This window comes from Luteimonas campi, from assembly GCF_051162505.1.
GTDB lineage: Bacteria > Pseudomonadota > Gammaproteobacteria > Xanthomonadales > Xanthomonadaceae > Luteimonas.
Map to the genome: position 1 here is coordinate 1 of NZ_JBNWEM010000006.1, position 57,671 is coordinate 57,671.

The window sequence follows — 57,671 nt, forward strand, 5'->3', positions numbered from 1 at the left end:
GGCCAGCACCTGGCCGGCCGCGTCGAAGGCGGTGAAGCGCATGCCGTTGGTGTGGTGCGGCAGTTTCTGGCGCTTGTTCATCACCAGGTCGCGCTTCTCGTCGAAGGCGACCGGATGCGTGCCGCCGAGCGCGATCCGCCTGTCGCCGCGGATCCGCGCCAGCGCGGCGGGAATGATGTCCGGGTCGATGAGGTGGGGCAGCTGCCCTTCCAGACCCATCAGCAGCGCCTTGTCGGTGCCGTGGCCGCGGCCGGTGAGCGCCAGCGAGCCGAACACCTCCGCGCGCACCTGCGCCACCTCGTGCAGGCGGCCCGGTTCCACCAGCCAGCGCTCGACGAAGCGCGCCGCCGCGCGCATCGGCCCCACCGTATGCGAGGAGCTCGGCCCGATGCCGATCTTGTAGAGGTCGAAGGTGCTGACGGACATGGCTACCGCGCCGACCGGCCGCTCCCCGGCAGCATCCGCCATGCGGTACCGTCGCGCAGCACCCACTGGTGCAGCGCCGCCGCCAGCACGTGCAGCGCCACCAGCGCGGCCAGCAGCCAGAACAACCACAGGTGCAGCGCGTCGACGACGCGGCGCCAGTCCGGATTGCGTTCGGCCAGCGCGGGCACGTCGAACAGGCCGAACCACACCAGCGGCTGGCCAGCCACCGAGTTGAGCATCCAGCCCGAGAGCGGGACCGCGAGCATCAGCAGGTACAACAGCAGGTGCGTCGCCTGCGCGAGGCGTTGGCTCCACCTCGCACCTGCGGGCGCCGGCGACCGGGTGGCGGCGCGCATGACCAGGCGCAACAGGGCCAGGACCAGTACCGCCAGTCCCAGCGACTTGTGGCTGATATAGGCGAGGCGACGCAGTTCCGAGCCGCGCTCGAGCCCGCCCATCGACAGGCCGATCACGGCCACCGCCAGGATCATCGCAACGCCCAGCCAGTGCAGCCAGCGCACGCCCGCCGACCAGTGCGTCGGCGACCCGGGCGCGGAGGCCGATACCGCCGCCTCGCTCCACGCGCCGCTGTTCAATGGAAGAACTCCGCCACCGTCGCCGAGCCGAGGAAGGCGCCCGTGGCCGCGGTCAGCGATACAAGCACGATCCGCCAGCCCAGCCGCCTGAACATCGGCAGCTTGCGCGCCACCGAGAAGCCGGCCAGCGCCAGCACCGTGGTGGTGATGCTCATGAACTGCACGCGATTGATGATGCCGGTCACCTCGGCGGCCAGCGGCCAGACGCCCTCGAGCGTGACCAGCGTGGCGAAGACGGCCAGGAACAGCATGAGCGGCAACCTCGACCAGACGCGGTTGAGCAGCAGCCCCGCCAGCACGATCGACACCATGATCGCCACGCCCGGCAGGGTCTGCAGCGGCGCCACGCCGTGTCCGATCCAGTTGCTGAGCACGATGCCCGCCACCATCAGCAGCATCGCGAACACGCTGTCCGCGAGCGTCGCCCTGCCATCACCCTCGCCTTCCGCCGCGGCGCCCGCATCGAGATCGCGGGTCGATGGCGCGCGCCGCGCCAGCGCCGTGCGTCCCAGCATCGGCTCGAGCCGGTCGTACAGCCAGTTGCACAGCGGCAGGGTGATGAACATGGCGAAATAGAAGCCCACCACGCCCGCGATCAGGTTGGCCGCGCCCGCGATGGCGGTGAGTTCGCGCGCGAACTCAGGCGACTGCCCGACGGTCAGCGGCCCGAGCGCCGCGGCCATCATGCTGCCCGATCCGATGCCGGCGCCCATCGCCAGCGAACGCAGGTCGAAGATGCCCAGCGAGGCGACCACGCTGGATAGCAGCGAGATGAACACCGCACCGAGCACGGTGCCGGTGATGTATTCGGCCAGTACCCCGCGTCCTTCCGGGGATTGCATGCCGTAGCGCTGGCCGATGATGACCATGCCGGTCTCGCGGCCGATCGAGAAGGTGGCGCCCACGGCCTCGCGCTTGATGCCGAGCAGCAGCGCCAGCGGCAGCGCCAGCACCATCGTGCCGAAGGCGTGGCCGAGCTCCTGGAACGCCAGCGCCCAGCCGACCTGGCGCAGGGCCTGCATGTTCGCGCCGGCCATCAGGCCCAGCTTGACGATGAACAGCAGCAGCGCGATGCCGAGCAGCTTGTCCGCATAGGCCTGGACGGACAGGCCGAGGCGCAGTGGCTGCGGCATGCGCCGATACGAGACCGCCAGCAGGGTGGTGAGCAGCAGCGCCACGAGCATCGGCAGGATCACGATGCTGGCCGACAGCACCGGAATGGTGGCCGGCCCGATCCACTCGGTCAGCGCGGTGACGACCAGCACGGTCGCCGCCAGCCACCACAGGCCCGCGGGCCGGGTCTGCGGCGGAACAATCGGGGACGGCGGCGGGGCGTCGGGCATGTTCGTCTCGTTCGTGGTGTTCATGCGTGCGGTACGGGCCGGCGCCTGCTTCAGCACGCGGCTGGTGGGGCCTTGGCCTCGCCGGCGGTGAACCAGTCGCTTGGCGCCACCTCATGGAACACCACGCGCACCGCCGAAGCCGGCACGTTGAGATGTTCGACCGCGGCGGCGGTCACCGCGCGCGCGAACGCGGCCTTCTGTTCATGGCTGCGCCCGGCCAGCACGTTGGCGTGGATGATCGGCATGGTTCAGTCCTCGACGTGGAAGCCGCAGCGCCCGAGCGATTCCATCTCGAGCGACACCCAGGTGCCGGGAACCAGCGCGCTGGCGGCGGTCGCGCCGCCGGCCAGCACCAGGTCGCCGGGCGACAGCGTTTCGCCGGCTTCGGCCACCATGCGCGCAGCCGCGACCAGGGACCGCAGCGGATGACCCAGGATGGCCGCGGTCGAGCCGAACGCCTGGGGACGGCCATTGAAGGACATCACCAGGCCCAGGTTCTCCAGCGCGGTATCCGGGCGGCACCACGGCCCGACCACGAAGCCCGACGAGGAACTGTTGTCGGCCACCACATCGGTCAGCGAGAAGCGGAAGTTCTCGTAGCGCGAATCGATGATCTCGAGCGCCGGCGCCACGGCTTCGACGGCGGCCAGGGCCTGCATCGCGGTCACGCGCCCGGACAGCGGACGCCCGATCAGGAACGCCACCTCCGGCTCGACCCGCGGATGCACGTAGTGGCCGAGCGCGACGCTGCCGCCATCCTCGACCTGCATGGCCGATGTCAGGCGGCCCCAGATCATGTCGGACACGCCCATCTGCACCATCTTCGCGCGGCTGGTGAACCCCATCTTGATGCCGAGCCGCTGCTCGCCGCGCGCGAGCCTGCGGTCGATGCTGGCGCGCTGCACGGCATAGGCCTGGTCGAGCGTGATCGGCTGTTCGAGCTGCGGCGTGGCCACCGCGTTGAACGCGGCAGCGTCGAGACGGACCGCGAGGGCGTCGATATCGGGAGCGGTACTCATGCGGCATCCACCTTGTTGTTGCGTTGCTGGACCAGGTCGAGCGCGACATCGACGATCATGTCCTCCTGTCCGCCGACCATGCGCCGCTCGCCCAGTTCGACCAGGATCGAGCGTACGTCGAGCCCGTAATCGGCGGCGGCCTTTTCCGCGTGCCGCAGGAAGCTCGAGTACACGCCCGCGTAACCCAAGCTCAGGGTCTCGCGGTCGACCCGCACCGGCCGGTCCTGCAGCGGACGCACCAGGTCGTCGGCCGCGTCCATCAGCCGGTAGAGATCGCAGCCATGGTCCCAGCCCATCCGGTCCGCGGCCGCGATGAACACCTCCAGCGGCGCATTGCCGGCGCCCGCGCCCATGCCGGCCAGCGAGGCGTCGACCCGGGTCACGCCATGCTCGACCGCCACGATGCTGTTAGCCACGCCCAGCGACAGGTTGTGGTGGGCGTGGATGCCGATCTGCGTCTCCGGACGCAGCGCCTCGCGCAGCGCGCGCACGCGCTCGCGGGCGCCGTCCATGGTCAGCGCGCCGCCCGAGTCGGTCACGTAGACGCAGCAGGCGCCGTAGCTTTCCATCTTCTTGGCCTGTTCGGCGAGCGCGACCGCATCGATCATGTGGCTCATCATCAGGAAGCCGGCGACGTCGATGTCGAGCCGTCGCGCTTCCTCGATGTGCTGGCGCGCCACGTCGGCCTCGGTGCAGTGCGTGGCCACGCGCACCGAACGCACGCCCGCCGACACCGCCTGGCGCAGGTCGTGCACCGTGCCGATGCCCGGCAGCAGCAGCGTGGTCAGCCGCGCCTGGCTCACGCTCTCGCGCACCGCCTCGATCCATTCCAGATCGTCGTGGCGGCCGAAGCCGTAGTTGAAGCTGGAGCCGGCCAGGCCGTCGCCATGCGCGACCTCGATCGCGGCCACGCCGGCCGCGTCGAGCGCGCGGGCGATCGCGCGCACGTGATCGAGACCGTACTGGTGGCGGATGGCGTGCATGCCATCGCGCAGGGTGACGTCCTGGATGTAGAGCCTGTCGGTCGCGGCGGTGTTCATCACGCCACCTCCTTCTGAGCGGCCCGTTCGGCCATGCGTTCGGCTGCGGCCAGTGCGGCCGAGGTCATGATGTCGAGGTTGCCGGCGTAGGCCGGCAGGTAGTGGCCGGCGCCCTCGACTTCGAGGAATACGCTGACTTTCAGCCCGGGCGCGGCGTCCGGCTGGCGCAGGATGGCGGCACAGGCCGCGCCATCGAGGCGCTCGAACTGCACCGCCTGCTTGAGCCGGTAGCCCGGCACGTATCGGTTCACGCGCCCGACCATGGCCTCGACCGAGGCGCGGATCGCGCCCTCGTCGCCGCCTTCGGTCAGGCAATAGACGGTGTCGCGCATGATCAGCGGCGGCTCCGCCGGGTTGAGCACGATGATCGCCTTGCCGCGGGCCGCGCGGCCCACCGTCTCGATCGCGCGCGAAGTGGTTTCGGTGAATTCGTCGATGTTGGCGCGCGTGCCGGGGCCGGCCGACTTCGAGGCGATCGACGCGACGATCTCGGCATAGCGCACCGGCGCCACGCCCGCCACGGCGGCCACGACCGGGATCGTGGCCTGGCCCCCGCAGGTGACCATGTTGAGGTTGGGCGCGTCGATGTGCTCGTCGAGGTTGACCGCGGGCACGGCGTAGGGGCCGACGGCGGCCGGCGTCAGGTCGATGACGCGCTTGCCGTCGGCCCGCAGCACTTCGGCGTGGCGCAGGTGCGCGCCGGCCGACGTGGCGTCGAAGACGATGCCGATGTCGGCGTACCCCGGCATCGCGCGCAGCCCGTCGAGGCCTTCGTGCGTGGTGGCCACGCCCATGCGACGGGCGCGCGCCAGCCCGTCGGAGTCCGGATCCACGCCGACCATCGCCGCCATCTCCAGGCGGCCGTCTCGGCGCAGCAGCTTGATCATCAGGTCGGTGCCGATGTTGCCCGAGCCGATGATCGCGACTTTAAGCCTCTCCATCCCCCCTACTCCTTCGCGCCTGCGTCTTGCGAGAACACGGCCGACACCCGGCCGAGGCCGGAGATGCGGGCTTCGAACACCTCGCCGGCCTGCACCGGCACCATCGGCCCGAGCGCGCCGGACAGCACCACGTCGCCGGCGCGCAACGGCCGACCCATGCGCGCCACCGTGCGCGCCAGCCACGTCACCGCGTTGAGCGGATTGCCCAGGCAGGCCGCGCCGCAACCGACCGAGACCGGCTCGCCGCGCAGCTCCAGCGACATGCCGCACAGGGCCAGGTCGAAGGCGTCGATCTTCCTCGGCGAACCGCCGAGCACGTAGACCCCTGACGAGGCGTTGTCGGCGATGGTGTCGAGGATGCTGATCTTCCAATCGCGCACGCGGCTGTCGACGACCTCGATCGCCGGCAGCGCATAGCCGATCGCGCCCAGCACCTGGCCCAGCGTGGGACGCTCGGATGCGAGGTCGCGATCGAACACGAAGGCGATCTCGGCCTCGACCTTGGGCTGGATCAGCCGCGACAGCGGTACTTCCTGGCCATCGCCGAACTCCATGTCGTCGAACAGCACGCCGAAGTCGGGCTGGTCGACGCCCAGTTGCTTCTGCACGGCCGCGGAGGTCAGGCCGATCTTGCGGCCGACGATGCGGCGGCCCGCGGACAGTGCCTGTTCGGTGAGCAGATGCTGCACGGCGTAGGCCGCCCCGATGCCCGCGCCCTCCAGCAGCGGCTTGACCGGATCGCAGGACACGCCGCTGTACGCGGCCTCGCCGAGCAGGCGCGCCGACTGGCGCACCCCGTCCGACGCCAGCAGCGCCTCAAAGCTTGATGCAGACATTTCGCAGCTCCGTGTAGAACTCCAGACCATGCACGCCGCCCTCGCGGCCGATACCCGACTGCTTGGCGCCGCCGAAGGCGGTCCGCAGGTCGCGCAGGAACCAGCAGTTCACCCAGGCGATGCCGACCTCGATCGCCGCGGCCACGCGATGGGCGCGGGTGACGTTGCCGGTCCAGATCGTGGTGGCCAGGCCATAGGGACTGGCGTTGGCGCGCTCGATCGCCTCGTCCTCGTGGTCGAACGGGGCGATGTGGCAGCAGGGCCCGAAGATCTCTTCGCCGATCACCGGCGAGTCTTCCGATAGCCCGGTCCAGATCGTGGGCTGCACCCAGTAGCCGCCGGACAGCGGCGCCGGCAGCTCGGGCACGCCGCCTCCGGTGACGACGGTGGCGCCCTCTTCGCGCGCGCGCTGGTAGTAGGACAGCACCTTGGCACGATGCCTGGCGCTGATCAGCGGACCGAAGCTGGTGGCGTGGTCGTCCGGATCGCCGGGACGCAGCGCCTCGGCCGCGACCTTCAGCCGCGCCACGAACTCGTCGAAGATCGGCCGCTCCACGTAGACGCGCTCGGTGCCGAGGCAGACCTGGCCGCTGTTGAGGAAGGCCGAGCGGGTGATGCCGGCAACGGCGGCATCCAGGTCGCAGTCGGCGAACACGATCCCGGCGTTCTTGCCGCCGAGTTCGAACGAGACCGGGCGCACGCCCTTGGCGGCCGCCTTCATGATCGCCTCGCCGGTGCGGGTCTCGCCGGTGAAGGTGATCGCATCGACCTGCGGATGCTCGGTAAGGTACTGGCCGGCGCTGTCCGGCCCGAAGCCGTGGACCACGTTGAACACGCCATCGGGCACACCCGCGTCGCGCATCACCTCGCCCAGCAGGGCGGTGGTGGAAGGTGTGTCCTCGGATGGCTTCACCACCACGGTATTGCCGAAGGCCAGCGCCGGCGCGACCTTCCAGGTCATCAGCAGCAGCGGCAGGTTCCAGGGGCAGATCACCGCGATCACCCCGCGCGGCGTGCGCAGGCCGTAGTTGAGCGCACCGCGGCCGTCCGGCGTGGGGCTGCGGAACGCCTCGGTGGCGCCGGCCGCGATCTGGTCGGCGAAGACCTCGAAGTTGGCGCCGCCGCGGGGAATGTCGAGATGGCTGGCCAGTTCGTAGGGCTTGCCGGTGTCGCGCATCTCGGCGGCGAGGAATTCGTCGAAACGGTCGCGCACGCCCTGGGCGACACGGCGCAGCGCTGCCGCGCGCTCGGCATCGGTGAACCGCGACCAGGGTCCCTTCAGGGCCCTGCGCGCCGCCTGCACGGCCAGATCGACGGTCTCGACGTCGGCTTCGTGCACCAGGGCCGCCACCGCCCCCGTGGCCGGGTTGTGGCAGGGGAAGGGCTGTCGGGTCGACTCGACGTACTGGCCATCGATGAAATGTCGGATCACGGCGGGCGCGGCGGGCGAATGGGTCTGGGTCATGGAGGGCTGTCTGGCAGGGTGGCGTCCGTGCAGGCCGGCGGCCGGGAGGGCCGCGCGGGTTGCGCACCGGCAGGGGATAGTCGGCCAATTGGAAAGAAAAATTCGAAATTAGTCAAACATCCAGCCGGATAGCCTCGGGAATCGCGAATCGTTCGCGTCCTAATATCGAAATTATGTTGACATTTGCATAGGCCGCTGCTTCCATCCCACCCTCTTCCGACCCGTTGCGAGCCACGCGCCATGCCCCAGATCCCCGCCCCGGTCCTCGAGCTCTCACAGGAAATGGCCGGATGGCGCCACCGCATCCACGCCTGGCCTGAACTCGGCTTCGAGGAGGAGCGCACCTCGGCCCTGGTCGCCGAGGTGCTGTCGGGGCTGGGGCTGGAGGTGCATCGGGGCCTGGGCGGCACCGGCCTGGTGGCGGTGATCGACAGCGGCAAGCCTGGCCCGTCGATCGGCCTGCGCGCGGACATGGACGCGCTGCCGATGGACGAGCAGAACGAGCTCGAATACCGATCGCAGCGTCCCGGCGTGGCCCATACCTGCGGCCACGACGGCCATACCTCGGCCCTGCTCGGCACCGCCAAGCATCTGGCGGCGCACCCGCCGGCGAGCGGTCGCGTCGTGCTGATCTTCCAGCCGGCCGAGGAAGGCGGGCGCGGTGCGATCCGGATGATCGAGGACGGACTGCTCGAGCGCTTCCCCTGCGACGAGGTCTACGCTTTCCACAACATGCCAATGCTCAGGACCGGCGAGGCCAGCGTACGCACCGGCGCCACGCTGCAGTCGCTGGCGGTGTTCGAGATCGCCATCGAGGGCGTCGGCGGCCACGCTGCGGCGCCGCACAAGGCCACCGATCCGCTGCAGGTCGCCGCGCGGCTGGCAGTGGACATCGGCGCCATCGTCGGCCGCCACATCGACCCGATGGAGGCCGCGCTGATCAACGTCGGCAGCCTGCAGGCCGGCACCACCCACAACATCATCCCCTCGAGCGCGGCGCTCAGCGGCACCATCCGCGCGCTGTCGGCCGAGGTGCACGACGAGCTGCTGCGCCGCCTGCGCGCCCTCTGCGAAGGCCATGCGCAGATCTCCGGCTGCAGCATCCGGCTCGAGATCCCGCACTCGTGCCCGCCCTGCGTCAATGCGCCGGAGCAGGCCGCGCTCGCGGCCGAAGCGCTGGCCGAGGTGCTGGGGCAGGACAAGGTGCGCACCGACATGCGCGCCTACCCGTTCTCCGACGACTTCTCCTACATGCTCGAGCGCTGGCCCGGCGCCTATCTCTTCCTGGGCATGGACAGCGCCATGTGCCACCACCCCACCTTCCGTTTCGACGACCAGCTGCTGCCGATCGCGGCCGCGGTGTTCTCCAACATCGTCCGCCGACGCCTGGGCTGAGTTCCGCCACCCACGCCTGCCGCATTCCCGCGCACGGACGCGCCCCATCACCCAGGGCCGAACCGCATGAGCCTCGCCACCGATCGTTGCCTCGTCCAGCAGCTGCGCTACGTCCACCTCGGCAGTCGCGACCCGGAAGCGGCCGCAGGTTTCGCCGAGGAACGCCTGGGCATGCGCCTGGCCGGCACGGAAAGCGGGCAGTGGCTGCTGCGCAGCGACCATCGGGCGTTCACCCTGGCCTTCTCCGCCGAGCGCCGCCAGGCGGTCGGGCTGCAGGTCGCCGACATCGACGCGCTCGAACTCGCCGCCGAGCGCCTGGCCGGGCTGGGCATCGTGGCGCGGCGCGACGACGCCCTGGCCGCGCGGCGGCTCGCCAGGGCGCTGCTGGCCTTCACCCTGCCGGGGGGCGTCGACATCGAACTGGTGGTGCGTCCGCTGGACAAGGGCTGGCGCTTCTTCCCCAGCCGCGAGATCGGGCTGGCCGGACTGGCCGCTGTCGCCCTGCGCTCCACCCGCATCGCGGAGGACGAGGCGGTGCTGGGCGGCGCACTGGGCATGCGCGTGGCCGACTGGGTCGGCGACGCGTCCTACCTCGGCTTCGACGCGGCCCACCACCGCCTGGCCCTGCATCCATCGAGCGCCACCGGCGTGCTGTCGGTGGAGTTCGCGCTGGACGACCTCGACGAGCTGATGCAGGCCTGGTACCGGCTGCGCGACGCCGGCGAAGTGCCGGCGCACGGCCCCGGGCGTCGCCCCGCATCGGAACAGGCGTTCCTGACCTTCGACGGGCCGGACGAGGTCTACTTCGGCCTCGTCGCCGAAGGACGCACGCCTGCGGAGGGCGAGCGTCCGCGCCAGTTCGCCGCCGAGCAGGCCTCGCACTGCGCCTGGGGCAGCGCGTGCACGATCGCCGAGTACGGTGCCGCGACCCAGGTGCGCGGCCGCCCGCACCTGCGCGAGGTCGGGCCGTGATCGAACTGCGCGACATCAGCTACGTGCGCCTGGGCACGCGCGACCTCGAGGGCGCGACGCGCTACGCCACCGACATCCTCGGGCTGGAGATCGCCGAGCGCAGCGCCGGCGCGGTGTACTTCCGCTCCGATGCGCGTGCGCACACGCTCTGCTACTTCGAGGGCGACCCGACCGAGCAGGCCGTGGCCTTCGAGGTCGGCAGCCGCGACGAACTCGATGCCGCGGGCGCCGAGCTCGAGCGACTGGGGCATCCGGTGCACGCCGGCACGCGCGCGCAGAGCGACCAGCGCAAGGTGCGCGATTTCATCGCCTTCCACGACCCGACCGGCAACCGCATCGAGCTGGCGTGGCGGCCGGAGATGAGCGGCCGCCGCTTCCACGGCACGCGCGACGCCGGCATCACCGGCTTCAGCCACATCGGCCTGTGCACCACCGACGCCGCCCGCGACGAGGCGTTCTGGACGCGCGTGTGCAACGCGAAGGCCAGCGACCACATCGGCGACGCGCCGCTGCTGCGGATCGGCAGGATCCACCACACGCTGGCGCTGTTCCCGACCGACCGCAAGGGCATCCAGCACATCAACCACCAGATGGCCAGCACCGACGACATCCAGCGCGCCTACCACCACATCCTGGCGCACAAGGTGCCGGTGGTGTTCGGGCCCGGCAAGCACCCGACCTCGTCGGCAAGGTTCCTCTATTTCGAAGGGCCCGACGGCATGGTGTACGAGTATTCGTCGGGGGTGTGCGAGATCGACGACGAGGCCGCCTGGCGCAGCCGCCAGTTCGAAGCCGCGCCGCGGGGCTTCTGCAAATGGGGCGCCAGACCCGACATCCGCGAGTTCAAGGCATGAGCCCCACGCAGGAGCAGCAGCGCCTGCTGCGCGTCGCGGCGCGGGCGCTCGGAAGGCACGGCCTGGCTCACGCCTATGGTCACGTCAGCCTGCGCCTGGACGCACACCGCTTCCTGGTGGGGACAGCGAAGCCGCTGGGGCTGGTCTTGCCCGAGGACAGCGGCACCGTGGTGCCCCTCGACGGGCCCCTGCCCGAAGGCGTGCTGCCGGAAGTGCGCATCCATCGCGAGATCTATCGCGCGCGCGCCGACGTGGGCGGCATCGTCCGGGTGCAACCGCCCAGGACCATGAGCCTGAGCGCGCTCGGCCGCACGCCGGAGGCCTGCCATGGCTTCGGCAGCTACTTCCATCCCGCGCCGCCGCTGTGGGAAGACCCGATGCTGGTGCGCGACGATGCGCGCGCGGTCGAGCTGGCCGCAGCGCTGGGCGATGCGCGCGCGATCGTGATGCGCGGCAACGGCGCGGTCCTGGCCGGCGATTGCCCGCAGATGGCAACGGTACTGGCCTGGTACCTCGAGGACGCGGCGCGGGTCGAACTCGACTGCCTGGCGACCGGACTCGCGCCCGTGCGTTTCACCGCGGCGCAGTCCGCCGCGCGCGCCACCTGGAACGGACGGCTGCTCGAGCGCATGTGGGATTTCCTCGTGCACGGCGATCCCGAAGCCTGATCCGGCCACCACGCGGCAAGCCCGTCGCGCACGTCCCGCGTCGGCCCGGCCGCATGCGGCGGCGACGTTTTCCTCCTTCTCCAACGCAAGCGCAAGACATGAAGACAACCACCCTTTCCCTGTGCCTGCCACTCCTGTTCGCAGCCGGTGCCGTCGCCAACGCCCGTGCCGCCGACACCTGCGCCAGCGCCGACGACGCGCGCGTGGTCCAGGACTATTACGCCAACGTCCGCCCCGGCGCGCCGCCGCCGCCGGTCAGCCGCCTGTTCCGCGTGCAGGAATCGCGCGTGGTCAGCGGGCTGAAGGCCGAGGAGGCGTATGGCGTCCGGTCGGACCGCGTGTTCTTCGACCAAGTCTGGAAATCCGTGGACAGCTGGGGCAAGGACACGCGGATCGGCCTGGTGTTCACCTCCGGCGGCATGCACGCCTGGAACTTCCCGAGCACGGTGCCGCAGACCCAGGCCAGCACGTCGCCGATCTGGTACGACATGTACGCCGACGACGGCGCCGGCGTGCACGGCCACATCACCCCGCAGGAAGTCGACCAGATCTGGGCGCTGCAGCTGCCCACGAAGCAAGCCGGCAAGTTCACCCGCATCCTCGGCTTCTACGGCAAGGACGGCCACCTGATCGTGGGCCTCTATGTCTCCGAAGGCGTAAAGGATTTCGATCCCAGGGCCGTGGCCGGCTTCGAGCGCACGCGCGAGCTGCTGAAGACGCGTCCGCGCATCTGCCAGCGCGGCTGAGGAATCGGGCGCTGGCCTGCCGCCTGCGCGACGGCTACGGCGTCCGTCGTGCCGGCGCCTGCGGTATCGGCGTCAGGCCGCCGCCGACTCCGCCTGCATCCGCGCCAGCGCCCCGCGCACCGCGTCGTAGGTGCGCATCAGATGATCCTCGGTGAGACGGCAGGCGCGCAGCGCGTTGCGCGCCACCGCGGCCTCGAAGATGGCCACATGCTCATCGTGCACGAACCTGCGGCCCTGCGAATAGTTGAGCGACACGCGGCGATAGCGCTCGGACTGCTGGTAGAGCAGTTCCTGCAACCGCACCAACCAGGGCGAACGGCAGGCCGCCACCAGGGCGGTATGGAAGGCCTGGTTGCGCTCCTCCCACAGATCCATGGTGTCCTGCGGCACCGGCTGCGGCAGGGCCGACAGCTCGGCCTCGACCCGGGTCAGCGCGTCGAAGGCGTCGCGGACCTCGCGCTCCCAGGCGTCGTCGCCGTGTTCGATCGACAGGCGCAGCGCCTCGGTCTCGATCAGCGTCCGTACGCGCGAGATGTCGTCGAGCTCCTCGAGCGACAGCGGCGCCACCCAGAAGCCGCGCTGGTCCTCGGTCTTGACCAGCTGGTCGCCGGCCAGCCGGGCGAGCGCCTCGCGCAGCGGCGACATCCCGATGCCATAGCGCTGGACCAGGGTCTCGAGCTTGAGCTTGCTGCCGGGCTGGAGCTGCCCCGCCACGATGTCCCGGCGGAGGCGGTGGTAGGCCCTGCGCGCGAGGGTACGCGCGGAGGGCGCGGGGGTCTTGTCGGTCATGGCGGCAGCATGGCCGCCACAATTTCGGAAATCAACGGCCGCTCGTCTGCGGCCGCGGCCGGACATGCGCGCTAATATCGAATATGACCAGCATAACTTGTTGATTTCCTCTTCCAGTTGCTGAATTTCACCTAGAAATATCGTAATTCGTTGACAGCAGACCGCGAGGGGTGTTGTGATCGCGACGTGAGGACAGTCCGGCCAGGCATGGCGGGAGCGCGCTCCAGGCGCGGGTGAAAGGAAGCGGGCCGGACGCCAGTCATCGATCAACTAGAGTCGGGGGAGGACCCGCTGATGAAACTGAACAAGACAGGCCGCGTGGGCTGCACCGTCAGCCTGCTGGCACTGGGGATCTCGGGCGCACTGCATGCACAGGCACCCGCTGGCCAGGACGAAGTCCAGTCGCTGGACAAGATCATCGTCACCGGAACCAACATCCGCGGCGCCACCCCGGCGGGCAACGCGGTGGCGGTGATCAGCCGCGAGCAGCTCGAGCAGAGCGGCAAGGCCACCATCGGCGACTTCCTGCGCGAGCTGCCCGCCAACTTCGCCGGCGGCGTGGGCATGAGCGACAACGTCCAGGGCGGCCAGGACTCCAGCGTCGCCGGTTCCAACATGACCGGCGGCCAGGGCGTGAACCTGCGCGGTCTCGGCGCGCTGTCCACCCTGGTGCTGGTCAACGGTCGGCGCGCGGCCGCGTCGGGCCAATACGGCGACTTCGTCGACATCTCGTCGATCCCGACCAACGCCGTGTCGCACATGGAAATCCTGCTCGACGGCGCATCGGCCGTGTACGGTTCCGACGCGGTCGGTGGCGTGGTCAACATCATCCTCAAGCGCAGCGACGATGGCGCGCACACCAGCCTGCGCCTGGGCAGCACCAGCCAGGGCGGCGGCGAGCAGGTCCAGATCGGCCAGACCTGGGGCACGCAGTGGGATGCGGGCGGCCTGATCGTGGGCTACGAGTACAACCGCCAGGAAAACGTCCTGGCCAACGATCGCGACATCTACAACGGCGGCGACTTCAGCGACCGCGGCGGGATCAACTGGCAGCGCAGGACCGCGCGCGCAGGCGCGGCGGCCAACCTGTTCGCGGGCACCGCGTCGGGCAACGGCGTGGTCAGCGGCCGCGTGCCCGGCGGTGCCGGCGCCGGCCTGGGCGCTGGCGACGTGATCCGGGTGACCGACGGGGTCGGCAATACCTACGACCCGTGGGACATGGTCGACATCCTGCCGGAGATGGAGCGCCACAGCGCCTTCTTCGGCTTCGAGCACGGCCTCGACAACGGCACCGAACTGTACGGCGACCTGCGCTATTCGCAGCGCCGCGGCCGCTACAACCAGGGCTACCAGGCGCTGTACGGCACGCTGGGGCCGGGCAATCCGTATTTCATCCCGGGCGTGGCCAACAACTACGGCGTGCTGATCGACGACCGTCCGCTGGGTCGCGATGTCGAGGCCGACAGCCTGTTCGCCAACCTTGGCGCGGTCTTCGAACTCGGCGGCAACTGGCGCGGCGAGGCCAACCTGTCCTACAGCCGCGAGGAGCAGCGCCGCAACTCCGACGTGCAGCGCAACGCCAACATCTACGACTACCTGCCCACCCCCGCCGGTGGCCAGGCCCAGGCGCCGACTTCGATCCAGTGCAGCCAGGGGCTCACCCCCAACTTCTCCGCCGCCGCGCAGGCGTACTGCGCCGGGCTGGGCTACGCGGCGTTCAACCCGTGGACCACCGACCCCCTGTCGGACCAGGTGCTGTCGCAGCTGATCGGCTACGAGGACCTGCGCTTTAATTCCTGGCTGGCACAGGCCAGCTTCAAGGTCGACGGCGACCTGTTCGCGATGGGCGGGGGCATGGCCAAGCTCGCGGCCGGCATCGACTACCGCCGCGAGAACATCGGCGGCGCGCTCGACTTCAACTGGCGCGGCACCTCCGATCGGCACGAGGCGTTCGGCACGACCGAACGCGATGTCGGCGCGCTGTTCGCCGAACTCGCCTTCCCCCTGATCGGCAGGGACAACGCGTCGCGCTTCGCCAGGAAGCTCGACATCTCGCTGGCGGGCCGCTACGAGCGGGGTCGTGGCCTGGGCGACTTCTCGACCTTCAATCCCAAGGTCGGCATCGACTTCAAGCCCACCGACGACCTGACCCTGCGCGGTAGCTGGGGCACCTCGTTCCACGCGCCGCCGATGCGCTACGCCTACAACGGCGTGCAGCCGATCACCGGCGGAAACGGCGCGTTCCTGCGTGCCGACCTGTACACCGCGCCCTGCTCCACCACCCTGGTGCCGCTCAACGGCGTGACCGGCACGCCGGGCGGCCCTGGCAACTGCACCTTCAGCGCGATCGTGGTGTCCGGCGGCGCAGGCCCCACGCTGCGTCCGGAAGAAGCGACCACCTGGACCCTGGGCTTCGACTGGAAGCCGGAATGGGCGCCGGGCCTGCACCTGGGCGCCAGCTACTTCAACCTCGGGATCGACGACCGCATCGTGCGCATCCAGGCCGGCCAGCTCGGCGGCATCCTGGCCGAACTGTTCGCCACCGGCAGCACGCCGTACATCGACAGCCTGGAGATCAACCCCGGCGCGGCGCGCGTGCAGGACATCATGAGCAACGACCCGCGCTACCTCGGCCAGCTCGGCGCCGGCCCGGTACAGAGCGCGGCCGACGTGGCGATGATCGTCAACGCCACCCAGCTCAACCTGGCCTCGCTGAAGATGGACGGCGTGGACTTCAACCTCAGCTACGGCTTCGACACCAGCTACGGCGGCTCGGTCGAACTGTTCACCCGCGGCACCTGGCTGCGCTCGTACGAGGTCGAGGCCACGCCGGGCTCGGGCTATGTCGACCAGCTGGGCAAGTACAGCGCAGTCGGCAACCCGGTGCCGCTGCGGTCCATGCAGGGCCTGCGCTGGCGCTATGGCGATCTGGACGCCGCGCTGACGATGAACTACGTCGACGAGTACGAGTGCGCCTCCGGCTGCCTGCGGCCGAACGCGGCCGGCGCACCGGTGGCGATCACCAGCCCGGTCAGGATCAAGGCCTGGAAGACGTTCGACTTCCAGCTCGGTTACGACCTGTCCGCCCGCGGCGGCCTGTTCGACGGGGCGCGGGTGAACTTCACCGCGCTCAATTTCACCGACGGCGATCCGCCCTTCATCGACGGCGGCACCGCGGCCAACGATGTCCTGGCCGATCCCTACGACCCGGCGAACGCGACCGTGCTCGGCCGCACGCTGGTACTGTCCTTCGACAAACGCTGGTAAGCAACGCGCAGGCGGGGCGCCACGGCGCCCCGCCGCGAGAGGTCCGCATGATCCGATCCTGGCATTCCCTCGCCGCCGCCGTATTGCTCGGCGGCGCGCTCGTTTCCACCGTGTCCACACCGGTCCGGGCCGCGCCCGCGGGCGCCGCCAGCGCCGAAGTCCGGCTGCCGCAGTCGCGGCAGTGGACCATGCGCGCGGCGAACGGGCGCGACTACGAGATCTTCGTCGCCGTGCCCGAAGGGGCGCCACCGGCGGGCGGTTTCGCCACGCTGTACGTGCTCGACGGCAACGCGATGTTCCTCACCACCGCCGAGGCTGTGCGCGCCTACGCGCGACGACGCGAGTCCGAGCGCGACCTGCGCGCCCTCGTGGTCGGCATCGGCTATCCGGAGGGTGTCGACATCCCTGCCGCACGCACGCTCGACCTGACCCCCGCCGTGCCCGAACCGCGCGCGCGGCATGCCACCGGCGGCGCCGATGCCTTCCTCGATTTCATCCTCGACGAGCTGCGCCCGCGCATCGCCCGCGAGTTTTCCATCGACCCGGGCCGCCAGGGCCTGATGGGGCATTCCTATGGCGGACTGTTCACGATCGGTGCGCTGACCCGCCGCCCCGAGGCCTTCCAGACCTGGATCGGCATGAGCAGTTCGTTCTGGTTCGGCCAGCACGACCTCAGCGCGCGGATCGATCGGTTCGCGCAGGCGCGCACTGCCGACGCCGCCCCGGTGCGCGTGCAGCTCACCGCCGGCGAGTTCGAACAGCAGCCGCGTCCGGGCGAATGGGCGCTGGATCCCGAGCGCGCGGCCAGCGCCGCGCGCGACCTGGAGTGGCGCGGGCAGTCGACGCGCGCGGCCGCCGCGGCCCGCGCACTCGCGCAGGCGCCCGGCATCGTCGTGGACTTCAGGCAGATCGCGGGGGAGGACCACGGCAGCGTGATCCCCGCCGCCATCGCCCGCGGCGTCGACTTTTTCTTCAATGCGGCCACCGAGGTGCCTCCGGTGCCGACAGCCGATGCCTACCTCGCGCTCGGGGCCGACGGCCGCTACCGGCTGCGCATGCAGGTGCGCGCACTCCCCGATCTGCACCGCATCCCGTGGCTGAACGGGCTCAAGGCCTCGCTGAAGGCGGGACTGGATCGCGAGGCGCATGCCGCCCTGCACGCCGAGCGGATGGAGATGGACGCGCGCTACGGCAGCCGCCCGCACGAGAACAACGCCGACTGAGCATCCGCTCCCGGCGACAAGCCGTCATGCGCGGAGCAGGCATGGCGCGCCGTCCCGGGTGCATGCCGTGGCGGGACGGACGGGACGAGGCCAACGCAGGACCCGCGCAGCGCGCGGCTCCTCGCCCGATCTGAAGCCTGCACAGGCGCCGCGGAGCCAGCCGCCCTCCCGAGGCCGCCGCGCAGCGGATTCAGGTCCGCTGGCTGCCCGACATCGCGTCCTGGATCAGGGCCACGATCTGCTCGACCGTGGGATCCTTGGGCAGGGACATGCTCTTGAATGTGAAGTCCAGCTCACTTTCGAGATCCAGCATGATGTCCACCTGGATGATGGAATCGATGCCCAGCTCCCTGAGCCGCGTCTGTGCCGTAATCGGGACGGCCGTCTCACCGACCCGTTCTTGAAGCATTTCGGTCAAACGACGCAGAATGGCGGAGTTTTCCATGCGGGGACACCTGTCATGTCCTCGCTGGCCCGGTTCCTGCGTGCCGGAAGCCATGGACCCCGTCGGCGGAACGAACGACAGCAATCGGACGTTGAGGGCATTGTAATGGACGCGGCCGGCAGTCACGAGGCGAACAGGAACGTCATCGCACAGGCGAACTTCCGGCTGAGGTTCGGCGTGCTGGTGGCCGTCACGATCGCGTGCGTGCACTGGTTCGGTTCGCCCGGCACCGGCACCGCCGATCTCGTGCTGGCCTGCATGCTTTGCGGCTACGTCGGCTATGCGGCGCTGGCGCGCTGGCTGTCGGCGCGTCCGCAGTGGCTGGGCAACCGCGACTTGGTGGTGATCACGGCGGTGATCGATCCGCTGATCCTCTCGGCGTGGATGTACTTCGCCGGCGGCTCGTCGATGGTGTTCGTGGCCTTCTACCTGTTCACCACGCTCGGCTTCGGGTTCCGCGTGGGCACCATGGCGATGCACATCTGCCAGGCGTTCGCGCTGGTGGGCTTCGGCATCGTGGTGTTGTTTTCGCCGTTGTGGCAGGAGCACCTGCTGTTCGCCACCTCGCACGCGCTGCTGCTGGTGGTGGTTCCGCTGTACGCGGCCAGCCTCGTCCGGCGCATCAATGCGGCGCGCGAAGCGGCCGAGTTCGACAGCCGCGCCAAGTCGCAGCTGCTGGCCAAGGTCAGCCACGAGCTGCGCACGCCGCTCACCGGCATCGTCGCCGACGCGCAGCTGCTGGAGGTGGAGGCCGTCGATGCCGGCACGGTCAACCGCGCCCGGTCGATCCAGCGCCTGGCCACCACCCTGGACTCGGAGATCAAGCAGCTCCTGGACCTGTCCAAGATCGCGGTGCACGGCGGCGACAGCAGCCTCGCTCCGGAGACTTTCAGCCTGGCCTTCACCGCCACCCAGGTGATCGGCTCGGTCCGGTCGATCGTCGGCGCCAAGCCGCTCGCGGTGGAGCTGGATTTCGACGAGCGGATCAAGCTGCCGGTGGTCGGGCGCCACCAGGAGCTGGTGTCGATCCTGACCAACCTGGCCGGCAATGCGGTCAAGTTCACCGAGCAGGGATCGGTCAAGGTCGAAATCAGCCTGCTCGAGACCACGGACGCCGGCTATCGCATCCGCTTTGCCGTCAGCGACACCGGCATCGGCATCGACCCGGCCTACCACGAGAAGATCTTCCAGCCGTTCTTCCAGGTCGAAAGCGGCCCAGCGCGCCGCTACGGCGGCACCGGCCTCGGCATCTCGATCGCCAGCGAGCTGGTGCGGCGCATGGGCGGCCGCCTGCAGGTCGACAGTGCGCCGGGACGCGGCAGCACCTTCTTCTTCGAGCTGCTGCTGCCGGTCGACGCCAGCCCGGCCGCGGAGACGGCCCTGGCAGAGTCGGTGCCCTCGGCCGTCGCGGGCAAGCGCGTGCTGGTGGCCGACGACAACGCCACCAACCTGTCGCTGCTGCGCGAGATGCTGCTCAAGGACGGGCACCAGGTGACGGCGGTGGAGAGCGGGCACGAAGCCATCCTCATGCTCAGCGCCAATACCTACGACGTCATCTTCCTGGACTACAACATGGACGACGTCAACGGCGCAGTCGTCTACCAGACCTACGCCTACAGCCGGGTGCAGCTGGCGCCGACCTTCTTCATCACCGCCGACACCACGGCGATGACCACGCGCCTGCTCGAGGACCTCGGCGCCAACGGTGTGATCTACAAGCCGCTCACCTTCGAGAAGATCCGCGCCGCCATCGCCAGCGTGTTTCCGGACGAGGCGCGGCCGGTGCCCGAGCCGGTCCGGCCGCGGCAGGCCGGGCCGATCCCGCTCAGCGGCGTGCCGGTCGAGTACCTCGACCCCACCGCGATCGAGGAACTGCGCGAGATCAAGGACAACCCCGAGTTCCTGCACGCGGTGGTGGCCGACGGCATCGCCGACATCCACGGCCTGCACCAGGCCATGGCCGAGGCCATCGACGGCAGCGACCTGCCCGGCCTGCACAAGCAGGCGCATGCGATGAAGGGCGTGGCGTTGAGCCTGGGTGCGGTGCGCCTGGCGCATCTGGCCGACCGCATGATGACCATGACCCACGACACGCTGACCGGCAGCGCCGCGCGCTGGCACGAGGACCTGGATGTGTGCGTGGCCAAGAGCTGCCAGTCGCTGGACGACCTGCGCCTGGCGCTCGCCACGGAGTCCGCGGTCAATCACTGACCGGCGCCACGGCGCGATCGCCGTGGCCCGGGGGGGAGGAACGTGGAAGGAACAGGCGCCGGGGGGCGCCGGGACTCAGGCGACGCGCGCCGCCGGTACCGGAGCGGCCATCGGCGCCGCGCCGGCCTGCTGCTCGCCGACCTGCATCAGGATCAGCATCTCCATCGCGCGCACTTCCTCGGCCGACAGCTGCATCGCCGCCTCGACCCAGTCGTCGACCACGCGGGTGCCTTCGGCGTAATCGATGCCGGCGCTGCGACGCGCGGCCTGGCGGACCATCATCCGCGCCTTGCGACGCGAAGCGTGTTCGCGGATGTAGCGCTCCACGGCCAGCTCGCCTGCGCCCTGCGGCACCACCTCGTCGACCAGGCCCATGTCCAGCAGCTGCGCGGCGCTGTAGACCTTCTTGTTGGTCATCAGCTTCTCGGCGACCTTGGGGGCGACGCGCTCGCACAGCAGGCCCATCGCGCCGCTGCAGGGGAACAGGCCGAACATGATCTCGGGGAAGCCGAAGCTGCTCTGTTCCTCGGCGATGATGTGGTCGGCGGCCAGCGCCAGCTCGAAGCCGCCGCCCAGGGCGCGGCCCTGTACCAGCGAGATCGTGGACATGTTGCCCTTGAACTCGGTCGACCAGGCGACGATCGCGTCCAGGCAACGCATCGAATACGCGCGCAGCCGCTGCACATCGCGGCGCTTGATGCAGTCCAGGAAGAAGCGCAGGTCGCCGCCCTGGCTGAAGTAGGTCGGATGGGCGGACTGGATCACCGCGTACGGCGGCGGGTGGCCGATCGCGCCGGCGACCGCGGCCGGGATCCGCATCTCGTCGATCAGCTCGTGGAACTCCTCCACCAGCGCCGGGGTGAAGTTGTGGACGCCGTTGGCATCGGGCGCGACGTTGATCCACAGCGTGCGCTCGGCAAGCTGCCGGATCTGGGTGCTGACGCGGGCGTGGTTGCGGTTGACGGTATTCAGGACGTGCTGCATGGAACTTCTCCTTGTGGGCGGGATGGCGATTGCCTGGGACAACTGGAAATCACGAGCGCGGCATTGGTGCCGCCGAAACCGCAGGAGAAGGACAGTGCGTGCGGGATCGGCATCGCACGCGGAACCGGACCGACATGGTTGACCGCGCAGGCCGGATCCGGCTCGCCGATATGGGCGCTGGCCGGGGCGATGCCGATGCGCATCGCCAGCAGGGTGAGCACGAACTCCAGCGCACTGGCGGCGCCGAGGAGGTGGCCGTGCACCGATTTGGTCGAGGAAACGAAGGCCGCCTCGGGGCCCGCGCCGAACACCTCGCGGATGGACGCGGCCTCGATCTCGTCGCCGCCGCGGGTGGCGGTGGCGTGGGCGTTCACGTAGGCGATGTCGGCCGGCTGCAGCCCGGCCTCGGCGATCGCCCGGCGCAGCGCCGCGACCTGCCCGCGGGAGTCGGGCATGCCGATGTGGTGGGCGTCGTTGGTGCAGGCATAGCCGCCGAGGTAGCCCAGCACCTGCGCCCCGCGTTCGCGCGCGAGCCTGGCGTTCTCCAGGATCACGAAAGCCGCTCCTTCACCGAGCACCAGGCCGGTGCGCTGCCTGGAGAATGGACGGCAGGTGGTCGAGGGATCGTCAGGATCGGGTTCGGACATCGCCCGGGTGCCGTCGAAGGTGCCCAGCACCGGCGAGGTCAGCGCGGCTTCCGAGCCGCCGGCAACGGCGATGTCGAGGTCGCCGTACGCGATCGCCCGGGCGGCCTCGCCGATCGACACGCCGGAGGAGGCGCAGGCGCTGGCGCTGGTGATCACCGGGCCACTGATGCGGTGGCGGATCGCGACCTGCGCGCCGCCGCCATTGCCCATGATCGCCATCGACGTCCACGGGCGCGAGCGCTGCTGGCCCTCGAGCAGCAGCCGCTGGAACCAGTCCAGGATGCTGGCGGTGCCGCCATTGACGTTGCCGTAGTACAGGCCTGCGCGCTCGCCGTAGGCGGAAAACTCCTCCAGCCCCGCCTGGGAGATCGCCTGGCGCGCGGCCAGGATGGCCATCTGCTGGACGCGATCCAAGAACGGCCGCTCCAGCTTCGGGAACTCCTCTTCGAACTGCACGGGGATCGCACCCGCAGCGAACAGCTTGCGGATCGGCGGCGCCTCATGGAGGCGGATACCCGACGCGCCCGACCGCAGTGCGGCCTCGGCGTCGGCCACGCCGATGCCGATGGGCGAAACGAGGCCCATGCCGGTAATCGCGACATCCTGCAATGTCATGCCCTATTCATCCCGATCATCGATCGGGACGCCCCTGGTTTTCGTCCCTGTTCCTGGCGCGCCCGGATCACAAACTGACAATGCGCGTCAGGACGGTACCATCGAAGGGCAACTGCGAGTAGGGGAAGCGCCGCCTGCCCCGCGTGTAGGCAAGCGCGCGGACAGTGAGCGACCCGTTTTCGCGAACTTCATCACAGATTGTACCCTTGCCGGCCCCCGCGCGGCAGGTCGGGCGGTTGATCCAGGTCATGGGGCCCGGGGGTGGCGCGCCGCTAGGCTGGCCCCATGCCGCACGCCGCCTCCTTCCCGATCCCGCCCGCCCTCCATCCTGCCGACGGCCAGCGCACGCTCGATGCCTGCTTCCTCGGCCCCTACGGAGAAAACGACACGCTGCTGGAGCGGCTGGTGGTCGAGTTCCTGCGCGACCACGTGCACTGGCGGCGCAATTTCCATCCCGAGGATCCGCCCGCCATTCCCACGCGCGCCGCGCAGCATCCGGACCACCAGGCTTTCGAGGCGCGGATGCGGCGCGAGCTGCACCAGCTCTCGGCGGCGCTCAAGCGTTCGGTGCCGTTCCACAGCCCGCGCTACATCGGCCACATGGTGTCCGACCTGCTGCTGCCGGGGCTGGCGGCGCAGATCCTGACCCTGCCCTACAACCCCAACAACGTCAGCGGAGACGCCGCGCCGGTGACCCTGCAGCTGGAAATGCAGGTCGGCCTGCAACTGGCGCGCATGTTCGGCTGGCCGCACGATCCGGCACGCCCGGACTGCGCGTTCGGCCACCTCACCTCAGGCGGCACCCTGGCCAACTACCAGGCGCTGCGGCTGGCGATGGCGGTGAAGGCCTTCCCGGTCGCCCTGCGCGCCGCCAGCGTGCCGGGGCTGTCGCTGCCCGACGACGCGTGGCAGGCGTTCAACCTCGGTCCCGATGCGGCCACCGCACTGTTCGTCCAGTGGCAGCAATGGCTCGCCTCCCTGCCGGCCGCCGAGCGTGCGCACTGGAGCGCCCGGGTACAGGCCGAGCGCATCGAACAGCTGGGTCTGGTGGCGTTCTTCGCGCGCCATCACACGCTGCGCGTGCCCCTGGTGCTGGCGCCGATCACCGCGCACTACTCCTGGAGCAAGGGCCTGAAGCTGCTCGGGCTGGGCCGCGAGCAGCTGCGCCTGCTGCCCACCCGCGGCATGCGCCTGGATGCCGATGCGCTGGAGGCGACGCTGGACGATTGCCTGCGCGGGCAGCAGCCGGTGCTGGCGGCCGTCGCCGTGCTCGGCAGCACCGAGTACGGCACGATCGATCCGGTCGATGCGGTGGTGGACGCCCGGCAGCGTTCGCAGGCCCGCGGGCTTGGCTTCAGCGTGCATGTCGACGCGGCCTGGGGCGGCTACCTCACCACGCTGTTCCGCAATCCCGATGGCAGCCTGCGGACGCTGGACGAAGTGCGGCAAGGCTTCGCCGCCTTCCCGCAACCGGCAGTGCACGCCGCGTTCGCAGCGCTGTCCGCTGTCGATTCGGTCACGGTCGATCCGCACAAGCTCGGCTATCTGCCCTACGGCGCGGGCGCCTTCGTCTGCCGCGACCAGCGTGCGCTGCCGCTGCTCGCCGAGACGGCTGACTACGTGTTCGACGACAGCGGCGGCAACGACTACGCCAGCCGCTACCGGCAGCTCGGGCAGCTCATCCCCGAAGGCTCCAAGTCCGGGGCGATGGCGGCGGCGGTGTACGTCAGCCATGGCGTGCTGCCGCTGGACCACGCGCATTTCGGCCTGCTGCCGCGGCAGACGGTGCTGGCCGCGGAGGCCTTCCGCGAGCGCGCCGCACGCTTCGCCGCCGAGATGGCCGGCACCGTGGCGGCCTGCGTCCCGTTTCCACCGGACAGCAACCTCGTCTGCCTGGCGCTCAACCCCGGCGGCAACCGCAGCCTGACCGGTGCCAATGCCTTCGTCCGCCGGCTGCACGATGGGCTGCGCGTCGATCCCGGACAGCCGCTGCAGTCCAGGCAGTTCTTCGCCTCGATCACCACGCTGCGGCGCGACGTGGTCGGCGCGCAGGACATGCTGCGGATCCTCGATGCGCTCGGCCTCGATGCGGACGGCGACGACGGCGGCCAGGACGCCGACCGCCTGGTGATCCTGCGCCACACGCTGATGAATCCCTACCTGGTCGACCACGAGAACGGCATCAGCTACATCGACCGCTACTTCGAACACCTGCAGGCGCGGCTGCGCGCGCTGCTGGCGGAACCGACGCAGTGGCGGCCGCACCGCTCCTGAGCGCTGGCGGACGACAACGATGACCGGCAGGACGAAGCCACCGCTGGTGTATTCGTGCTCGGGCTGTTCCAGCGCCGCGCAGATGGCCAACCAGCTGGCGCTGTGGCTCGACCGGGCGGGCGAGGCGGAGATGTCCTGCATCGCCGGCGTCGGCGGCGGCGTGGCCGGCCTGGTGCGCACCGCCCGGGCCGGACGCCCGATCCTCGCGCTGGACGGCTGCGTGCTGCACTGCGTGTCCGCCTGCCTGGCGCGGGCGGGCGTGCGGGCCGATGCGCACCTGACGCTGTCCGACTATGGCGTGGCCAAGCGCAGGCACGCCGACTTCGACCAGGCGCAGGCGCGCGTGGTGTTCGAGGCGCAGGTGCTGCCGGCAGCGCGCGGGCTGCGCCCTGCCACGGGCGGCGACGCGACGGCTGCAGCGGACGCTTGACCTGGGTCAGCGCGGGGCGGCCGGCGAGGCCGATAGGCTGCGCATCACCGGGCCACGCGGACCGCTTCGCACGACGAGGGCGCTCCAGGCGACGGCCACGGGAACACGATTCCGTGCAGGAGCAACCACCATCCGACCCCGACCCGCCTCTCCGCAGGTCCCGCCACCGCCGCTCGCGTCGCGCGTGCTGCTCGCTTGCGCACGCCACGGCATCGACCGCGTCGACGACGGCATGCTGGGGTTGCTGGCGCTGCGTCGGCTGATGTCGGCGGCGGCCGGGCGCCAGAAGCGCGCGCTGGGCCGGCCTCTGCGCGACGAGGCACGCGAATCGCAGGTGCGCCGGCGCGCGCGCCTCCTCGCGCAACGCCTGCGCGTCTCCACCGAAACCGCCGACGCCCTGGCCTCCCTGCTGTTCGCCGATGCCCTGCGCCAGCAGACGCTGCAGGGCGCGCGCGCGGCGACTCAGGCCGCCTGTTCCGACTTCCGCCACACGAGCAACACCGATATGGACCGAGCCCACGCCCTGCTGCGCCTGATCCCGCCCCCTGCCCGCTGGCGGCCCCTGCTGCGGCTTGCCCCGCCACCGCTGCGCGACCGGCTCGTGGCCCGCGCGCTGTCGCAGGCGCTCTCGCCCGCGCACATCGGCAGTGCGCTCGACGACATCGCAGGACGCCGCCTCGGCCTGGAGATCAGCGACCTGGGCCAGCGTTGCGTGCTGGAGTGGCGCAACGGCCGGCTGCATGCCGGGCACGCACCGGCCGAAGCGACGGTGCGCGGCACGGCGACCGACCTGCTGCTGCTCGCCGCCCGGCTGGAGGATGCCGACACCCTGTTCTTCCAGCGGCGCTTGGTACTCACCGGCGATACCGAGCTGGGCTTGACCGTGCGTAACCTGCTCGACCGCATGCCCTGGGAGGCGGTGCCCCTGGCGCTGCGCATCGTCCTGCATCGCGGTGGACATTTCGCCCGCGCGGCGCGGGAAGCCTACCGCGCCTGAAGGCACCGTACCCTGCCATCCGCGTGCACGCTGACAGCACGTCCACTCTCCCATTCCACTGGCTCGGACAATGGAGATGTGGATGCGCGCCGCGGTGCCCGTGGGTGGCGGTGTCCTGTTGCCCTGTCCTGGAAGATCGGTAGAAGAGCAGGAACATGCGCCGCTCTCGCGGATGGGTCGCCCCGACCGCGACGCGCTTGTAGCGGGAGTGACGGGACGCGGCGCGTGCCGCCGACCCGCCTTCAGGCCGGCGGCTGCGCCAGCGAGGCCTTGCCCGGCTGGCCATCCCAGTAGCCATTGCGCGCGCCTGCTGGCGCGGGCGCTTCGGGCGCGGCCAGACCGGCATGGAAGCGCCACACCACCTCCGCCATGCACTCGGCCTGCGGCGACAGGCGCAGGGCGCCCACGCCCAGCGCCGCCAGCTCATCGCGCTGCGGCAGCATGTCCACCACCTCGGCGCCCTGGACCTGGATGCCGTTGATCGTCATGAACGGCCCGCCTTCGCGGGTGGCCAGCGGCAGGCCGTCGGGATGCTCGATGCAGCGGAAGCCGCACTGGTCCTTGGGGACGTCCATCGCGCGCGCGGTGAAGCAGCGTGCGGAGTAGGCCAGCGGCAGCCGCCCCCAGGCCGGCATCTCCAGCTCGGGCATCGTGCCGCCTTCGGCCTCAAGCGCGGCGCGCAGTTCCTGCAGCAGTTGGCGGCCCTGCTCGACGCCGGGCACCCAGCGGTACAGTCCGTCGTCCATCAGCATCGCCAGGGCGCGGTGGTTGTACACGTTGAGCGTCGGCCCACCGACGAAGGGCAGACGACGTTCTCGGCACACCTGCACCGCGGACAGGTCGTTGGCCTCGATCCGGTAGCCGCCTTGCGCCACCTGGCGGCGCAGCGCACCCAGCTCCGATTCGGCTTCGATCAGCGCCAGCGTCGAGAGCACCACTTCCTTGCCGGCGTCGGCGAGTTCCCGCGCGATCTCCAGCCAGTTGCGCAGGCGCAGTTCGCGGCGCTTGCTGCAGATCGTTTCGCCCAGATAGACGATGTCGACGGGCCAGCCCGCCGCCTCGCGATAGAACGCGAGCACCTGTTCGCGCGGCCAGAAGTACTGCAGCGGCCCGAGACTGAGTTTCATCGATGCGTACTCCTGCGTTCAGTGCCAGGCGCGGTGGTAGGGGCCGAGCGTGGTCTGCTGCCCTTCCGCGTGCGCGGCCAGCGCCTGCTGCCAGGCCGCTTCGGTGGTCCAGCGCTGCGGATCGGCGCGGTAGCGGTCGATCGCCTGGCGCCAGGTGGTGGCCACCGCACGCACATAGGCCACGCCGCGCTGCCGGCCTTCGACCTTCAGCGCCACCACGCCGGCTTCGGCCAGCTGCGGCAGCAGCTCCAGCGTGTTGAGGCTGGTCGGTTCCTCCAGCGCGTGGAAGATCTCGCCGCCCACCGCATAACGGCCCTTGCAGACGGTCGGATAGCCCGCCGGCTCGCCGTCGCCGAAGCGGTCGATCAGCATGCCGTTCAGGCGCACGCTGCGGCTGTTGTCGGCATGCTCGTCCCAGCGCACGAAGCTGGCCGGCGAGCAGACGCCGTGGCGATTGGGCGAGACCCCGGTGACGTAGCTCGACAGCTGGCAGCGCCCCTCGACCATGATGCACAGGCTGCCGAAGGCGAACACTTCCAGCGGGACCGGCGAGGCCGCGCACAGGCGCTGCACCTGCTGCAGCGCCAGCACCCGCGGCAGCACCGCGCGGGCGATGCCGAAGCGCTCGAAGGCATAGGTCAGCGCGGCGGCGGTGGTGGCCGAGCCCTGCACCGACAGGTGTCGCGCCAGCCCCGGATGGGCACGGCAGGCGTAGTCGAGCACGCCCATTTCCGCGGCGATGATCGCGTCCACGCCCAGCGCCGCGGCATGGTCGACCGCGCCCTGCCAGTACGGCAGGCGCACGCTGTCGGGATAGGTATTGAGCGCGAGGTAGACCTTGCGCCCGCGCGCGTGCGCATAGGCGATGCCGCGGCGCAGTTCCTGTTCGTCGAAGTTCAGGCCGGGGAAGGCGCGCGCGTTGGTCTGGTCGCGCAACCCGGCGTAGACCGCGTCGGCGCCCGCATCGATCGCGGCCTGCAGCGCGGGCAGATTGCCCGCAGGACATACCAGTTGCATCAGCGACTCCCTGTGTCGGTGATATCGGCCATGGACGCCGGCGGAGGTCCAGCCATCGGTCCCGGATGCTGCAAGCGCGTGGCCTGCAACTGCGCCCACAGCGCATCGACGCGGCGCTCCACCTGCGGGTCGGGCACGATCGGCCGGCCCCATTCGCGATCCGATTCGCCGGGCCACTTGCGGGTCGCGTCGAGCCCGAGCTTGGAGCCGAGGCCCGCCACCGGCGAGGCGAAGTCGAGGTAGTCGATCGGCGTGTTCTCGACCAGCAGCATGTCGCGCGCGGGGTCCACGCGCGTGGACAGCGCCCACAGCACCTGGCCCCAGTCGCGCACGTCGATGTCGTCATCGACGACGATCACGAACTTGGTGTAGGTGAACTGGCGCAGGTACGACCAGACCGCCATCATCACGCGCCGCGCGTGGCCGGCATACTGCTTGCGGACCGACACCACCGCGATGCGGTACGAACACGCCTCCGGCGGCAGGTGGAAATCCACGATCTCCGGGAACACTCGCTGCATGATCGGCACGAACACGTCGTTGAGCGCGGCCGACAGCACCGAGGGCTCGTCGAAGGGCGCGCGCCCCATGTAGCTGCCGTGGTAGATCGCGCCCTGGCGCAGGCGCATCCGCGCCACGGTCAGAACCGGGAACCGGCCCTGCGCGTTGTAATAGCCGGTGTGGTCGCCGAACGGGCCTTCGATCGCGGTGTCACCCGGATGGATGAAGCCTTCGAGCAGGATCTCGGCACCGGCGGGCGCGTCCAGGCCGGTCGCCTCGCTGTGCCACACGCGCGTGCGCTCGCCGCGCAGCAGGCCCGCGAACTCGTATTCCGACAGGGTATCGGGGATCGGCGCAACCGCGGCCAGCATCGTCGCCGGGTCGGCGCCGATCGCCACCAGCACCGGGAACGGCTGGTCCGGATGCTGCTGCCGCCAGGCAGCGTAGTCGAGTGCGCCACCGCGGTGCGGCAGCCAGCGCATGATCAGGCGGTTGCGCGCGATCGGCTGCTGGCGGTAGATCGCCACGTTCTGGCGGCGCCGCTGCGGTCCGCGGGTGACGACCAGACCGAAGGTGAGCAGGCGGTCGACATCCCCGGGCCAGCAATGCTGGATCGGCAGCCGCGACAGGTCGACATCCCCGCCTTCGATCACGTGCTCGCAGAACGCGGCCTCGCGCACGCGCCGCGGCGCGGCATGCGCCAGCTGCGCCAGGCCGGGCCAGGCGCCCAGCGCCTCGCGCATCGATCCCGGCCAGTCGGGTTCCTTGAGCCGCGCCAGCAGTTCGCCCAGCTCGCGCAGCGAGGACAGCGGCCGGTCGCCGAGCGCGAGCTCGATGCGGCGGCGATGGCCGAACAGGTTGCCGAGCAGCGGGTGGCGCGATCCGGTGGCCTGGCGCATCAGCAGCGCCGGGCCCTGTTCGCGCAGCGCGCGCAGGCTCAGCGCCGTGCTTTCGAGCACCGGATCGACCGGCGCATCGATCCGCAGCAGGTCGCCACGCGCGGACAGGCGATCGAGATAGCCGCGCAGATCGTGGAAACTCATGCGCAACCGCCCGTGGCGCGCAGGCGCTGCGTGCATGTCGCCGGCGCGGGCGACCGTCCGGTGACGCCGCGCCCCGGAGCACACGCCCCCTGACGGGCGCGACGCACGCCCCGCTGGTTCCCCTTCATGCCCACCTGTCCGCACCTGCAGCGCGTGATGATGCGCGGCGGCGGCGGCGCGTCGTCTGACCTGGATCAAGCGCGGCGCGATCGACTCACGCCTGCGGGAGCGTGGCCGCCACGGCCGGATGTCTGCATTCGGCGGGCAGTGTCGACAGGACCGCCGGTCGGTCCGGACGCAGGAAATGACGCGTCATGACGGCGGCACCGATCCAAGCCGCGATATCGCGGCATGGATGCCGCGCCACCCGCGAGACGACGCTTTCCCGGTGTTGCCCTGGCGCGTCCCTGCTGGCGCGGCCCAGGCCGTCAGACGCGCATCGCGACCGGATGGGAACGCCGTCCGGGCACCTGCATCGCGCAACGTGCCCCGGTGCCCGGTCTGGCCCGCAGGCACGATACGCGCGCGGGCACGGGGGCGGCTACCAGAACAATGTGTACAGCGCCGCCAGGATCGCCAGCACCGCGATCGCGCCGACGTTGAACGCGCCACTGGTGCGGTAGTCCACGTCGCGGGTCCGGATGATGTCCTTCTCCGGCGCATGCCGGGTCGCGAGCGACACCACCACCGCCAGCGCAAGGGCGAGCAGGAACACCAGGCCGACCCGGTCGATGAAGGGCAGCGATGGCCAGGCCAGCTTGAGCAGGATCGACAGCGCGAACGAGCCGATCGCGGCGGCCAGCGCGCCGGCCTCGTTGGCGCGCTTCCAGAACAGGCCCAGCACGAAGATCACCACGATGCCCGGGGTGAAGAAGCCGGTGTATTCCTGGATGTACTGGAAGGCCTGGTCGAAGCTGCCCAGCAGCGGCCGGGCGGTGAGGATGCCGAGCAGCACCGCGAGGGCGGCCGCGATGCGCCCCACCCGTACCAGCCGCTGCTGGTCGGCCTGGGGCGCGCGCTTGGCGTAGAAATCGAGGGTGAAGATCGTCGCCACCGAGTTGATCTTGGACGCCAGCGAGGCCACGATCGCCGCGACCAGCGCCGCGAACACCAGGCCAAGGATGCCGGTGGGCAGCAGCCGCATCATGGTCGGGTAGGCCTCGTCCGGCCGCGAGAGCTCCGGCGCCAGCATCACCGCGGCAATACCCGGCAGCACCACGATCACCGGCATCAGCAGCTTGAGGAAGGCGGCGAACAGCACGCCCTTCTGCGCCTCGTGGATGTCCTTGGCGGCCAGCGCGCGCTGGATGATGTACTGGTTGAAGCCCCAGTAGCTGATGTTCATGATCCACATGCCGCCGATCAGCACGCTGATGCCCGGCAGGTCCTTGTAGAACGGGTTGTCCTTGTCGAGGATCATCTCGAAGTGGCCGGGGTGTTCGGCCCACAGGCGGTTGAAGCCGGCCACGATGCCACTGCCCTCGCCCAGCTGGTTGAGTGTGAGCCCGGCCACCAGCAGGCCGCCGAGCACCAGCAGGGTCACCTGCACGATGTCGGTCAGCGCCACGGCCTTGAGCCCGCCGTAGAGCTGGTAGGCCAGCGCGAACAGGCCGATCAGCACCACCGCCAGCATCTGGTCCATGCCGGTGACTTGGCTCACCGCGATCGCGCCCAGCCACAGGATCGAGGTGATGTTGACGAACACGTACAGGCCCAGCCAGAACACCGCCATCACCGTGCGGATGCGGGTGCCGTAACGCTGCTCGAGGAACTGCGGCATAGTGTAGATGCCGTTGCGCAGGAACACCGGCAGGAACCACTTGCCGACGATCAGCAGGGTCGCCGCCGCCATCCATTCGTAGGAGGCGATCGCCAGGCCGATGGCATAGCCCGAGCCGGACATGCCGATGATCTGCTCGGCCGAGATGTTGGCCGCGATCAGCGAGGCGCCGATCGCCCACCAGGGCAGCGACCTGCTAGCGAGGAAATAGTCCTGCGCGTCCTTGCTGTGCCCCGCCTTCTCGCGCGAAACCCACTGCGCCAGCACGAACACGCCGGCCAGGTAGGCCAGCACGATCCCGATATCGAGGCTCGACAGCTGCATTGCGTGCTCCCGCTGCGATCAGACGCGGATGGTCCGAAGGCAACTCGTCATGACCACCGCGTCGTCCCCGCGCACGCGGGAGGCGTCTTCCAGCCGGCCAAGGCTGGTCATCCACGATCCCAACCGCATGGATGGCCAGCCTTCCAGGCTGCTGCAAGGCGCTTCCCGCTTTTTCGGGAACGACGATCTTTTCCCCGCACTGCCCGCCGGCGCAGCAGAGGGCGTCAGCCCTCCATCTGCTCCAGCTCTCGGCCCTTGGTTTCGTGCACGAACTTGAGTACGAAGAACACCGACAGCACCGCCATCGCCGTGTAGATGCCATAGGCCGTGGCCAGGCCAATGCCCGCCAGCAGCATCGGGAAGGTCCAGGTGATGAAGAAGTTCGCCACCCACTGCGCGAGGCCCGCCACCGCCAGGCCCGAACCGCGGATCTGGTTGGGGAACATCTCGCCCAGCATCACCCACATCACCGGGCCCCAGGACATGTTGAAGAACACCACATAGGCATTGGCCGCGACCAGGGCCAGCGTGCCCATCGAACCGGACAGCTGCAGCTTGCCGGCGGCATCGACGCCGCCGGTGGCGAAGGCGAACGTGACCAGGCCCAGCGTCGCCGCCATGCCCACCGAGCCGATCCACAGCAGCGGCTTGCGGCCCACCTTGTCGATCAGCAGCACGGTCACGATGCAGGCGCCGATGCTGAGCGCGCCCGAGATCACGTTGATCAGCAGCGCGTCGCTTTCGGAGAAGCCCACCGCCTGCCACAGCACCGCGCCGTAGTAGAACACCACATTGATGCCGACCAGCTGCTGGAAGGTGGCCAGGCCCACGCCGACCCAGACGATCGGGCGGATCCTGCCGGTGGCCTTGCTGACCAGGTCGGACAGCCTCGGGCGGTGGTGGTCGCTGGCCAGCGAGGCGTCGATCTCGCCGAGCTTGCGCTCGCCCTGGATCGCGCCGTACAGACGCGACAGCACGCCCTGCGCGCGCTCGCGCAGGCCGCGCGCCACCAGGTAGCGCGGGCTCTCGGGGATGAAGAACAGCAGGAACAGGAACAGGAACGCGGGCACCAGCTCGGCCCAGAACATCCAGCGCCAGGCTTCGTAGTCCCACCACAGCATGGCGGTGGACGCGGTGGCCAGGCGCGCGAGCAGATAGTTGCTCAGGAACGAGGCGAACAGGCCGGAGATGATCGCGATCTGCTGCACCGTCGCCAGCCGCCCGCGATAGCGCGCCGGCGCCACTTCGCTGATGTAGGCCGGCGACATCACGCTTGCGGCACCGACGGCGAAACCGCCGATCACGCGGTAGATGACGAACTCCGCCGACGAGGTGGCGATGCCCGAACCCCAGGCCGAGACGATGAAGAACACCGCGGCCCACAGCAGCATCGTGCGGCGCCCGTAGCGGTCTGCCAGGGTGCCGGCGAACCAGGCGCCGATGGCACAGCCCAGCAGCATCGAGGCGACGTTGAACCCAGTGACAGCGGCATCGGAGTTGAAGGCCGCGGTGATGCCGTCGACGGTGCCGTTGATCACGCCACTGTCGTAGCCGAACAGGAAGCCGCCGATGGTGGCGACCAGGCTGATCAGGATGATGAAGCGCGTGTTCTCACCTGATGCGTTGGGACTGCTCATTCGCTCCCTCCCGGGGAATTGCATTCGATCTTTCGTGTCGGCATGCGATGCGGCGCACTCCTGCGTGCCGCCGGAGCCGCGACCCCGCCGGCGGACAGGCGGCCCAATCGCCGCAGGTCGACGCGATCAGCGTGCGACCTTCGGCAGGACAACGCCTGGCCACCGGATGACTGCGCTGTCATCGGCGCGACAGGGTAATCGCAATGCGCGGCGAGTGGATTCTGCATTGCAGCAAAACCGGTTCGGTTGCGATTGAAACGGCAGCGGCCACGTCCGGATCCCCACGTCCTCAAGCCCGCACCAGGCCGCGTGGCCCCGAACGAAGCCTCGCCGATTCCCCCGCGCCCAGCGCCAGCGCCAGCTCACCGCCCCGATAGTCGATGCGGTATTCGCCGCCGCGTTCGCTGTGCAGGATTGCGTGGTGCAGGACGCCCTCGCCCCAGGCCAGGTCCAGCCGTGCGGCGTTGCGCACACGCACGCCACGCAGCTCGCCTGTCGCCCAGTCCCGGGGCAGCGCCGGCAGCAGGAACACCGTGCCGCCCCAGCTCTGCACCAGCATCTCGGTGATGCCCGCGGCGCCGCCGAAGTTGCCGTCGATCTGGAACGGCGGATGCGCGTCGAACAGGTTGGGGTAGGTGCGCGACGGGCTGAGCAGCATGCGCAGAATCTTCATCGCGCGCTCGCCGTCGCGCAGCCGCGCCCACAGGTTCAGGCGCCAGCCGATGCCCCAGCCGGTGGCCTCGTCGCCGCGGATCTCCAGCGAGCGGCGCGCGGCCGCGGCGAGCGCAGGCGTGTCGCGCGGATTGATCTGGCTGGAGGGGTGCAGCGCGTACAGGTGGGAGACGTGGCGATGGTCGATCTCGGGCGCCGCCATGTCCCAGTCGGCCTGCCACTCCTGCAGCTGGCCGGCCTTGCCGACGCGATGCGGCGGCAGGCGTTCGCGCAGCGTGGCCAGACGCGCGGCCAGGTCCGCATCCACGCCGAGCATGCCTGCGATCTGGATGCACTGGTCGAACAGGTCGCGCAGGATCTGCGCGTCCATCGACGGGCCGGCGCACAGCGTGGCGCCGTGCGGGTGCACGTTCTCCGGCGAGATCGAGGGCGCGGTGACCATCGCGCCCGTGTCCGGGTCTTCGACCAGAGTAGCGGCGAAGAACTCGGCCGCGCCGCGGAACAGCGGCCACACCCGGGCCAGGTAGTCGGGGTCGCGGCCATAGTCCCAGCGGTCCCACAGGTGCTGCAGCAGCCAGGCTCCGCCCAGCGGCCACATCCCCCACTGCGCGCCGTCGATGGGGGCGGTGGCGCGCCACAGGTCGGTGTTGTGGTGCGCGACCCAGCCCGGCGCATCGTACATCCGGCGCGCGGTCCGCGCGCCCGACTCGGCCAGCTCGAACACCATGCGCTCCAGCGGCTCGACGCACTCGGCCAGCGCATTGGCCTCGCTGGGCCAGTAGTTCATCTGGGTGTTGATGTTGATCGTGTACTTGCTCTCCCAGGGCGGCTGCATCAGGTCGTTCCAGATGCCCTGCAGATTGGCCGGCTGGCTGCCGGGCCGGGAGCTTGCGATCAGCAGGTAGCGGCCGAACTGGTGGTAGAGCGCTGCCAGCTGCGGATCGTGGTCGTCGGCGAAGCGGGCGACGCGCTCGTCGGTGGGCAGCGCCGCAACCGCCGGCGCCGTGGCGCCGAGATCGATCGACACGCGCCGGAACAGGGCGCGATGCGCGGCGACATGCGCCTCGCGCATCGCCTGCCAGCTGCGTGCAGCCGCACGCGCAAGCTGATCCTGGCTGATCGCCTCCGGATCGCCGGATACGTCCGCGGAGCTGCGGAAGCTGGTGGCGGCGGTGAGCAGCAGCACGACTTCGTCGGCATCGCGCACTTCGATGCGATCGCCCTGTCTCCGCAGCGTGCCGCCGCGCGGCAGCACCCGCAGCCGCGCGGCGAAGCGCAGGCTGCCATCGATGCCGAACGCGGCCTCGTTGCGGCCGCGCAGCAGCAGGCCGGCCTCGCCGTCGGGCTCGACGCTGGCCGACGGCTGATCGCTGGCCAGCCCGATGCGCAGCGAGATGCGGCCCGGCTTGTCGCCCGACAGGCGCACCGCCACGCACTGGTCGACCGGCGAGACGAACACCTCCCGCCGGTGCTGCAGCCCGCGCGCTTCGAAGTCCGACGTGGCCACCGCGGTATCGAGGTCGAGCTCGCGCCGGTAGCCGTTGGTTTCGGCGATCTCGAAAAAGTCCAGCACCAGGTCGCCCAGTGGCTGGTAGGGCATCTGCTTCACCGGCCGGCCCATCATCTCCGCGTTGGCCAGCGCCTCGGCCTCGGCGTAGCGGCCGGCGAACAGCAGCCGCCGCACCTCGGGCAGGGCCGCCAGCGCCCCGGGCGGCGTCGGATCGTAAGGCCCGCCCGCGTAGAGCGTGTCCTCGTTGAGCTGGATGCGCTCGTGCTTGCCGCCGCCCCAGACCATCGCGCCCAGACGGCCGTTGCCCAGCGGCAGCGCCTCGACCCACTGCGTGGCCGGACGCGGATACCACAGTCGCAGCGCGTCCCAGCCGCGGGGCGCGCTGCCGGTTGCGTGGGCCGCGGCGCCGCTGGCCTGTGCCGCCGCGTGCGGGCCGGCAACGTCGCCGGATGCCGCTGCCTTGCCCAGGCCGGCAGCGCCCGCACCGCCGGCGACCGCGGCCAGCGCGGCCGCCTTCAGCGCCTCGCGTCGGCGGGGATCGAAACTCACGCGCGCACGCTCCGCGCCCTCATGTCGCCGGGCGCATGACGACCTGCGCCTTGCCGTCGTAGCGCACGGTCACGTCCGCCGCGGGTTCCAGCACGCCATTGTCGCCGCGCGGGCCGTCGACGAAGCGCACGCGCACCTCGCGCTGCGTCGCCATGCCCGGATACGCACCCTCGCGCGCGCCGATCGACAGTTGGCCCTTGGCCTCGTCCCAGGCCAGCGGAATCCGCGCGGACTCGCCCCGCTCGTAGCCGTAGCTGCGCCCGTTGTCCTCGTACAGCGAGAAGCTGCCGTCGGCGCCGGTGTAGACCTCGATCGTCAGCGGCGCATCCGGCTGCTCGTCGACGTACTGCTGCACCACCGTACGCGGCACGATCGAGCCGGCGCGCACGAACAGAGGCATGCGCTGCAGCGGCGCGGCGGCGGTGATGGTCTGCCCGCCTTCGTGGCGCTGCCCGGTTTCGAAGTCGATCCACTGCGCGCCGGCCGGCAGGTAGACCTCGCGGCTGGTGGCCTTGAACTGCGTGACCGGCGCGACCAGGAAGGCAGGTCCGAACAAGTACTGGTCGGCGATGTCGCGCGCCTTGGCGTCGGCGGGGAAGTCCATCGCCAGCGCGCGCAGGATGGTGCCATCGCGGTGCCAGGTATCGCCCGCCAGGGTGTAGATGTAGGGCAGCAGGGTGTAGCGCAGCTTGAGGTAGTGCACGAAGCTGTCGTAGTGCGGCGTGCCCTCGGGCGCGATCTCCCAGATCTCGCGGTAGGGGAACTGGCCGTGCAGGCGGAACACCGGCACGAAGGCGCCGTGCTGGAACCAGCGCAGGCTCAGTTCCCGCCACTCGGGCAGGTGCGCCGGATCCTTGGTCTCGTAGCGGCGCTCGGGCGAGAAGCCGCCGATATCGAAGCTCACGTTCGGCGCGCCCGCCATCGAGGCGTTGACCAAGCCGGAGATCTGCTCGCGATAGTCCTCCCAGCGCGGCACGATGTCGCCGCTCCAGAACGCCGCGCCCGCACGCTGCTGCCCGGCGAAGTAGGCGCGCGAGAGGATGAACACGCGCTTGTCCGGCTCGACCTCGCGCGAGCCGCGGTACACGCCCTCCGAATGCGGCAGCGGATAGGCGTTGAAGTACTCGGTCGACGAGCCCAGCGCGTTGGGCATGGTGCGTGCCTTGCGCTCGCCGATGTCGATATTGCTGTGCAGGTCCGGCTCGGACGCGTCCAGCCACCAGGCGTCGAAGCCCTTGCTGTTGAGCTTGGTGTTGACCTGGCGCCAGAAGATGTCCTGCGCCTCCTTGGTAAACGGATCGTAGAAGGAGTTCAGATAGCCCTTGCCGATCCAGTCCAGCTCACTGACCTCGACGTTGCGCTTGTACATGTAGCCGGCGGCGTCGAGTTCCTTGTAATGCTCGGTGGTCGGGTAGAACTTGGGCCACACCGAGATCATGATCTGCGCGTTCCGGTCGTGCACATGCTTGACCATGCCGTCTGCATCAGGGAAGTGCTTCGGGTCGAAGTCGTGCGAGCCCCAGGCGTCCTCGGGCCAGTACGACCAGTCGAGCACGATGGCGTCGATCGGCAGCTTGCGGCGGCGGTACTCGTCCAGCGCACCGGTCAGTTCGGCCTGGGTCTTGTAGCGTTCCCGGCTCTGCCAGAAGCCGTAGGACCACTTGGGCAGCAGCACCGCCTTGCCGGTGAGTTCGCGATAGCCGGCGATCACGCCGTCGGTATCACTGGCGGCCACCACGTAGTAGTCGATCACCTGCGCGGCCTCGGACCAGATCGACAGGTCGCCGGCCTCGTCGGCCGGCAGCGGATCGCGGCCCTGCAGGGCCAGGTAGGCCGGCTCGATCCGGTCCCATTCGATGCGCAGGTCGTGCTTCTGCCCGGCCTTGAGGTCGAGCGCGAACTCGTGGTGCCAGGGATTCCAGTTCTGGCGCCAGCGGTCGATCACCAGCTTGCCGTCGACGTAGAGCTTGGCGTACTCGCTGTTGTAGAGCGAGAAGGTGTGGCGTCCATCCGTGCGCGCGGCGATCTGCCCTTCCCAGACCACGTCGCTGCGCCCGCCCGGGGCCGTGTTCTTGCCCTCGTCGGGGAAAGCCTCGAGGCCGGAAATGAACTGGTAGTCGATCTTCTCCTCGCGCCGTGCCAGCTTGACCTCGCCGTCGATGGAATAGGTCGCGGTCAGCGCGCCTTCCACGCCATCCTTGTCGTAGAGCGTGACCACCTCGCCGATCTGGCGCAGGCCACGCGGATCGCCGTAGCGGGTGATCGAGTTGTTGTCCCAGAGGATGCCGTAGTTGCGGGTCGAGCTCAGATAGGGAATCGCGTTGTCGATGTTGTGCTGCAGCAGTTCGACGTCGCGGCCCTTGAGGTTCATCCAGCCCTGCTGGTGCAGGCCGGTGCCGTACAGGCCTTCGTCGTCGTGCGGTTCGAAGCGCTGGCGGATGCTGTAGTAGGGCGTGCCGTCGAACTCGGTGGCCTCGAAGCTGCGTCCGCCCGCCACTTCCGAGACCAGCGGCTCGCCGTCGGCATCGAAGAAGGACACGCGGCCGTCCTGCAGCGAGACTTCCGCCGAGATGCCGGCGGCGGCGACGCGCACCGTGCCATCGCCCTCGCTGACCTCGAACTTCGGCGCCGCGCCCTCGCGTTCGACGCGCATGAGGCTGGCGGAACGCTCGAAATCGCCGTCCGGATCGGCGGTGACGCGGATGATGCGGTCGGACACCACCTGCAGGCGCACGTTGGCGGCGCCCTCGCCCACCGGATCGACGATCACGTCGTTGCCGGACTGCGTCCACGGCGTGGCGGCCTGCGCGCCGCAGCCGGCCAGCGCGATGGCCACGGGCAGCGCCAGCAGGCGCGGGAATCGGGTGAGTCGGGTCATGGCGTCAGTCCTCCTGCGGGTCGACGTCGGTAGTGGTGCGATAGGTCGCGAGGCTTACGCGCAGCAGCTGCACTGCGTCGGAGAAGTTGAGGCCGTAGTCGGTCTGGTCGCCGTTCCAGTTGCGGTGGAACTGCCACGCACCGTCGGCATAACGCCCTTCCTCGACGCGGTCGTAGATCAGCGCCTCGCCAGCCGCGGCCGGGTGCAGGGTCACGCGCGCGTGCATGCCGGTGACCAGGAACTCGTCCGGACCCAGCTCGGCGATCAGCGCGCCGCCGATCGGCTCGGGATTGCCCGGTACCGCGCCCTGGAACCAGAAATGCGGCAGGCCGTAGCCGATGGTCGCGTTCCAGCGGTCGTTGAGGCGGATGGTCTGCTCCGGCACGCCGGGCTGCTCGGCCACCCCGTGCAGGCGGCCTTCGGAGGCGGCCTTTGCGAACTCGCGCATGCCCTGGTTGACCAGGGCGAAGCCCAGCGCAAACGGCGCGATGGTCTCCGGCGTGGTGCGCTTCACGCCCAGCGGATAGTTGCCATAGGGCGTGTAGTCCATGCCGAAGGGCACCCAGCCGATGCCGTCATGACCCAGCGCGGCGAACAGGTAGCGCGCATACGTCGCCGAGTTGCCGGTCTCGGCCACGAACAGGGCGTTGTCCGGCCGCGCATAGCGCTCGAGTACGGTGGTGTAGTTCACGTACTCGGGCATGTAGATGTCGGGCGCGAGGATGTCGATGTCCGGTGCCGCGGCCTTGTACACGTCGAGCATGTTGTCGGTCGGCCCGCCGCTGGCGTACTGGCCGGGCTGGCCCGGGTTGAACGGCCCGCGCAGCGCGGCGTTGATGTACATCGGCAGCGGATACTCGGCCTTGCCGGCCTTCGCCACCTCGTTGATGTAATGGGCGATGTGCCAGGCGTGGAAGGTCTCGTCGGCATCGCTCCCGAACACCTGGCGCCAGGTCCCGGGTGCCTTGCCGAGGTGCTCGACCAGCGCCTGCGGCACCTGGCCGTCGAAGACCTGCTGCGCCATGGGCGAGAAGTCGCGCACGCCGCCGTAGGTGCCGGGCTCGTTCTGCGGTTGCACCAGGATCACGGTGCGCTGCGCATCGTGCTCGCGCAGGTGCGCCATCAGCCGGGCGAAAGCGCGGCGATCGGCGTCGAGCGTGGCCTTCGCATGCGGCGAAAGCGAGTTCAGCACCACGCCATCCTCGCGCACCACGCGCGGGAAGCGGGCGTTGTCGAGCTTGACCCAGGCCGGCGCGTAGTTCGGCCCGTTGTTCTTCCAGGTGGCGAACCAGAGCAGGATCAGGCGCTTGTCGTGCGCGCGCGCCTGTTCGAGCAGGTGGTCGACGAACGAGAAGTCGAACCGCCCTTCCTCCGGTTCGATCTGCTCCCAGGCGATCGAGATCGAGAGCGTGTTCGCACCCAGATCGTCCAGCGCCGGCCAGACCTGCCTGAGAGGCTCGGGATAGTTGCTGGAGTTGTGGGCCTGCCCGCCGAGGATCAGGAAGGGCGCCCCGTCGACGATCAGGGCGTGTTTGCCATCGCGGCTTTCGAAGCGGGGCATGGGGCGTTCGACGCCTGCGTGCGGCGCAGCCGCGCGGCCCGCCGCATTCGCCGTCCCGGGTGGGAGCGACGCGGGAGCGGGGTCGCCACCGGCCTCGCGTCCGCAGCCTGCCAGGACGAGCAGTCCGGCGAGCGCGAGCACCCATGCGGAAAGCTGCGCGATGCGCGGGACCGGTTGCGCCGGCCCGCCCTTGCCGCCGTCCACGTACTGCGATCGGGCGCGGACCGGCTGTGGCATCTGCCCGCTCACCAGTTGTCGCTCCGGAACGGCGACGCCGGCAGGCCGCTTGCGCCGGCCAGGTTCGCATCCACCGGCGCGTCGCTCCAGGCGTATCGCACCGCGACCGGTGCCGGCACCGCCTCGCTGCGCACGATCACCCGGCCATCCTCGATCAGCGCCCCGGCCGGGTGGAACACGCGGTCGGCGCCCGCCAGGCGGAAGCCCTGCAGGGCGCCGCCGCCGCGCACCGCCGGCGCATCGCCTTCGAACGCCAGCCGCGCCACACCATCGTCGAACTCCACTTTGGCGAACACCGGCCCTGCGTGCACGACCTCCTCGCCGTAGACCACGCGCCGCGCCGCCAGCGCCAGCCGCTTGCCGACATCCTGCTTGTTCTTCGGGTGGATGTCGGCCACATCGCCGATGTCGATCGCCACCGCCTGTGCGGTGGCGGGCAGCGCCAGCGTGGCCGTCTGCGACTCGCGCAGCACCGCCCAGGGGCTGGTGTCGCCGCGGTCGCCGCCGGAATGCCAGCTGGCGAGCTGCACCCACAGGAATGGCAACTCCGGCGCATTCCACTGCGCGCGCCACTGCCGGATCAGCGCGGGGAACTGCGCGCGGTAACCCATCGCCTGCTCGACGCTGCCGGCATTGGACTCGCCCTGGTACCAGATCACACCGCGCAGCGGGAACGGCTGCAGCGGCGCGACCATCGCGTTGTAGAGCAGCGTGGGCCGCTGGTTCTTGTTGTCGTCGAGCGCCAGCGCGGTGACCTGCGCGGGCCGGAACTTCCATATGCCCGCAAGCGGGCGACGCGCACCGCCAGCCGGCTGCACGAACAGGCCTTCGGCAGGACCGTGGATGCCGCCGCCGCCACCGGTATCTGTGACGCGCACGGCGATCTCGTTGACGCCCGCGCGCAGGGCCGACGCCGGCACCGGGTACTCGCGCGCCAGGTCGTACTGCATGGTGGTGCGCCCCACCTCGACGCCGTTCACCCAGGTGGTGTCGCTGTCGTCGATGCGGCCGACGCCGAGCGTCGCGCCCGCCCGCGCCTCCTCCGCCGTCAGCGTGAAGGTGGTGCGGTACCACGCCACGCCGTCCATCCCGTTCCAGCCCGCGGTTTCCCACAGGCCCGGCACCGGCATCTCGTCCCAGTCCGCGGTGTCGACGCCAGCCCCGTGCCAGCCGCTGTCGTCCGCCGGAAGCCGCCAGCGCGCCACCTGCGCGCGCGCCTGCGCCAGCGCCTGCTCGTCCTCGGCCTTGAGCTGGCGCGCCAGCGCGACCAGGCCATCGCCGTCGATGCCCTGGGTGGCCGCGTCCATCCATGCCTCGATGCTGCTGCCGCCCCAGGTGCTGTCGATGATGCCGATCGGCACGCCTTCGGATGCGCGCAGTTCGCGCGCGAAGAAGTGCGCGACCGCGGAGAAATTGCCTGCCACCGCCGGCGAGGACGCCTGCCATTCGCCACCGGCCAGCTGCCACTGGGGCAGGCCCGCCCACGATTTTGGAATCTTGAAATGACGGATCAACGGATCGGTCGACCGTGCCGTTTCAAGCTCGGCATCGGCCGACTGCGAGATCGGCCATTCCATGTTGGACTGGCCCGAAGCCAGCCAGACATCGCCGACCAGCACGTCGCGCAACTCCTGCGGCGCCTGGCCGTCGTCGACGCGCAGCAGGAACGGACCGCCCGCGCCGCGCGCCGGCAGCAGCACCCGCCAGGCGCCGTTGCCATCGGCTTGGGTCTGGACGGTCGCGCCGTCGAACGAGACATCGACCCTGGCACCGGGCGCAGCCTGCCCCCAGACCGGAATCGCCTGGTCGCGCTGCAGCACCATGCCGTCGGTGAACATGCGCGGCAATTCCACGGCCTGCGCGCCGGCCGACACCAGCAGCAACGCTGCGTAGGCACTGCGGCGGCCGCGGCGCGAAGGGCCGGCATAGGCGACAGCAAGACCCGGCCGGGTCCCGTCGCCCGCGCGCACGGACTTCGCCGCGCCGGTTGTGGCCGCATTGCCGCGCATGCATGAAGCGGACAGCTGTTTCACTGAGGATCTCCGTACCAGATGCCCCGCCCTTCCGTGCCGAAGTACACGCGGCCGTGCAGGCGGGGGTCGCCCGTGACGTGGCGCACGATGCCGCCAAAACGCATTCCGTCGTGATCGATGCGGCGCCAGCTTGCGCCGCTGTCGTCGGAGCGGTGCAGTCCGACGCTGCCGGCCACGCGCCCGTGCAGGAACATCACCGACGCGCCGCCGGCATCCGCAGGAGCGCCCAGGCCGATCGAGCGCGCGTCCTCCACCTTCGCGATGCGCACGGCGCCGTCCAGCGACCAGCGCCACAGCCCGCGCGGGCCCGCCGCCAACCAGCCTTCGCCACGACGTTCCGCCAGCGGGCGCAGCTCCACGCGGGCATCCGCTCCGGCAAGGTCGTGCAGCGTCCAGGCCGCCGCGAACGTTGCACCCCCGTCGGTGCTGACGAGCAAGCGCCCAGCCGTGGCGTCGAAGGCGTAGAAGCGGTCGGGAGCCAGCGGGTCGGCCTCGACCACCGCGCCCTGGCCGAGGCCCCGCACCTGGCGCCACCGCCTGCCATGCGGATCGCCCAGCCAGTGGTGCTGCGCGTTGCGCGGCCGCCAGATCGCATGCCGGCCGTCGGCCGACAGCACGATCCGCCCCGCGCCATCGCCTTCCGGCGGCTCGCTGGCGAATACGGTCCAGTGCCTGCCGCCATCCTCCGACCAGGCGCCGCGGATCGCGCCTGCCGGCCGGTTGTGGAAATAGCCGGTGCGCACCATGTGCAGCGGCGAGTGCGCCGCCATCGCCAGGCTCTCGGTATTGGAGAAGCGCACGCCGGTGAAGCGCTGCTGCGCCGCATCCAGCCGGTCGTGCACGAAGCCATCGACGTCGCCCAGGCCGCTGACCAGGTGCGGACCACGCGGAGGACTGAGCAGCGCCAGCAGCACTGTCTCCTCGAAGCCGGCCTGCGGGAATTCCCACCGGACCAACCCGCCGGCGTCGAACGCACGCGCGTTGCGCGATGCCCAGACGCCGTAGCCGGTGACGAACCAGATCCGCTCCGGATCGTGCGGATCGATCTCGATGTCGGCCATCCAGTGCGGCTTGGCGTCCTGCGTCCACGGCGCCTGCGCATGATCGAAGCGCGAACGCGCGAACATCGGCGCCCAGCTGCGGCCACCGTCGAGGCTGCGATAGAGGTCGTCGCCGGGCTGGTAGCGGCGGAACGTGGACGCGATGATGACGTCCGGATCGTCGGCCTCGACGGCCACCGCGCCCCATCCGAAGCCGCTCGCCCGTCCTGGCGTGCGCGGCAGCGGCGTGATGTCGGTCCAGCTGCCGTCGGCCGGATCGAAGCGGTACACCGCGCCGTCGGCCATGTGGTTCGGACCCGGCTCATCGCCATAGCTCAGCAGCCAGCGTCCGCGTGCATCGCGCACCATGTGGCTCGGGCGCAGGCCGGTCGGCTGCCCGGGCACCGGCTCCCAGCTCGCGCCGCCATCGCGGGACCGGTAGAGGCTGATGGCTTGCGTGGACACACCGGCGTAGACGGTGGACGCGACGTCGCCGGCTGCGCGCGGCTCGAAGACCACGAAGGCGATGCCCACCGGCACCTCGTCGCGCCAGCCCCTGGCCCATGCGTCCCGGGCCTTCGCCGCCGCGGGAAACGCCTCCACTTCAGCCCAATGCATGCCGCCGTCGCGGCTGCGCCACAGCCCGTGCGCGCGCGTCCCGAGCAGCAGCAGGTCGCTGTCGTGGGGATCCACGGCCAGGCGCTCCCCGTTGCCGCGCCCCTGTTCGTTGCCGCCCATCCTGAAAGGCAGTTCGGCACGCTCGAACGTCCTGCCGCGGTCGCGCGAACGCAGGATCGCGCCGTTGGCGCCCCGCGCATGCAGATAGGTGCCGACGGCGAGGTAGAGCCGGTCGGGGTCGGACGGATCCAGCGCCAGGCTCTCGACGCCGAAACGTCCGCGATCGTCCTCGCCCATCCAGTCCAGCAGCGGCGTCCACCGTTGCTCCGCCGGCTCCCAGCGGTATGCGCCGCCGATGTCGGTGCGCGCATAGAGCAGTCCCTGCTCGGCAGGATGGAATACCAGCCCGCTCACGAAGCCGCCGCCACCGATGACGACATTGCGCCAGCGATAATCCTGGGCCTGCACCGGCAGCACGAACGCGAGCCAGCACAGGCAGATCGACAGCCATGCACGCGCCAGGGTCCGGCGCATCTTGCCCGCAGTTCCTCCTCGCACCCGCATCGCCCCCGGCATCGACCGTATTACCGTCCGGGACCGAGCATAGGTGGCGCAGCAATTCCGCACCAATGAAGAAATCGGCCCCGCGTATAGCGGGCGGGAATGCTGCGACGCGGAAGAATGCCGACGCCCGGTGACCTGCACCGGGCATCGGAGGTATCGCACGCTGCTGTCCGCGCGCGAATCGCGGGGCTTACCAGCTCGCGCGCAACACTGCCGAGTAGCGGCGGTCGTTCTCGAACCAGGCGCGGTTGTACAGCGTGTCGTCGACGAAACCGTCGCGTCGGTAGCCACGCGGCCCCATCAGCAGCTTGGTCGTGCTGTTGGTGATGTTGTTGACCTGCAGGCCCAGCTGGATGTTGTCGGTCAGGTTGTAGAAGAACGAGCCGTCGAGCTGGCCGTAGTCGTCGTTCCACACCGGCTGGCGCATGGCCGGCATCACATCGCTGCTGGTGAGCAGGTAACGCGAACGCCAGTTGTACGCCAGGCGGAAGGACACCGGGCCCCGCTCGAAGATGCCGATCACGTTGTAGCTGCGACGCGACAGTCCTTCCAGCGGAAGCTCGAGGGCGACCTCGGGGACGACCTGCGCACCCGTCGGGATCGCGATATCCACGTTGGTGCCGCCAGAGCTGTCCACGAAGGTGTAGTTCGCCTGCACGCCCAGGCCGGGCAGGAAGTCGAAGAACTGCGAATACCCCAGTTCGAAGCCCTTGATCTTGCCTTCGTCGAGGTTGCGCGTGCGGTTCATCTGGTACAGCCGCCCGTCGATGATCTCGGTGCCCAGCGAGGTCGCGAAGTAGTCCTTGACGTCCTTCTTGAAGACCGTGATGTACGCGCTGTTGGCCGGACCGAAGTACCACTCCAGCGCGGTATCGAACTGGTTGGCGCGCATCGGCTTGAGGTCGGGGTTGCCGCCGCTGCCGCTGTAGGCGAGATCGTCGAAACTGCACAGTTCCGTACGCAGGCCATCCTCGCGCGCCTGGGCGCACCCGGCCGCGTTGGCGCCGAGCGTGATCCAGTTCTGCATCAGACGGAACTCGGGCCGGGCGATCGCCTTGGATGCGGCGAAGCGCCACTGCAGGCCATGGTCGAATCGCACCCGCACGTTCAGGCTCGGCAGCACATCGGTGTAGGACGTGTTGACCTGGCTGGTGAACGCCTGGCCGTAGAACGCGTCGCGCACTTCCTGGGCCACGTCCTCGACATACGATCCGGTCATGTCGGGCAGCAGGCCACCACCCAGCGCCTTGACACTGGTCTTGACCACGCGCACGCCGACATTGCCATCGACCGGATTGCGCAGCTCGTCGTTGCCGAAGTACACCATGCCGTACGCGGCCTGGGTGCGCTCGCGCTGCTGGTTGATCGCATCGGGCGAGTATTCGATCGGGTTCCACTGCGCGCCGGGAATCGTCGCCAGCGTGTCGCGCACGCGCCCGATGTCCACGAAGCCGTCGCGCGCAGCCCAGAACTGGGTCGGGACGGCGGCGTCGCCACCGAAGAAGTCTTCCAGCGTATAGAGCGCCGACTCGGTGGGGTAGAACTGGTCGAGCCACGCCACCGGCGGACGGGTCGGATCGGGATTGGTGATCCGGTTCCAGTCGTCGCTGATCGGCTGCCAGTTATAGGTCGTGTAGAAGCTGGTGTATTCGCGATCGGCCACGCGCGCGCCGAAGCGCGCCATGCGCAACCAGCTGTGGTCGTCGAAGTTGTACTCGAAGTCCAGGCGCCCTGCGCGCTCGTGGCCTTCGTTGTCGGCCAGGTGGTCCATCGCCGAGCGCCAGAAGTAGCTGTCCTGCTGCAGCGCCCTGTCCGGATTGTCGAGCGTCACCGACGGGTACTTGCCGGTGAGGTCCAGGGTGATGCCCTCGAGCAGGGTCGAGGTATGGACGGAGAAGTCGACCTGGTCGCTCGTGGCCTTCACGTACTGGAAGTCGCCGCGCATCACGAAGTTGTCGCTGAAGTAGTGCCGGAAGCCGGTCGACCAGTCGGTGGTCTTGGAGGACTGCACGTTGTAGCGGTTGCCGACGGCGAACTGGATGCCCGGACCCTGGTACATGCCGTTGGAATCGTCGCCCGGCTGCCCGCGCCAGCCGCCCAGGCGGATGCTGCCGCGCAGGAAGCGGCCGTTCTCGTCGTACTCGAACCGGGTGCCCGGCATCGGGATCAGGCGGTTGGTGCGATCGGCCAGGCCATCGCCGCCATCGTAGGCGTTGCCGTAGTAGTCCGGGTCGCCGGTCCAGTTGTCGGTGTTGTTGGCCTCGCCCGCGCCGGCGTACTCCATGAAGTGCTCGCGCCAGGTCATGTCGTACTTGGACGTGATGAACTGGGTGTAGATCTCGGTGTCTTCGCTGGGACGCCACTGGAACGCAAACGCGCCGCCCTGGCGCTTGCGGTCGAAGTCGGTGCGACGCCAGTTGACGCCGCCCGGCACGAACACGTGGTCGCGATCGGTGCCTTCCAGCAGCAGGTCGCGCTGGCTGTCGGACGACACCCAGGCCTCCTGCTCCCAGTCGTAGACCCAGCCTTCGCCGTTCGGCAGGCCTTCGGGCTGCTCTGCCGGCGTGCGGCCGCGGCGCGAGTAAGGCTGGATCTGGATGCCGTCGGACTGGGTCGCCAATTCCGAATACGAGACGTTGGCCATGAAGCCCATCTCGCCCACGCCGGTGTCCCAGCGGTCGCTGAACAGGAACGACGCCGACGGGCGAGCGTCCTTGGCCTTGTCGCCGTAGTTGTAGTCGACGCTGCCGGCGATCTTGCGGCCAGGCTCGTCGAAGGGCATGCGGGTGCGCAGGTTGATGGTGCCGCCCAGGCCGCCTTCGATGATCTCGGCCGAAGGGTTCTTGTACACGTCCACGCCCGCCATCAGCTCGGCCGAGACTTCCTCGAAGCTGATGCCGCGGCCACCGTTGGCGGTGAACACGTCGCGACCGTTGAGCTCGCCACGCACGAAGGTCAGGCCGCGGATCATCACGCCGCTGCCTTCGGCCGAGAAGTGGTCGGTATCGTCGCGCGCGGCGAAGCCGGTGACGGTCAGGCCGCTGATGCGCTTGAGGGTCTCGGTGACGCTGCGGTCGGGCAGCGCGCCGATGTCTTCGGCGGTCACCGAGTCGACGATCTGGGAGGCCTCCTGCTTGATGTCCTGGGCGCGCATGACCGCGCCGCGGACGCCCTTCACCACCACTGCGTCGAGGTTGACCGCCTCGTTGGCGGAGGAAGGCGCGGGGTCCTGGGCATGCAAGGGTGCGGTGAGCAGGGTGGCCACGCCGAGGGCGAGGGCGCTACGGCGGAACTGACGCAGGACGGCTGCACCTGCCATCCGGCGTGCCGGACGGTGCTGGCTGGACATACGCATGGATTTCCCTCCCGAGGAACTTTGCGTCGATCAACTGGATTTGTGGGTGCACGGTGCCGCGGCGGCACGCTCGGTCACTCCGGACCGATACGCCCACCTGCGATGACATCTTCCCCGGCTGCCAATGCGGGCACCGTGCCGGCGCCGCTGCAGCAATCGAACCCCAGGCCGTCCGGCCGCGCTTCTGAACTGGCGATCTGCTGTCGCCAGCCGATGTTAGCGTTAACTTTTCGGCAGCGTCAACGTGCCAAGGCCCCACAGCACAGGGACCGGTTCTTGCAGTTGAAACGGTCGCGCCCCGGCCCAGGCCGGCGGCCGAATGCACTGCGACGGGCGACGGCGCGACCGGCCTCGGGAGGGCCGGCCGCGCCGCAGGTACTTCAGAACGTCAGTCGCAACGTGGCCGCATAGCGCCGGTCGTTGACATACCAGGACGTCACGCGCCGGCCGGCGCCGTTCTGGTCCATGATCGTGCGCTGCTCGGCGTTGTTGAGGTTGTTCATCTCAAGGCCCAGCTGCACGTTGTCGGAGACGCGATAGAAGATCGAGCCGTCGAGCTGACCGAAGCTGTCGCTGTACACCGGCAGCTTCCAGGCGATGTCGTTGTGGGTGCCGTTGTAGCCGTTGGGCCCGATCGAGAGCAGGTATTCGCTGCGCCAGTTGTAGGCCAGGCGCACCTGCCACGGCCCCTTCTCGTAGAACACCGCCGCGTTGTAGGCGTTCTTCGACAGGCCATCGGCAGGCAGGGTGCCGAAGGTCGAGCCGTCGGTATCCAGCGGCTGCGTGTCGAGGTTGTTGGGCACGTCGGTGCTGCTGTCGATGTAGGTGTAGTTGGCCGACATGCCCAGGCCGTCGAACGGCGCCGGCAGGAAGTCGAAGAACTGGTTCCAGCCGAGCTCGGCGCCCTGGATCTTCGCCGTGCCCACGTTCACCGGCCGGGTGATCAGGTATTCGTACGCGTTGCCGTCCGCGCCCGGATAGGCCACCAGTTCGGTCTGGCGACGGAAGTAGTCCTTGACGTCCTTGTAGAAGAAGTTGACCCAGGCCATGCCGCCGCGGTCGGGCGCGAAGTACCACTCCAGCGACAGGTCGAACTGGTTGGCCTTCATCGGCTCCAGATAGGGATTGTCGAAGGAGCTGCCGGTGAGGTCGAGCTGGTCGGGCGGCAGCGTGCCGCCGTCGTCGGGCGGGTCGATGCCGGGCCGGGTCGAGGCGCCGAGTTGCTGGTAGGCCTGCATGTCGCTGAAGTTGGGGCGCGCGATCGCCTTGGAGGCGGCGAAGCGCAGGACCAGGTTCTCGCGCGGCTCCCACTTCACGTTCACGCTCGGGAGCACGTCGGTGTAGGCGTTCTCGGCGGTGATCGGCTCGGCCTCGCCGGCGCCCAGATACGGCGCATAGGCGACGTTCGGATAGACCAGGTAACCGCTGGCGCTGTTTTCCGTGCGGATGACGCGCACGCCGAAGTTGCCGTCCAGCATCAGCTCGTCCATCGCGAAGTTGAGCATCGCGTAGCCGGCATAGGTCTTCTCGCGCTGCTCGTTGCCCCATTGCGGGTCGGCGATGTTGCGCGGCGTGTAGTCCGAGCAGCACAGGTAGTACGGCACGGCGGCGTCGTGGATGGCGCGGTAGCTGCCGGGGAAACCGAGCGCGGTGGCCAGGATCGGGGCGTAGAACGCGCCCGGCGTGTTGGCGTCGCCGCGATAGAAGTTCTCGAACGTGGTCAGGTTGACCAGGCTCGAGTTCACCTGGTCGTTGAGGTTCACGCCCGGCAGCGGCCCGGCGGGCAGCTTCCAGTCCTGCATCCACGGCTGGATCACCGCCTGCCAGTTGTAGCCGGTGTCGATGCTGTGCGCATCGCGGTCGGTCACGCGCACGCCGAACCGGACCGAATCGAAGACATTGCTGTCGAACCCGTGCTTGATGTCGGCGCGCCAGGCGATCTCCTCGGCCTCGTTGTCGTCCTGGTGGTCCATGGTGAACGCCCAGTAGTAGTTGTCGAGGTTGCCGGAGAACGACTCGTCGATGCCGATGACCGGGCGGCCGCCCCCGACGTCCACGTCGATGTAGGGCACGTTGAGCCCCAGGGTGACGGTGGAGTCGAGCGCGCGCGTGTCGGCCTTGATGTACTGCAGCTCGGTCGAGAATTCGGTGCGGTCGCCGATCACCCAGTTCAGGCCGGTGGAGAAGTCCTGCGTCTTGGACTGGCGGTGCGAGGCGCGGATGTCCGCACCCATCGGGATGTTGCCGTCCGAGCGCAACCGGCCGGACACGAAGACGTTGCCGTCGAACTCGTAGGGTTCGCTGGGATCGAGCCGCACCTGCAGCGGATCGTTGTCGAGGAAGATCGCGTCCTCGTGCCAGAGTTCGTCGTACTTGCTCTGGAACGCGGTGGCGAACAGCTCGACCCGGTCGTTGGGCTGCCACTGCAGGGCCACGTAGGCGCCCTGGCGCTCGCGTTCGTAATCCAGGGTGCGCCAGTCGGCACCGCGCGGCAGCCACAGCTGCTCATTGGTGCCGTCGCCGTCGAGGTCGGTATTGGCGTTGTTGAAGAACGGGCGCACGAACATGCCGTCGGTGCGGGTCGCCAGCTCCGAATGCGCCAGGTTGACCAGGATGCCGAAATCGCCGGCGCCGGTGTCCCAGCGGTTGCTGTAGAGCAGCGACCCCGAAGGCTTGACCTGGTCGGCGAAGTCGCCGCGGTTGGCGCTGAACGACGCGCTCAGCTTGTCCTCGTCGAAATCCAGCGGCATGAAGGTGCGCAGGTCGACGGTGCCGCCGAGGCCGCCCTCGATCATTTCGGCGGTCTGGTTCTTGTACACGTCCACGCCGGCCATCAGTTCGGACGGCACGTCCTGGAAGCTCAGCGCGCGGCCGCCGGAGGCGGAGAAGCTGTCGCGACCGTTGAGCTCGGAACGTACCTGGGTCAGGCCGCGCACCTGGACGCCACCGCCCTCGGCGGAGAAGTGCTCCGGATCGCCGACGGAGAGGAATCGGTCGATGGTGACGCCCGGGATGCGCGAGAGGGTTTCGGTGACGCTGCGGTCGGGCAGCGCGCCGATGTCGAGTGCGGTGACCGAATCGACGAAGGTGTCGGCCTCACGCTTGATGTCCTGGGCGCGGTAGACCGAGCCGCGGATGCCGGACACCACCACCGCGTCGAGGGTCGTGGCTTCGTCCTGCGGCCCGGCGGGGGGATCGGCCTGCTGCGCGTGCAGCGGCGTGGAGACCAGGGCGGCGACGGCCAGCGCCATGGCGCTGCGACGGAGGGTACGGATGGCGTGGCGTCCCGCGGGCCGGCATGCGCGGCGGCGGTGGTCGAGCGTTGACATGGTGTTCCCCTCCCAAGGGCACATGACAAGCGGATCCGGATTTTTCTTGTTCACGGCGCTGTGGCCGTGCTTGCGCGACGGCCGCCCCCTTGCTGACAACGGAGGACAACCGGCGCGCTGGGAGCATGGAACGCCCAGCCATGCGCTACCAATGAATTTTTAGGCTTGAGCTAGGTGGATCAGGAATACCTGCAGACGCCCCGGGCCGCGCAGGCCGGCCTGCCGCCAGGGCACCGGCCCGGGCCAGGACGAGGGAAGTGCGGATCGCCGCGTCGGCGCCCGCTGCCGTCAGGCCAGCGGCGGATAGATGCGCCGCGCGGTGGCGCGCAGCGTGTCGAGCATGTGGACCACGCCGGGCGCGGGCGCCTTGTCGCGGCGCCGGATGATGCCGAAGTACTCCATGCGTACGTCGAGTTCGATCGGCAGCACCCGCATCTGCGCGGTCTGCAGGTAGGGTGCGACGCACTCGGGCGGCAGCGCGGCCAGCAGGTCGCTGTGGCGCAGCAGGTGGATGATCACCGGCAGCGAGGCGGTCTCGACCAGGTTCTGCGGCGAGCGCAGGCCGTGCTGGTGGAACACCGCGTCAAGGCGCGCGCGCAGCACGCTGGCGGCGGGCGGCATGATCCAGCCCTGGTCGTGCAGATCGGCGATGTCCAGCGTCTCGCGCGCGGCCAGGGGATGTCCGGCGCGCACGATCACCGCGTGCGGCTCGTCGGCCAGCGGTTCGAACTCCAGTTCGGCCGCACCCTCGGGCACCATGATGCGGCCGATCACGATGTCCAGCTGGCCGTCCAGCAGGCGCGCCACCAGCGGCCGGCTGTAGTCCATCTCCACTTCGACCAGGATGCCGGGGTAGTCGCGCTTCATCGCGGCCACCGCCTGCGGCACGAGGGTGGTGCCCGGGTTGACCACCGTGCCGATCGCGACCTTGCCCAGGCGCCCCTCGCGCAGCGCGGCGATCTCCTCGCCGCCGCGCTCGATCTCGGCCAGCGCCGAGCGCGCGCGCCGCACCATCGCCAGACCGAACGCGGTCGGCTCCACGCCGCGGGCATGGCGTTCGAACAGCGGCACGCCGAGCAGGGATTCCATTTCGGCCAGGAGTTTGGAGGCGGCCGGCTGGGTCATGTTGGCGGCCTCTGCGGCGCGCAGCACCGAGCCTTGGTCGTGGAGGTGCAGCAGCAGCGCCAGATGGCGCGTCTTCAGGCGCGTCACGCCCGACCAGCCCGGTGCAGCCTGCGCCATGCCCCGATCTCCCTGGATGCTATTCGACGGGGGAATAGCGTACGCCGAATATTTCATTTGTCGTACATACCCCGCCACGCGAGCCTATGCCCGCCGAGACTGTCGGCGCGGGCGGCAGCCGCGCGCCTGCCGCCGGATCCCGCCACCGGAGCCCCGCCCCGTCGCCATGGACGACCCGCACCCGCCCTTCCACCCGCCGCTGGTCGCGATCCTGCGCGGCGTCACCCCGGCCGACGTGGCCGCGCACATCGACGCGCTGCTGGAGGCAGGATTCGGCGCGATCGAGATCCCGACCAACTCCCCCGGGTGGGCGCACAGCGTGGCCATTGCGGTCGCCGCCTGCGGCGAGCGCGCCGAGGTGGGCGCCGGAACCGTGCTGGAGCCGGCGCATCTGGATGCCCTGCAGGCCGCGGGCGGCCGACTGGTGGTGACGCCCAACGTGCGTCCGGCGCTGATCCGGCAGGCGCGCGAACGGGGGTTCACCATCGCCGCCGGCTGCGCCACGGCCAGCGAGGCCTTCGACGCGCTCGAGGCCGGCGCCCACATCCTCAAGCTGTTCCCTGCCTCGGTGTACGGACCGCCGCTGGTGCGCGCCCTGCGCAGCGTGCTGCCGCCGGTGCCGCTGCTGGCGGTGGGCGGCATCACCCCCGGCAACCTCGGCGAGTACCTGTCGGCCGGCTGCAACGGCGCGGCGATCGGCGGCGAGCTGTATCGCCCGGGCCAGGCCCCGGCGCAGACCCTGGCGAACGCGCGCGCCTTCCTCGATGCCTGGCGGGAGCACGCGGCATGAAGATCACCCGCCTGAGCACCTGGCACGCGCCGCCGCGCTGGCTGTTCCTGAAGATCGAGACCGACGAGGGCATCAGCGGCTGGGGCGAGCCGGTGATCGAGGGCCGCGCGGCCACCGTGGAGGCGGCCGTGCACGAACTGGGCGAGCTGCTGGTTGGCCGCGACCCCGCGCACATCAACGACCTGTGGCAGCTGATGTATCGCGGCGGCTTCTACCGCGGCGGCGCGATCCTGATGAGCGCGATCGCCGGCATCGACCAGGCGCTGTGGGACATCAAGGGCAAGGCCCTGGGCGTGCCGGTGTACCAACTGCTCGGCGGCCTGGTGCGCGAACGGATGAAAACCTACCGCTGGGTCGGCGGCGACCGGCCGGCCGATATCGTCGCGCAGATGCAGGCGCATCGCGCGCTCGGCTTCGACACCTTCAAGTTCAACGGCACCGAGGAGCTCAAGCTGATCGACAGCCCGCGTGCGATCGACGCGGCGGTGGCCAAGGTCGCCGCGGTGCGCGAGGCGGTGGGCGATACGGTGGATTTCGGCATCGACTTCCATGGGCGGGTGAGCACCCCGATGGCGCGGGTGCTGCTGCGCGAGCTGGCGCCGTTCAAGCCGCTGTTCGTCGAAGAGCCGGTGCTGCCCGAGCAGTGGGAGTACTACCGGCCGCTGTCGGACGCGACCTCGATCCCGCTGGCCGCGGGCGAGCGCATGTACTCGCGCGCCGAGTTCAAGCCGGTGCTGGCGGCCGGTGGCCTGGCGCTGCTGCAGCCGGACCTCTCGCATGCCGGCGGCATCACCGAATGCATCAAGATCGCGGCCATGGCCGAGGCCCATGATGTCGGCCTGGCGCCGCACTGCCCGCTCGGGCCGGTGGCGCTGGCGGCCTGCCTGCAGGTGGACTTCGTGAGCTGGAATGCGATGCTGCAGGAGCAAAGCATCGGCATCCACTACAACCAGGGGGCGGATCTGCTCGACTACGTGCTCAACAAGGACGATTTCCGCTGCGACGCCGACGGCTGCATCGCCGCGCTGCCCGGCCCCGGCCTGGGCGTGGAGATCGACGAGGAACTGCTGGCGCGCGTGAGCCGCGAGCCGCCGCAGTGGCGCAATCCCGTCTGGCGCCATGCCGACGGCAGCATGGCCGAGTGGTGACGTCATGATGTCTCCGAGAGCCGACACCACCGCGACCCTGGCCGTCGACAGCCGCTGCCAGCTGGGCGAAGGCATCGTCTGGGACGCGCGCACGCAGCGCCTGTACTGGACCGACATCCTTTCTTCGCGGCTGTGGATGCACGCGCCGGCCAGCGGCCAGACCCATCGCTGGGACCTGCCCGAGCCGCTCGGCTGCCTGGCGCTGTGCGAGGACGGGCGCCTGCTGCTGGCGCTGGCCAAGTCGATCCGGATCGCGGCCGCGCCGGTGCCCGGTGCGCCACTGGCGCTCGACACGCTGTGCGAACTGGAGCCTGAACTCGGCGCTTCCACGCGCAGCAACGACGGCCGCTGCGATCGCCACGGCAACTTCGTGTTCGGCACCAAGGACGAAACCGGGGCCGACCCGCCGCTGGGGCGTTTCTACCAGTTCTCCGCCGCGCACGGGCTGCGGCCACTGCCCTTGCCGGCGGCGGCGATCCCCAATTCGATCTGCTTCTCGCCCGATGGCGGCACGTTGTACTTCTGCGATTCGGTCGACCCGCGGATCCTGCGCTGCGACTACGATCCGGATGCGGCCACCGTGTCCACGCCGACGCTGTTCGCGCAGGTCGAAGGCGGCGGCGCACCCGATGGTTCCACCGTCGATGCGCAGGGCCACCTGTGGAACGCGCAGTGGGGCGGTGGCCGCGCGGTGCGCTATGCGCCCGATGGCCGCATCGACCGCGTCGTCGCCATCCCCGCTGGCATGCCGTCCTGTTGCGCCATCGGCGGCGAGGGCCTAGACACGCTGTACGTGACCAGCGCGCGCGAGGACATGGATGCCGATGCGCTGGCGGCGGCGCCCACGGCCGGCGGTGTGTTCGCGCTGGCGCTCGGCGTGTCGCTGGGCCTGCAGGAAGCGCGGTTCCGCGGCACATGATCGCGGTCGACTGGGGCAGCACCCACCTGCGCATGTACCGGTTCGGGCCGGACGGGACGCTGCACAAGCGCCTGCGCAGCGGCCAGGGCACGCTCGCCAGTCGCGGCCGCTTCGGGGAGGTGCTCCGGCACGAGCTCGACGGCTGGGACGATGGCCCGGTGTTGCTGTGCGGCATGGTCGGCGCGCGCGGCGGCTGGCACGAGATGCCCTACCTCGACTGTCCCGCCGGCAACGACGAGCTGGCCGCGGGCATGCAGCGCGTGCGGCCGGCCGATTTCTCCGGGCGCGAACTGTGGTTCGTGCCGGGCCTGCGCGATGCCGGCGCCGACGCGGTGCCCGACGTGATGCGCGGCGAGGAAACCCAGCTCGCCGCCCTGCTCGACACGCTGCCGGGCGGCGCGCACCACGTCTGCCTGCCCGGCACGCACAGCAAATGGGTGAGCGTGCGCGAGCGACGCGTGCAGCGCATCCGCACCTTCATGACCGGCGAGCTGTATTCGGTGCTGCGCGGCCACAGCATCCTCGGCGCACTGATGGACGCGGACGACAGCCGCTTCGATGCCGACGCCTTCGATGCCGGGCTGCGCCGCAGCGGCGACCCCGGCGGCCTGACCCACCACATGTTCGGCGTGCGCACCACCGGCCTGTCGGGGCAGTTCCGTGGCGAGGCCCTGCCCTCCTACCTGTCGGGGCTGCTGATCGGCCATGAACTGCACGGCGGCCTGGCCGGGAACGGTGCCCGGCCGGCCCTGGTCCATCTGGTCGGCAGCGAGCGCCTGCTCAACGCCTATGCCCGGGCGCTGGTCGCGTTCGGAATCGGCGTCCAGCGCCATCCCGAAGACCTGGCCGCGCATGGACTGCACGCGCTGTGGAACCGGCGCATGGCGGCCGCAGCCTGATTCACAACCCGCCCGAGGAATACGCGATGCGCGCGCACCCAAGGCATCGATGGACCTTGCTGCTGGCCGGCCTGCTCGGCGCGGGCGCCTGCGCGGGCGAGGCCCGCTTCATCGCGGTCGACTATCGCGGCGACGATGGCGGGCCTGCGCCGACGGCGACGCAGTTCCGCAATCCCGTCGTGGCAGGCTTTTACCCCGATCCGTCCGCGATCCGCGTCGGCGACGACTTCTACCTCGTCGCCTCGAGCTTCGGCTACTACCCCGGCCTGCCGCTGTTCCACAGCACCGACCTGGTGTCGTGGCGGCAGATCGGCAACGCGATCGACCGCCCGCAGCAGATGCCGTACGGCGATGGCGAGGAGCTCACGCGCGGCCTGTTCGCGGCCACGCTCAGCCACGACGGGCGGCGCTTCTACATCGCCAACACCTGTTTCTACTGCCCCGGCCGCGGCATGGGCAACTACGTCGTCACCGCCGACGATCCGGCCGGGCCGTGGTCGGACCTCGCCTGGCTCGACATCGATGGCATCGATCCCTCGCTGTTCTTCGACCGCGACGGCCGCGCCTGGCTGGTCAACAACGACGTGCCCGAAGGGCCGATGCGTTACGACGGGCACCGCGCGATCTGGATCCAGCAGTTCGATGCCGCCACGCTCACGCTGACCGGCCCACGCATCCAGCTGGTGGATGCCGGCGTAGATCCGGCCAGCAATCC

General features: G+C 70.0%; 42 protein-coding genes (1 of these 42 running past the window's edge). 16 read left to right on the plus strand and 26 right to left on the minus strand.

Annotated features, from left to right (window positions below; genetic code table 11):
- From ACQYVW_RS15500 to ACQYVW_RS15540, 9 genes are all read right to left on the minus strand, one after another.
- A partial coding sequence (locus ACQYVW_RS15500) for a serine dehydratase beta chain (RefSeq protein WP_434947587.1) occupies positions 1-426 on the minus strand: 426 nt, incomplete at its 3' end.
- 2 nt (positions 427-428) lie between these two features.
- Complete coding sequence (locus ACQYVW_RS15505; RefSeq protein WP_434947588.1) at positions 429-1,022, minus strand: cytochrome b; 594 nt, start codon at positions 1,020-1,022, stop codon at positions 429-431.
- Positions 1,019-2,389 (minus strand): DUF3100 domain-containing protein, encoded by a 1,371-nt coding sequence (locus tag ACQYVW_RS15510; RefSeq protein WP_434947589.1) that lies wholly within the window; start codon positions 2,387-2,389, stop codon positions 1,019-1,021. Before ACQYVW_RS15510 ends, ACQYVW_RS15505 begins: the two co-directional genes overlap by 4 nt.
- A gap of 26 nt (positions 2,390-2,415) precedes the next feature.
- The gene (locus ACQYVW_RS15515) at positions 2,416-2,610 is read right to left on the minus strand and encodes a tautomerase family protein (RefSeq protein WP_434947590.1); all 195 of its coding nucleotides are present in this window, start codon (positions 2,608-2,610) and stop codon (positions 2,416-2,418) included.
- Between the two features lie 3 nt (positions 2,611-2,613).
- Positions 2,614-3,384 (minus strand): 2-keto-4-pentenoate hydratase, encoded by a 771-nt coding sequence (locus ACQYVW_RS15520; RefSeq protein ID WP_434947591.1) that lies wholly within the window; start codon positions 3,382-3,384, stop codon positions 2,614-2,616.
- A complete protein-coding gene (gene dmpG / locus ACQYVW_RS15525) occupies positions 3,381-4,424 on the minus strand; it encodes a 4-hydroxy-2-oxovalerate aldolase (RefSeq protein WP_434947592.1) in 1,044 nt (347 codons plus the stop codon). The genes ACQYVW_RS15520 and dmpG overlap by 4 nt, the downstream gene beginning before the upstream one ends.
- Positions 4,424-5,365: an acetaldehyde dehydrogenase (acetylating) gene (locus ACQYVW_RS15530; RefSeq protein WP_434947593.1), complete on the minus strand. Its 942-nt coding sequence runs from the start codon at positions 5,363-5,365 to the stop codon at positions 4,424-4,426. The genes dmpG and ACQYVW_RS15530 overlap by 1 nt, the downstream gene beginning before the upstream one ends.
- Before the next feature lie 5 nt (positions 5,366-5,370).
- Positions 5,371-6,201: a 2-keto-4-pentenoate hydratase gene (locus tag ACQYVW_RS15535; RefSeq protein ID WP_434947594.1), complete on the minus strand. Its 831-nt coding sequence runs from the start codon at positions 6,199-6,201 to the stop codon at positions 5,371-5,373.
- On the minus strand, positions 6,182-7,666 hold the full coding sequence (locus tag ACQYVW_RS15540; RefSeq protein ID WP_434947595.1) for a 2-hydroxymuconic semialdehyde dehydrogenase: 1,485 nt from the start codon (positions 7,664-7,666) through the stop codon (positions 6,182-6,184). Before ACQYVW_RS15540 ends, ACQYVW_RS15535 begins: the two co-directional genes overlap by 20 nt.
- 240 nt (positions 7,667-7,906) lie before the next feature.
- On the opposite strand from ACQYVW_RS15540, the gene ACQYVW_RS15545 reads away from it, so the two are divergent.
- The 5 genes from ACQYVW_RS15545 (at position 7,907) to ACQYVW_RS15565 (ending at position 12,301) form a co-directional block, all read left to right on the plus strand.
- Positions 7,907-9,061 carry an amidohydrolase gene (locus ACQYVW_RS15545; RefSeq protein ID WP_434947596.1) on the plus strand — a complete coding sequence of 385 codons (1,155 nt, stop codon included), beginning with the start codon at positions 7,907-7,909 and terminating at the stop codon, positions 9,059-9,061.
- Between the two features lie 66 nt (positions 9,062-9,127).
- Positions 9,128-10,033 carry a VOC family protein gene (locus ACQYVW_RS15550; RefSeq protein WP_434947597.1) on the plus strand — a complete coding sequence of 302 codons (906 nt, stop codon included), beginning with the start codon at positions 9,128-9,130 and terminating at the stop codon, positions 10,031-10,033.
- Positions 10,030-10,887 carry a VOC family protein gene (locus ACQYVW_RS15555; protein WP_434947598.1) on the plus strand — a complete coding sequence of 286 codons (858 nt, stop codon included), beginning with the start codon at positions 10,030-10,032 and terminating at the stop codon, positions 10,885-10,887. Before ACQYVW_RS15550 ends, ACQYVW_RS15555 begins: the two co-directional genes overlap by 4 nt.
- Entirely contained in the window at positions 10,884-11,555 is a 672-nt protein-coding gene (locus ACQYVW_RS15560) for a class II aldolase/adducin family protein (protein ID WP_434947599.1), read from the plus strand. Before ACQYVW_RS15555 ends, ACQYVW_RS15560 begins: the two co-directional genes overlap by 4 nt.
- Positions 11,556-11,653: 98 nt before the next feature.
- A complete protein-coding gene (locus ACQYVW_RS15565; protein WP_434947600.1) occupies positions 11,654-12,301 on the plus strand; it encodes a ChuX/HutX family heme-like substrate-binding protein in 648 nt (215 codons plus the stop codon).
- A 72-nt stretch (positions 12,302-12,373) separates the two neighbouring features.
- On the opposite strand, the gene ACQYVW_RS15570 is transcribed toward ACQYVW_RS15565, so the two are convergent.
- Entirely contained in the window at positions 12,374-13,090 is a 717-nt protein-coding gene (locus tag ACQYVW_RS15570; RefSeq protein ID WP_434947601.1) for a GntR family transcriptional regulator, read from the minus strand.
- A gap of 294 nt (positions 13,091-13,384) precedes the next feature.
- On the opposite strand from ACQYVW_RS15570, the gene ACQYVW_RS15575 reads away from it, so the two are divergent.
- Both ACQYVW_RS15575 and ACQYVW_RS15580 read left to right on the plus strand, forming a co-directional pair.
- A complete protein-coding gene (locus tag ACQYVW_RS15575; RefSeq protein WP_434947602.1) occupies positions 13,385-16,357 on the plus strand; it encodes a TonB-dependent receptor plug domain-containing protein in 2,973 nt (990 codons plus the stop codon).
- 47 nt (positions 16,358-16,404) lie between these two features.
- A complete protein-coding gene (locus ACQYVW_RS15580; RefSeq protein ID WP_434947603.1) occupies positions 16,405-17,580 on the plus strand; it encodes an alpha/beta hydrolase in 1,176 nt (391 codons plus the stop codon).
- Positions 17,581-17,770: 190 nt separating this feature from the next.
- On the opposite strand, the gene ACQYVW_RS15585 is transcribed toward ACQYVW_RS15580, so the two are convergent.
- Positions 17,771-18,025, minus strand: a complete 255-nt coding sequence (locus tag ACQYVW_RS15585; RefSeq protein WP_434947604.1) for an acyl carrier protein — start codon at positions 18,023-18,025, stop codon at positions 17,771-17,773.
- Between the two features lie 105 nt (positions 18,026-18,130).
- On the opposite strand from ACQYVW_RS15585, the gene ACQYVW_RS15590 reads away from it, so the two are divergent.
- Positions 18,131-20,236, plus strand: a complete 2,106-nt coding sequence (locus tag ACQYVW_RS15590) for an ATP-binding protein (RefSeq protein WP_434947605.1) — start codon at positions 18,131-18,133, stop codon at positions 20,234-20,236.
- Positions 20,237-20,311: 75 nt separating this feature from the next.
- Here ACQYVW_RS15590 and ACQYVW_RS15595 read toward each other — a convergent pair whose 3' ends face one another.
- The gene (locus ACQYVW_RS15595) at positions 20,312-21,220 is read right to left on the minus strand and encodes a crotonase/enoyl-CoA hydratase family protein (RefSeq protein WP_434947606.1); all 909 of its coding nucleotides are present in this window, start codon (positions 21,218-21,220) and stop codon (positions 20,312-20,314) included.
- A complete protein-coding gene (locus tag ACQYVW_RS15600; protein WP_434947607.1) occupies positions 21,205-22,482 on the minus strand; it encodes a beta-ketoacyl-[acyl-carrier-protein] synthase family protein in 1,278 nt (425 codons plus the stop codon). Before ACQYVW_RS15600 ends, ACQYVW_RS15595 begins: the two co-directional genes overlap by 16 nt.
- Before the next feature lie 285 nt (positions 22,483-22,767).
- Between ACQYVW_RS15600 and ACQYVW_RS15605 the strand changes: the two genes are divergently transcribed.
- The 3 genes from ACQYVW_RS15605 to ubiT all read left to right on the plus strand — a co-directional run bounded on the left by ACQYVW_RS15605 (position 22,768) and on the right by ubiT (position 26,183).
- The gene (locus tag ACQYVW_RS15605) at positions 22,768-24,756 is read left to right on the plus strand and encodes a pyridoxal phosphate-dependent decarboxylase family protein (RefSeq protein WP_434947608.1); all 1,989 of its coding nucleotides are present in this window, start codon (positions 22,768-22,770) and stop codon (positions 24,754-24,756) included.
- 19 nt (positions 24,757-24,775) lie between these two features.
- Positions 24,776-25,186, plus strand: a complete 411-nt coding sequence (locus tag ACQYVW_RS15610; RefSeq protein ID WP_434947609.1) for a putative zinc-binding protein — start codon at positions 24,776-24,778, stop codon at positions 25,184-25,186.
- 184 nt (positions 25,187-25,370) lie between these two features.
- The gene (gene ubiT / locus ACQYVW_RS15615; RefSeq protein WP_434947610.1) at positions 25,371-26,183 is read left to right on the plus strand and encodes a ubiquinone anaerobic biosynthesis accessory factor UbiT; all 813 of its coding nucleotides are present in this window, start codon (positions 25,371-25,373) and stop codon (positions 26,181-26,183) included.
- Positions 26,184-26,425: 242 nt separating this feature from the next.
- Here the strand turns inward: ubiT and ACQYVW_RS15620 are convergent, their stop codons facing one another.
- From ACQYVW_RS15620 to ACQYVW_RS15680, 13 genes are all read right to left on the minus strand, one after another.
- The gene (locus ACQYVW_RS15620) at positions 26,426-27,310 is read right to left on the minus strand and encodes a U32 family peptidase (RefSeq protein WP_434947611.1); all 885 of its coding nucleotides are present in this window, start codon (positions 27,308-27,310) and stop codon (positions 26,426-26,428) included.
- A gap of 18 nt (positions 27,311-27,328) precedes the next feature.
- Complete coding sequence (gene ubiU, locus ACQYVW_RS15625; RefSeq protein ID WP_434947612.1) at positions 27,329-28,327, minus strand: ubiquinone anaerobic biosynthesis protein UbiU; 999 nt, start codon at positions 28,325-28,327, stop codon at positions 27,329-27,331.
- On the minus strand, positions 28,327-29,871 hold the full coding sequence (locus ACQYVW_RS15630; protein WP_434947613.1) for a UbiD family decarboxylase: 1,545 nt from the start codon (positions 29,869-29,871) through the stop codon (positions 28,327-28,329). The genes ubiU and ACQYVW_RS15630 overlap by 1 nt, the downstream gene beginning before the upstream one ends.
- A gap of 541 nt (positions 29,872-30,412) precedes the next feature.
- Positions 30,413-31,975: a sodium/sugar symporter gene (locus ACQYVW_RS15635; RefSeq protein ID WP_434947614.1), complete on the minus strand. Its 1,563-nt coding sequence runs from the start codon at positions 31,973-31,975 to the stop codon at positions 30,413-30,415.
- Positions 31,976-32,199: 224 nt separating this feature from the next.
- Positions 32,200-33,612, minus strand: a complete 1,413-nt coding sequence (locus tag ACQYVW_RS15640) for a sugar porter family MFS transporter (protein WP_434947615.1) — start codon at positions 33,610-33,612, stop codon at positions 32,200-32,202.
- A 289-nt stretch (positions 33,613-33,901) separates the two neighbouring features.
- Complete coding sequence (locus ACQYVW_RS15645; RefSeq protein WP_434947616.1) at positions 33,902-36,343, minus strand: glycoside hydrolase family 95 protein; 2,442 nt, start codon at positions 36,341-36,343, stop codon at positions 33,902-33,904.
- A gap of 19 nt (positions 36,344-36,362) precedes the next feature.
- Entirely contained in the window at positions 36,363-39,221 is a 2,859-nt protein-coding gene (locus ACQYVW_RS15650) for a TIM-barrel domain-containing protein (RefSeq protein WP_434947617.1), read from the minus strand.
- A 4-nt stretch (positions 39,222-39,225) separates the two neighbouring features.
- Positions 39,226-41,019 (minus strand): DUF5597 domain-containing protein, encoded by a 1,794-nt coding sequence (locus ACQYVW_RS15655; protein WP_434947716.1) that lies wholly within the window; start codon positions 41,017-41,019, stop codon positions 39,226-39,228.
- Between the two features lie 8 nt (positions 41,020-41,027).
- The gene (locus tag ACQYVW_RS15660) at positions 41,028-42,857 is read right to left on the minus strand and encodes a sialate O-acetylesterase (protein ID WP_434947717.1); all 1,830 of its coding nucleotides are present in this window, start codon (positions 42,855-42,857) and stop codon (positions 41,028-41,030) included.
- A gap of 191 nt (positions 42,858-43,048) precedes the next feature.
- A complete protein-coding gene (locus ACQYVW_RS15665) occupies positions 43,049-45,244 on the minus strand; it encodes a WD40/YVTN/BNR-like repeat-containing protein (protein WP_434947618.1) in 2,196 nt (731 codons plus the stop codon).
- A gap of 220 nt (positions 45,245-45,464) precedes the next feature.
- A complete protein-coding gene (locus ACQYVW_RS15670; protein ID WP_434947619.1) occupies positions 45,465-48,629 on the minus strand; it encodes a TonB-dependent receptor in 3,165 nt (1,054 codons plus the stop codon).
- A gap of 380 nt (positions 48,630-49,009) precedes the next feature.
- The gene (locus tag ACQYVW_RS15675; RefSeq protein ID WP_434947718.1) at positions 49,010-51,880 is read right to left on the minus strand and encodes a TonB-dependent receptor; all 2,871 of its coding nucleotides are present in this window, start codon (positions 51,878-51,880) and stop codon (positions 49,010-49,012) included.
- 366 nt (positions 51,881-52,246) lie between these two features.
- The gene (locus ACQYVW_RS15680; protein ID WP_434932666.1) at positions 52,247-53,200 is read right to left on the minus strand and encodes a LysR substrate-binding domain-containing protein; all 954 of its coding nucleotides are present in this window, start codon (positions 53,198-53,200) and stop codon (positions 52,247-52,249) included.
- Between the two features lie 166 nt (positions 53,201-53,366).
- Between ACQYVW_RS15680 and ACQYVW_RS15685 the strand changes: the two genes are divergently transcribed.
- The 5 genes in view from ACQYVW_RS15685 to ACQYVW_RS15705 are tightly spaced (at most 26 nt apart) and all read left to right on the plus strand, a layout consistent with a single transcriptional unit that may run on beyond the window.
- On the plus strand, positions 53,367-53,990 hold the full coding sequence (locus ACQYVW_RS15685) for a 2-dehydro-3-deoxy-6-phosphogalactonate aldolase (protein ID WP_434947620.1): 624 nt from the start codon (positions 53,367-53,369) through the stop codon (positions 53,988-53,990).
- Positions 53,987-55,138, plus strand: a complete 1,152-nt coding sequence (gene dgoD / locus ACQYVW_RS15690; protein ID WP_434932668.1) for a galactonate dehydratase — start codon at positions 53,987-53,989, stop codon at positions 55,136-55,138. Before ACQYVW_RS15685 ends, dgoD begins: the two co-directional genes overlap by 4 nt.
- A 7-nt stretch (positions 55,139-55,145) precedes the next feature.
- The gene (locus ACQYVW_RS15695; RefSeq protein ID WP_434947719.1) at positions 55,146-56,057 is read left to right on the plus strand and encodes an SMP-30/gluconolactonase/LRE family protein; all 912 of its coding nucleotides are present in this window, start codon (positions 55,146-55,148) and stop codon (positions 56,055-56,057) included.
- Positions 56,054-56,956 (plus strand): 2-dehydro-3-deoxygalactonokinase, encoded by a 903-nt coding sequence (locus ACQYVW_RS15700; protein ID WP_434932669.1) that lies wholly within the window; start codon positions 56,054-56,056, stop codon positions 56,954-56,956. The genes ACQYVW_RS15695 and ACQYVW_RS15700 overlap by 4 nt, the downstream gene beginning before the upstream one ends.
- A gap of 26 nt (positions 56,957-56,982) precedes the next feature.
- Positions 56,983-57,671: the 5' portion of a glycoside hydrolase family 43 protein gene (locus ACQYVW_RS15705; protein ID WP_434947621.1), read on the plus strand. Its footprint extends 1,015 nt past the window's final position; the window shows 689 of its 1,704 coding nt (coding positions 1-689); it begins with the start codon at positions 56,983-56,985; the stop codon falls past the right edge of the window.

Excerpts from the sequence above, each read along its gene's own strand:
- ACQYVW_RS15510 (WP_434947589.1), bottom strand. The coding sequence starts at position 2,389 with ATGAACACCACGAACGAGACGAACATGCCCGACGCCCCGCCGCCGTCC.
- ACQYVW_RS15515 (WP_434947590.1), bottom strand. The coding sequence starts at position 2,610 with ATGCCGATCATCCACGCCAACGTGCTGGCCGGGCGCAGCCATGAACAG.
- ACQYVW_RS15520 (WP_434947591.1), bottom strand. The coding sequence starts at position 3,384 with ATGAGTACCGCTCCCGATATCGACGCCCTCGCGGTCCGTCTCGACGCT.
- dmpG (WP_434947592.1), bottom strand. The coding sequence starts at position 4,424 with ATGAACACCGCCGCGACCGACAGGCTCTACATCCAGGACGTCACCCTG.
- ACQYVW_RS15530 (WP_434947593.1), bottom strand. The coding sequence starts at position 5,365 with ATGGAGAGGCTTAAAGTCGCGATCATCGGCTCGGGCAACATCGGCACC.
- ACQYVW_RS15535 (WP_434947594.1), bottom strand. The coding sequence starts at position 6,201 with ATGTCTGCATCAAGCTTTGAGGCGCTGCTGGCGTCGGACGGGGTGCGC.
- ACQYVW_RS15540 (WP_434947595.1), bottom strand. The coding sequence starts at position 7,666 with ATGACCCAGACCCATTCGCCCGCCGCGCCCGCCGTGATCCGACATTTC.
- ACQYVW_RS15545 (WP_434947596.1), top strand. The coding sequence starts at position 7,907 with ATGCCCCAGATCCCCGCCCCGGTCCTCGAGCTCTCACAGGAAATGGCC.
- ACQYVW_RS15550 (WP_434947597.1), top strand. The coding sequence starts at position 9,128 with ATGAGCCTCGCCACCGATCGTTGCCTCGTCCAGCAGCTGCGCTACGTC.
- ACQYVW_RS15560 (WP_434947599.1), top strand. The coding sequence starts at position 10,884 with ATGAGCCCCACGCAGGAGCAGCAGCGCCTGCTGCGCGTCGCGGCGCGG.
- ACQYVW_RS15565 (WP_434947600.1), top strand. The coding sequence starts at position 11,654 with ATGAAGACAACCACCCTTTCCCTGTGCCTGCCACTCCTGTTCGCAGCC.
- ACQYVW_RS15570 (WP_434947601.1), bottom strand. The coding sequence starts at position 13,090 with ATGACCGACAAGACCCCCGCGCCCTCCGCGCGTACCCTCGCGCGCAGG.
- ACQYVW_RS15575 (WP_434947602.1), top strand. The coding sequence starts at position 13,385 with ATGAAACTGAACAAGACAGGCCGCGTGGGCTGCACCGTCAGCCTGCTG.
- ACQYVW_RS15580 (WP_434947603.1), top strand. The coding sequence starts at position 16,405 with ATGATCCGATCCTGGCATTCCCTCGCCGCCGCCGTATTGCTCGGCGGC.
- ACQYVW_RS15585 (WP_434947604.1), bottom strand. The coding sequence starts at position 18,025 with ATGGAAAACTCCGCCATTCTGCGTCGTTTGACCGAAATGCTTCAAGAA.
- ACQYVW_RS15590 (WP_434947605.1), top strand. The coding sequence starts at position 18,131 with ATGGACGCGGCCGGCAGTCACGAGGCGAACAGGAACGTCATCGCACAG.
- ACQYVW_RS15595 (WP_434947606.1), bottom strand. The coding sequence starts at position 21,220 with ATGCAGCACGTCCTGAATACCGTCAACCGCAACCACGCCCGCGTCAGC.
- ACQYVW_RS15600 (WP_434947607.1), bottom strand. The coding sequence starts at position 22,482 with ATGACATTGCAGGATGTCGCGATTACCGGCATGGGCCTCGTTTCGCCC.
- ACQYVW_RS15605 (WP_434947608.1), top strand. The coding sequence starts at position 22,768 with ATGCCGCACGCCGCCTCCTTCCCGATCCCGCCCGCCCTCCATCCTGCC.
- ACQYVW_RS15610 (WP_434947609.1), top strand. The coding sequence starts at position 24,776 with ATGACCGGCAGGACGAAGCCACCGCTGGTGTATTCGTGCTCGGGCTGT.
- ACQYVW_RS15620 (WP_434947611.1), bottom strand. The coding sequence starts at position 27,310 with ATGAAACTCAGTCTCGGGCCGCTGCAGTACTTCTGGCCGCGCGAACAG.
- ubiU (WP_434947612.1), bottom strand. The coding sequence starts at position 28,327 with ATGCAACTGGTATGTCCTGCGGGCAATCTGCCCGCGCTGCAGGCCGCG.
- ACQYVW_RS15630 (WP_434947613.1), bottom strand. The coding sequence starts at position 29,871 with ATGAGTTTCCACGATCTGCGCGGCTATCTCGATCGCCTGTCCGCGCGT.
- ACQYVW_RS15635 (WP_434947614.1), bottom strand. The coding sequence starts at position 31,975 with ATGCAGCTGTCGAGCCTCGATATCGGGATCGTGCTGGCCTACCTGGCC.
- ACQYVW_RS15640 (WP_434947615.1), bottom strand. The coding sequence starts at position 33,612 with ATGAGCAGTCCCAACGCATCAGGTGAGAACACGCGCTTCATCATCCTG.
- ACQYVW_RS15650 (WP_434947617.1), bottom strand. The coding sequence starts at position 39,221 with ATGACCCGACTCACCCGATTCCCGCGCCTGCTGGCGCTGCCCGTGGCC.
- ACQYVW_RS15655 (WP_434947716.1), bottom strand. The coding sequence starts at position 41,019 with ATGCCACAGCCGGTCCGCGCCCGATCGCAGTACGTGGACGGCGGCAAG.
- ACQYVW_RS15660 (WP_434947717.1), bottom strand. The coding sequence starts at position 42,857 with ATGTTCACCGACGGCATGGTGCTGCAGCGCGACCAGGCGATTCCGGTC.
- ACQYVW_RS15665 (WP_434947618.1), bottom strand. The coding sequence starts at position 45,244 with ATGCGCCGGACCCTGGCGCGTGCATGGCTGTCGATCTGCCTGTGCTGG.
- ACQYVW_RS15670 (WP_434947619.1), bottom strand. The coding sequence starts at position 48,629 with ATGCGTATGTCCAGCCAGCACCGTCCGGCACGCCGGATGGCAGGTGCA.
- ACQYVW_RS15675 (WP_434947718.1), bottom strand. The coding sequence starts at position 51,880 with ATGGCGCTGGCCGTCGCCGCCCTGGTCTCCACGCCGCTGCACGCGCAG.
- ACQYVW_RS15680 (WP_434932666.1), bottom strand. The coding sequence starts at position 53,200 with ATGGCGCAGGCTGCACCGGGCTGGTCGGGCGTGACGCGCCTGAAGACG.
- ACQYVW_RS15685 (WP_434947620.1), top strand. The coding sequence starts at position 53,367 with ATGGACGACCCGCACCCGCCCTTCCACCCGCCGCTGGTCGCGATCCTG.
- dgoD (WP_434932668.1), top strand. The coding sequence starts at position 53,987 with ATGAAGATCACCCGCCTGAGCACCTGGCACGCGCCGCCGCGCTGGCTG.
- ACQYVW_RS15695 (WP_434947719.1), top strand. The coding sequence starts at position 55,146 with ATGTCTCCGAGAGCCGACACCACCGCGACCCTGGCCGTCGACAGCCGC.
- ACQYVW_RS15700 (WP_434932669.1), top strand. The coding sequence starts at position 56,054 with ATGATCGCGGTCGACTGGGGCAGCACCCACCTGCGCATGTACCGGTTC.